We start from the raw sequence: 42,165 nt of genomic DNA, 5'->3' as shown, positions 1-42,165 counted from the left end.
GACAAGCAGCAGGAAGCCACTCAACCAAGGGCAACCAAACTCTACTTCCCTCAACAGATGCACAGTCTCAATGAACAAGTGAGGCAACCAGAAGCCGTTCCCCTCTCAGGGCACCCAGCCTCGACTGTCTCGATACCGCCTCCGGGGCGGGCCAGAGAAGCTAGCGGAAGTTCCGCCGGTCTTCAAGACCACCTCGTCGTCGGTGAGCGCTTTCTAAGTCCCCGACCCACAACTGTCAAACACCCCCCACACACCCCCCTCAACACCCGCAAAACCCAGGGAACTCCTGGCACCACCATGCAAAAAAGGCGGCCCCACAAGGACCGCCCCACACACATCGTCTCAACTTATCCACAGAAATCGCGCGGTCACTCAGCCCGACCGCGCTCATGAGGCCACTACCCCACCCCGACGATTGTCTTGGATGGCCCGGTGCTGGTGTGCTCGAACGAGGCGGGCAGCGCTTCGGCCTCGGGGGTAACGGCGGAGCGCGCCTCCGCATCGGATCGCCCCGATGACATCGAGCGCGCAAATTACCGTTGTGGTCTCCGTCGCCGTCGCCACAGCCGCGTCGCCGCTTGAGCCGCCGGCAGACCCGGCTCGGTTACAGGCGCCCCTTCGACACCGTCCTGACGATCACGCCACGCAGCCATGAAAGACCCTGATCGCTGTCCACCGCGTTGAGCCATGCCATGTCCAGGCGATGAAGCCGCTCCGGCAGGGGTGACGGCAGGACATGCAGGCAGAGGGCGTCCGCGAAGGGCGCCACGGCACTCCGAGGCAGCGTCGTCACCAGTTCCGTCCGCGCGACGAGATGCAGTGCCGCCATGAAATGCGGGACCGTCACGGCGATCCGCCGCGTCAGGCCCCGCGCTTCCAGCGCCTTGTCCATCCAGCTCAGGCGTTCCGGGAAGGAGGAGACGCGGACATGCCGAAGGCCGATGAAGGCATCCATGTCGAAGGGGCGCATTGCCTTCCAGGCCTGCTTGGACATGACGCAGACATGGGGATCCTCGCGAAGGTTCTGCCGCTGGCAGCGCGGTGGCGTGTCATCGATCTGGCCGAGCGCCAGCTCGATGCGTCCCTCATCCAGCAGTCGCGGCAGCACCGGGCCATCCTGGTTCTGGCCGCGCGGGAGATGGATGACCTCCAGGGAAATCTGGGGCGCCTCATCCGCCAGCGCCTCGATCACCTGCGGCAACAGGGTCGCCGACACATAGTCGTTCATGCCGATGCGGAACCGGCGCGCGCTGAATGCAGGGTCGAACGTCTCCGCGGGCACCGCCACCCGCTCCAGTGCCGCCAGGGCCGCCACCGCTGCCAGGCAGAGTTCGGTACCGCGTGGCGTCGGCACGAGGGCGCCCGGGCCGCGCACGAACAACTCATCCGCGAAGGCCAGGCGCAGGCGCTGCAGGGCATGGCTCATGGCGGGCTGGGACAGGCCGATCATGCGGCCCGCCGTGGTGATGCCGCGGCACTGCCACAGCGCCTGCAGCGCCTTCAGCAGGTTGAGGTCAAGCGACAGCAGGGACCGTATCGGTGCGGGAGCATTCGTCTGATGCATGTTGCGGATGACTAGCATCGATTTGACGGATTGCCGACCGCCGCGAAACAGTGGCCCCGTGCCGATGACCGCAGGAGAGCCGCCCGAATGGACATTGCCGCAACAAGAAGTCTGCTCCTTGCCGGGCTCGCGGCCCTGGCGGTCGCGCCTCTGCACGCGCAGACCCTGACCATCGGCATGGCCGGCGCCGTGACCTCCGCGGATCCCCATTTCCACAACGCCTCGCCCAACAACAGCATCGCCATGCAGGTCTTCGATCGGCTGGTGGAGCGCGCGGCGGGCGGCGGCCTGGCGCCGGGCCTCGCCGAATCCTGGCGGCCGGTTTCCGACACCGCGTGGGAATTCCGCCTGCGTCCTGGCGTGATCTGGCATGACGGCACGCCCCTGACCGCCGACGACATCGCCTTCAGCCTGACGCGCGCGCGCAGCGTGCCGAACAGCCCCGGCGGCTTCGGCGGTTTCCTCCGCGCCGTCGCGAATGTCTCCAGCGTCGATGCGACGACGCTACGGATCGAGACGCGCGGCCCCTCCCCCGGCCTCCCGGGTGACCTCGTGAATGTCGCGATCATCTCCCGCCACGCCGGGGAGGGTGCGGCGACGGCGGACTACAATGCGGGCCGCGCCGCCATCGGCACGGGGGCCTTCCGCCTGCGCGCCTTCCGCCCCGGCGACCGGGTGGAGCTGGAGCGCAATCCCGGCTGGTGGGGCCCTGCCGTGCCCTGGGAGGCCGCGAGCTACCGGATGATGCCGAACCCCGCGGGCCGCACCGCGGCGCTGCTGTCCGGCGATGTGGACATGATCGAGATGCCGGCGGCATCCGACCTGCCGCGCCTGCGCGGCACGACCGGCGTCTCCGTCGTCGGCGCGCCCGGGCTTCGCGTCATCTACCTGGCGCCGGAACATGGCGCGGCGACGCCGGCCGGCTTCGTCTCCGCCGCCGATGGCAGCGCGCTGCCCGCCAATCCGCTCGCGCGGCGGGAGGTGCGGCAGGCGCTGTCGCTCGCCATCAACCGCGCCGGGCTCGCGCAGCGCGTGCTGGAAGGCACCGCGGTGGCCAGCGTGCAGATCCTGCCGCTCGGCACCTTCTCCGCCGTGCCGTCGCTGACGGTGGGGGATGCCGAGCCGGATCGCGCCCGCGCCCTGCTGGCCTCGGCGGGTTTCCCGAACGGCTTCCGCCTGACGCTGCATGTGCCGACGGACCGCTACCCCGGCGCCCCCGCCGTCGCGCAGGCGATCGCGCAGATGTGGACGCGCATCGGCGTGCGCACCAGCGTCGCCTCCATGCCCTGGAGCGCCTATGCCGCGCAGCGCGGCAACTTCGCGATGCATGTAGTCGGGCTGGGCAACGCGACCTTCGATGCGACCTCGATGCTCGTGAACGTGCTCGGCACGCCGGACCCGGCCCGCAACATCGGCGCCAGCAACACCTCCTCCTACAGCAATCCCGCGCTGGATGCGCTGGTGGAGCGGGCGGCCGGCACCTTCGACGATGCGGCGCGGGAGGAGATGCTGCGCCAGGCGACGCGGCTCGCGATGGAGGATGGCGCGATCATCCCCCTCTACCACCAGACCAACAGCTGGGCGCTGCGCCGCGGCCTGACCTATGAGCCGCGCCTCGATGAACGGACGCTGGCCAAGGAAGTGGGGCGGGCGGCGCCATGATGCCGACCGAGCCGCAGGCGGGCTGGCAGGATGCGGACCCGCGGGACGCGGGCTTCGACCCCGCCGCGCTGGACCGCTTCACCGGGAAGCTGCAGTCGCTGACGACGACGTCCTTCATGGTCGTCTCGCGCGGCCGGGTGATCTACCGCCATGGCGACGTGTCGGAAGCCAGCTACCTCGCCTCCACGCGGAAGAGCATCCTGTCCCTCCTCTACGGGCCGCATGTGGCATCCGGTCGCATCGATCTGGACCTGACGCTGGACCAGCTTGGCATCGACGACGTGAAGGGCCTGTGGCCGGCGGAGAAGCGGGCGACGATCCGCGACATCCTGACCAGCCGGTCGGGCGTCTACTACCCCGCCGGCAGCCCCGGCGGCGACGATGCCGGCACGCCGCCGCGCGGGTCGCAGGCCCCCGGGACGCGCTTGCACTACAACAACTGGGATTTCAACGTTGCCGGCGCCATCTTCGAACAGCTGACCGGCATCGCCGTGCATGACGCGCTGCGCGACCAGCTGGCGGTGCCGCTGGGCTTCGAGGATTTCGACCGCGGCCGCCAACGGATGCTGGGCTATCCCGACCGGTCCCGCTTCCTCGCCTACCACATGTTCCTCTCGGGGCGTGACATGGCGCGCGTCGGGCTGCTGGTGCTGCGGGGCGGCCGCTGGAACGGGCAGCAGATCGTGCCGGAATCCTGGGTGCGGGACTGCGTGGCGCCGCATGTGCGCCCGGCGGAGATGCATGGCCAGTTCACGGGCCGCGGCCTCGGCTACGGCTACTACTGGTGGGTGCCGATGCACACCGAGGCAGCGGAATGGCAGGGCGCCTTCCTCGCTTCCGGCCACTACGGGCAGTTCGTCCTGGGCCTGCCCAAGCTCGATCTGCTGATGGTGCATCGCCGCGCCATCAGCGACGAACGCGCCATGCGCCGCAATGCGGGCATCGACCTCGGCGACCTGCCCTCCGTCTCCAGCACGCAGATGGTGGCGCTGGGCCAGGCGATCCTCGATTGCCGCGACGGCGTCAGTCCGCGGGCAGGGACGACACCGCCGCCGCAACAGCCGTGACGAAGCGCGCCATCCAATCCCCCTGGTCGCCCGGCCGCCAGGCATAGGCGCCGAAGGCGAAGTCGATCGCCGGCTCGAAGGGCCGGCTGACGCCGCCGGCCGCTTCATGCGCACGCGCCGTCATCGGATCGACCACCGCGCAGCCGAAGCCCTCCTGCACCAGCTGCGCGGCGGAGAAGGCCTGCATCGTCTCGATCGCCACGCGGAAGGCGGCGCCGCGCTGGGCGAAGGCGCGCTCCGTCTCCACCCGCACCAGCGAATTCGCGGCCAGCGCCACCATCGGCACGCCGTCCAGCGCCTCCGGCGTCAGCGGGCCGGCGCCGGCGGCCAGGGGGTGGCGCGCCGGCAGGATGAGGCGCCCCCGCATCGGGAAGGACGCGACCTCCCGCCCGATCTCGGCGGCGGGCGCCATCGAACTGAAGACGACGTCGCAGCGCCGCTGCGCCAGCATGCCCAGCGCCTGCTGCGACGGCACGATGTGCAGGCGGACCACCGGCGCCCCGGGCAGCGCCTGGAACCCCCGCAGCACCGCCGGCAGCAGCGTGTTGCCCAGCGCCGGCATGGTGGCGACCGACAGCACGCCGGCATGGCGCGACCGGATCTGCCCGGCCGTGTCCACCACGCGCGCCAGGCCGATGAAGGACCGCTCCACCTCCGCATAGAGCTCGATGCCATCCGTCGTCGCCGTCAGCCGCGTGCCGCGCCGGTCGAACAGCCGCAGGCCGAGCCCGGCCTCCAGATCCGCCAGCAGGCGGCTCACGGAGGGCTGGGAGACGTTCAGCATGCCCGCCGCCCGCGTCACGCTGCCCGCCTGCATCACCGCGCGGAACGCCTCCACCATGCGATGGGTGACCATGCCCGGGACATCGCCTTTCATAGCATTCGCGCATGGATACCCCAAGAAATACGATTGGACACTATGAGAGATCGCCATCGATGATCACCGCTTGGCAGGGATGAAAGCTGCCGGAGGGAGATCGATTCCATGCGCGTCTCGAGGAGAGGCCTGCTGGCCGCGGCCGGCGCCACCCTGCCCGTCGCGGCGCTGGCCCAGGGCGGCGGCGCTGGTCCTGTCCGCCTGGTCGTGCCCTTCGCGCCGGGTGGTTCCGTGGATGTGCTGGCCCGGCTGATGGCGCAGCCCCTTGGTGAGCGCCTGCGCCAGGAGGTCGTGGTGGAGAACCGGACCGGTGCCGCCGGCCTGATCGCGGTCGAGAACGTCCTGCAATCGCCGGCGAACGGCACGAGCCTGCTGGTCGCCTCAGGCGGCCAGGTGACCATCGCCGCGGCGCTGCCCCAGCCCCTCAGCTTCGACCCGATGCGGGACCTCGTGCCGGTCACTCATCTCGTCGATACGCCCTACATCTTCACCGCCGGCCCGTCGCTGCGACAGCCCGGCCTGGCCGAGATGATCGCGGATGCGAAGGCGCGTCCGGGCAGCATCACCTACGCTTCGCCAGGCACGGGATCCGTCACGCACCTGATGATGGAGATCCTGAACCAGGAGACGGGTGCCAGCTTCCTGCACGTGCCCTATCGCGGCACCGGCCAGGCGATGGCGGACCTCATGGCGGGGCGCGTGGACATGACGCTCGGCTCCGTCGCCTCGGTGAAGCCGGCGCTCGACCGGGGCGAATTGCGCGCGGTCGCGACGGCGGGCCATGCGCGGCTGGCCCAGTACCCCGCGGTGCCGACGACGACCGAACTCGGCATACCGGGGATGGATGTCCGCGTCTGGATCGGCCTCGTCGCCCGCCTCGGCACGCCCGCCGCCACCGTCGCGCGGGTCGATGAGGCGGTGCGCGCGACCCTCGCCTTGCCGGAGCTTCGCACGCGGCTGGAGCCCCTCGTCCTGGTCCCGGTCGCCGATGGCCCCGCGGCCTTCGGCGCGACGCTGGCGGAGGACGCCGCGCGCTGGAAGCGCGTCGTCACGCGCGGCAACATCACCCTCAACTGAGGCGATGCGCGGGACCACGGTCCCGCTTCCGCCAGGGATGCCCTGCATGGATACGGCTGCAATCATCGCCACGCTGCGGCGGCATGACACGCCCACGGTGTGGAACGCGCTGACGAAGCTGCGCGGCCCGCGCATCGAGGGCCTGACGCTCGGCGCCCCCATCGCCAGCGATCCGGCCCTGCGCATGGTCGGCTACGCCGTCACGGCGCGGATGACATCCGACCATCCCGCGCCGCTCACGCAGGCGGAGAAGGACCGCATCCGCTTCGCCTATTACCGCATGGTCGGCGGTGGCCCCGGCCCGCGCATCGTCGTGATGGAGGATGTCGGGACGCGCGCGGGCCTGGGCTCGATCTGGGGCGAGGTGCATGCCGCGATCCATCGCGGGCTGGGCTGCGAGGGCGTCATCACGAATGGCGCGATGCGGGACCTCGATGCCCTCGACGGCTTTCCGATCCTCGCGGGCAGCATCTGCCTCGGCAACGGCTTCACCCAGATCCGCGAGATCGGCCAACCCGTGACCGTCTTCGGCCTCACGGTCCATCCGGGCGATTTGATTCATGCCGACCGGCATGGCGCCATGGTCGTGCCGGCCGAACACCTGTCGGCCCTGCCCGGCGCGATCGACGCGCTGCTGGCGGGGGAGCAGGCCCTGATCCGCGCCGCCCGCACGCCCGGCTTCGACGCCGAAGCCCTCATCTCCCTGTGGCAGAAGACTCACTGATGAAGATCCTGGTCATCGACCCGCTCTACGACACCGTGCCCGATGTGGAGGAAGCCGCCGCCGGCCCCGGCGTGGAGCTGATCTATCGCCGCTCCGTCCAGGGCACGCTCCCGGACCCGCGCGATTATGCGGGGGTGGATGCGGTGCTGAACTGCCGCAGCGCGCATCGCATCACGGCGGAGACCATCGCAAGGCTGGACCGCTGCCGCTGCATCGCGCAGGGCGGCGTCGGCTACGGCCATGTCGATCTCAAGGCTGCCGGTGAGGCCGGCATCCCCGTCATCAACACGCCGGACTACGGCACGACGGAGGTCGCGGACCATGCCGTCGCCCTGTCGCTCGCCCTGCTGCGCGGCGTGCAGGCCTATGACCGGCGGCTGCGCCGGTCCAATGACAGCTGGGATGCGCGGCTGCTGAAGACGGTGAAGCGGCTGGGCGGGCTGCGCGTCGGCATCCTCGGCCTCGGCCGCATCGGCACCGCCGCCGCGCGGCGCTTCGAGGCCTTCGGCATGAAGGTCGGCTACTACGACCCGCACCTGCCGGTCGGCCACCAGCTCTCCTTCGGCTGGGAACGCTTCGACACGCTGAACGCGTTGCTGGCGCGCAGCGACCTGCTCAGCATCCATTGCCTGCTGAACGAGGAGACGCGCGGCATGATCGATGCGCGCGCGCTGGCCCTGCTGCCGCCGGGCGCCGTTCTGGTGAACACCGCGCGCGGCGGTATCGCGGATTTCGCGGCGATCGCCGAAGCGCTGCGGAGCGGCCATCTCGGCGCCGCCGGGCTTGATGTCTTCGAGCAGGAGCCCCTCGACCGCGCGGACCCGCTGATCCGGGCCTGGGCCGCGGGCGAGGAATGGCTGGATGAGCGACTGATCCTGACGCCGCACTCGGCCTTCTACAGCACCGCCAGCATCATCGACATCCGCCGCCTGTCGATGACCTACCTGGTCGACTACCTCCGCAACGGGCGCCTGCGGACCTGCGTGAACGGCCCCTATCTGCGACACCAGCGATAAGGGTACCTGGCCGCGGCGTAGGCCTGCAGCCCGTGGGGCGCTGCAGGCTGCCCGCGTGACGGTCACCATCACGCCGGCCCCTCATCCCCACCACGCGATCCTGGTGGACCCGGTGCGGCGCCTGCAGCCAATGTCTGAAGAAGACCGCGCCGTCCTTGAAGGGCAGCTCCGGTGTCGTTGGTAGCGGCGAACCGCTGCCGACGATGGCACACCAGGATCGTGCCGGCCTGACGTCATCCTCAAAACGCGTTGCCTGTTCGACGCGGCTATCCTCCCCCGGACGAAGGTCGTGCCCCGGCACGTGGTGTAAAATCGTCGATCGTCGGATAGGCTCGAGATGGATCAGGCGACCACGGCGGGCAGCCTGACGATGTCAGTATGGCTGACGCGGGCGAGCGCTTCCAGGCTCATGTAGCGGCGCGCTACGGCCCACTCGTCGTTGAATTCCAGCATCTGAGCGCCGACGAGGCGGATGATGGCCTCGTCATTAGGAAAGATGCCGACGACATCGGCGCGGCGCTTCACCTCCTTGTTGAGGCGTTCGAGCGGGTTGGTGCTGGCGATCTGCGGCCAGTGCTCCGTTGGGAAATCCATGTAGGCGAGGACGTCCTCGCGGCAGGCGTCCATCATGGCGCTGAGCTTCGGCTGCTTCTCGCGGAGCGCGTCAGCGACGGTGTCCCACTGCGTCACGGCGTCGGCCTTGGTGTCCTGCGCGAAGATGGTCTTCAGCATGGCGACGACGGCGGCGCGCTGCTTGGCCGGCGCATGGGCCAAGGCATTCCGCATCCAGTGCACGCGACACCGCTGGAGGGTGGCGCTGAACACGCGACGGGCGGCGGCGCGCAGGCCTTTGTGGTCATCGGCGACGACGAGCTTGACGCCGCGCAGGCCGCGATCGGCAAGGCAGCGCAGGAAGTCTGTCCAGAACGTCTCCGCTTCGGACGGCCCGGTGGCGACGCCCAGCACCTCGCGCTTGCCATCCTCGTTGACGGCGACGGCGATTATCACGGCACGGCTGACGATCCGGCCGCCGTCGCGAACCTTGAGGTAGGTGGCGTCGAGCCAGAGATAGGGCCAGCGACCTTCCAAGGGGCGGCTGAGGAAGGCGTTCACACGGGTGTCGATCTCGGCGCAGAGCCTCGAGACCTGGCTCTTCGACATGCCGCCCGCGCCCAGTGCCTTCACCAGGTCATCGACGGCGCGTGTAGAGATGCCGTGGACGTAGGCTTCCTGCACCACGGCCACCAGCGCCTTCTCGGCGGTCCGGCGGGGCTCCAGGAAGCTCGGAAAGTAGGAGCCCTTGCGCAGCCGCGGGATGGCCAGCTCGATGCGGCCGGCACGGGTGCCCCAGTCCCGCTCGCGATAGCCGTTTCGGTAAACCTCGCGCAGCGGGCTGCGCGCGCCCTTGGCCGCGCCGGCGGCCGCCTCCGCTTCGGCGTCCATGATCCGATCGGCAGCGAAGGCCAGCATGTCACGCACCAGGTCGGCGTCGGCGCCCTTCTCCACCAGTTCGAGAAGCGCCATCCTTTCGTCGGTCATCGTTGGTCTCCGGTTCGGTGAGAGGTCTCGCAACCCGAACCTACCGAAGATCGGCGGTGACCGCCCACGACGCCGCCGGCCGCGCGCTGCGCTACGCCAGGGGCTCCGCGCGCGGCCTCTTACACCACGCCCTGGGGCACAAACGAGATTCCGTAGAGACAGGACTAGATGGTCGGGTAACCGCGATCGTCGGCTCCAACGGGGCTGGCAAAACTGCCGTAGTAGCGGCGCTGCAAACGCTTTTCGGTGTCAGAGCGGAAGATCGTCGGATCACCCGAGAGGATGTCCATTTTGGGCTGAATGAGGAGCCGGGCCTTCCGATACCCTCAACAGATGAAGACGAGGCCGTGCCAGCGGCCGAGAGGTTGTTGATCTAAGGGCTTAATTCATGGGATGCGGGAACGCGCAGCCGACGATACCAATACATCACGGTGACCATCTAGGTTGCGCCCGCACCATCGCCCGAAACACAGCCGGCAACTGCCAAATCCCAGCCTGGCGCGGCCAGCTTCGCCACGTCATCCCACGCGCCTTCGGCAAGCACCCTGCCCTGCGCCAGGACTACGACATGGGAAGCATGGCGGGCAACGCCCGCGCGGTGAGTGGTGACCAGCACGGTCTTCCGGCCGACCAGGTGCAGCAGCACCTCCATCACCTCCTGCTCCGCCACCGGATCCAGCGCGGCTGTCGGTTCATCCAGAACCAGGATGGAGGTGTCACGCAACAGGGCGCGGGCCAACGCGATACGCGCCCGCTCCCCGCCTGAAAGGCCTGCACCGCCTTCACCCAGCGGCGTGTCAATGCCCTGCGGCAAGGCTCGCACAAATCGCTCGGCCCCCGCTTCCCGCAGCGCGGCCCACAGCGCGTCCTCGGCTGCCGAGGGGTCCGCGAGGAGGATGTTGAGGCGGATTGTCGTGGCGAAGAGGAAGCCATCCTGTGGCAGATAGCCGATCCGCGTCCGCCAAGCTCGACGCGCCTCGGGCGGAAGGGCGACGCCGTCCACCAGCAGCGAACCGTCGGTCGGTGTTGTCAGGCCCGCGACCAGTTCCGCGACACTGGTCTTGCCGCCGCCGGAAGGCCCGACCAGCGCCGTCATCCGCCCCGCCGGGATGGACAGGGTCGCGCCAGCCAGCGCGGGACGCCGCGTGCCGTCATGGCGCAGCGTCACGCCAGACACGGTGATGGCCCGGCCCGGGGCGGGTGGCGCCGGGGAGCCGAGCGGCTCCGCACTGGCGCGCAGATCGTGCAGGGTTGCCATCAGGTGTCCATGGATGGGCAGGATGAGGTCCACCTGCGACGCGGCCTCCCACAACCGCGCAGCAGAGCTGCCCAGCCGGGCGAAGACGGCGCCTAGGACGACAAGCTCCGCAACGCCGATACCCAGCCCCTCCACCCCCCACAGCACGACGAGGATGGCGGAACAGGCCGCCAGGATACGCCCCACCGCACGGTGAGTCGAAGCTGCCCGGGTCTGCGCCGCCTGCGCCGCTCGCTGCGCCTCGCTGGCGCTGGCAAGCGCCAGCCCGGCATCGCGCTCCGCCCCGAAGGCCTTGATGGTGCGGAGGCCGGCGAGGCCTTCCGACGCTTCCGCATGAAGCCTGGCTTGCGCATGGCGCAATCGCTCGCCCGCGGCTTGCACCTGCCGCCGGAGGGCACGCAACGGGATCACCGCCAGCGCGGCCAGGAGCACGATTCCTACCGTCGCGCCTGGAGAGACAAGCAGCGCCGCCACCAGCATCGCGGCCACCTGCGCCAGCGCAGCGGCGATGCGCAGCACGGCATCCGCCGCGACGCCGCAGCGGGACGTCTCAGCGACGAGGGCGTGCAGCAGGCCGGCACGAGACCGCGCGGCCAGGAAAGCGGGATCGGCGCCCAGGATGGCGGCGTGCAGCGCGGATCGCACGGTATTGGTATAGCGCTGTACCAATTCCGCCCCCGCCACGGCGCGGGCCCAGATCACGCCGGCAGCAAGCATGACGAGGATGACGTAGAGCAGCAGCGCGGCGCGAAGCCCCAGCGCCTCCCCGATCATACGCAGCGGCGCCGCCGCATCCGGGCGCGCCAGGCCCAGCGCATCCAGCAGCGGCAGAAGCAGCAAGATGCCCACCCCCTCGGCCATCGCGGCGAGGAGGCCGAGCGCCGTCACCAGCAGGAAGCGCCAGCGCCCGGCCGCCAGCACATCGGCCAGCAGCGTGCGAAGGCGCCCGCTACGCCCGCCGCCGCCAGCAGCCTCGATCAGAAGCGGCGCTCCTGCACGCGCACGATGTCGCCCGGCAGCAGGGGCGTAAGCTCGGTGGCGCGAAACTCTTCCAGCCGTCCCGCCGTCTGGCGGATCAGCAGCACCTCCCCCTGCCGCGCGCGGTAGTCGTAGCCACCCGCGCGGGCGATGGCGCTGAGCACGGTGACGCCGCTGAGGTAGGGGAATTCGCCGGGCTGCTTCACCTCCCCCAGCACATAGAAGGGACGGAAGGACAGCACCTCGACCGAGACATTGGGGTTCTGGAGGTAGTTCTCCTGCCGCAGGCGCGTGGCGATGCGGGCGGCAAGGACATTGGCGCTGATTCCGGCTGCCTGCACGCTCCCTGCCAGGGGCAGCGCCAGGTTGCCGGCATTGTCCACATTGAACTCCCCGGACAGGCTTTCCTGCCCGAAGACGACGACGCGAAGCCGGTTGCCGGCTTCCAGCACATAGCCGTCGTTCAGCGCAGGCAGCGTTTGCGGCGCCGCCGTGGCCGGCAGCGGGCCGGAAGCGCTGCAGGCCGAGAGGCAGCCGGCCAGCAGGGCCAACAGGGTCAGGCGAAGGGCACCGTTCATCGACGTCTCTCCTCCACGCGGCGCAGCAGCCCGTGGGTCTGGGGTTGCGCGGCCATCAGCCCCCGTCGGCCGCCCCGCGCCCGGTGGGGAACCGGCGCAGGCCGAGCGCCTGGCAGAGGCTGAGGCCGATGAAGGCCGGAATGCAGCGCGCGTAGCGGGACGCCAGCCGCCGGGGCTCGGTCGCCAGGCGGAAGCACCATTCCAGGCCGTTCCGCCGCATCCAGCCCGGCGCCTGGGGCTTGGCACCTGACAGGAAGTCGAAGGCCGCGCCGACGCCGACCATGACGGGCGCCTCGAGGCGGCCGAGGTGATCCGCCATCCAGCGTTCCTGCTTGGGCGCGCCAAGGCCGACCCACAGGATGTCGGGCCGCGCCGCGTTGATGCGCGCGACCAGATCCGCATCCTCCTCCGCCGTCAGCGGGCGGAAGGGCGGCGCGATGCGGGCCGCGACCACGAGGCCGGGGGCGCGTGCGCGAAGCCCTGCCTCCAGCGCCTCCAGCGTCCGCTCGGTCGACCCGAACAGGACATGCCGCAGGCCGAGCGGCACGGAGGCCGCGCAGGCCGCCAGCATCAGGTCCGGCCCATAGACGCGCTCCGCCGGGATGCCCCGCAGGCGGCAGGTCCAGACCAGGGGCATGCCATCCGTCGTCACCATCGCGGCGCCGCCCAGCACGGTGCGGAATCCAGGGTCGCGCTGCGCCTCGGTGATGACATTGGCGTCGGCGACACAGACATAGCGGCGTCCATCGGCCCGCGCCCAGCCCAGCAGGCGCGCCGTCGCGTCGCGCAGCGTCTGCGCCGCGACCTCTACCCCCAGGATGTTGACGCAAGGAGGCGCAGCCAGGGCGTCCGCCATCACCAGGCGCCCGTGCCGCGCAGCACGACGGGAATCGTGCGCAGCAGGATCAGGATGTCGAGGCCGAGCGACCAGTGGCGGACATAGAGGGCATCGGCGCGTTCCAGCGTCGCGTCATCCGTCGTGCTGCGGCCGGATACCTGCCACTGCCCGGTGATGCCAGGCCGCATCCGGCAGCGGCGGCGCACCGCGCCCGGCCGGAGCCGCGCCAGGTGGTAGTCCGGCAGCGGTCGCGGGCCCACCATGCTCATGTCGCCGCGCAGCACGTTGAGGAGCTGTGGCAGCTCATCGATGCTGTAGCGGCGCAGGAAATGCCCGACCACCGGGATGATCCGCGGATCATGCCGGAGCTTCGAGGATCCCTCCCATTCCGCCACCAGCGCGGGCTGGGCGCGGAGGAGGCGGGCCAGCACCGCATCGGCATCCGGCCGCATGGTCCGCAGCTTCCACATGCGGAAGGCGACGCCATCAAGCCCGCGCCGTGACTGCGCGTAGAAGACCGGCCCCGGGGAGGCCAGCAGGATCGCGACGGCTGCCAGCAGGATGAACGGCAGCGCCAGGATGCCGGCGGGAATCACCAGCGCCAGGTCCAGCGCGCGCTTCAGGGCCAGCGCGCGGCGGCGGGACGCAGACTGCGCCGCCTTCACCGACACCAGCGCGGGTGCCGCCCCCCAGCGCGCGGCCAGCGCCTCACGCGTCATCGTCGCGGGAACTCCAGGATTGCGCGTAGCCGAGGCCGAGCAGCAGGGCGAGTGTGGCGGCCACGGCGGGGATCTGCGGGCTGAAATCGACCAGCCCATGCGCGCCTGCCAGCACCGCGGCGGCGACGGCAAGGATGGAATACACTTGGTCCCTGCGCCGCCGCAGCGCACCGCGGATGCAGCGCAGCAGGATGAGCAGCGGCGCCAGCAGGAACAGCCCGGCCGACGGCAGGCCAAGTTCCATCGCGGCCTCCAGGTAGCTGTTATGCGCAAATTCCCAGACCAGCGGCGCGGCCAGCTCCGTGTCGCGGTAGATTCGGAAGGCCGGCAGGAAGGCGCCATAGCCATGGCCCACCAGCGGCGCCGCGGCGATCGCGTCCAGTGTCAGGGCATTCAGCGGTGCGCGCGCGTCGTCCGCCATGCGCTCCGGCGCATCGCCCACGCGCTCCGCCGTCTCCGCCAGGCGCCACAGCGTGCCGTCCCCGCTCATGCCCAGCACCCCGCCGCCAACAAGGCAGAGGAGCAGGGCAAAGGCCCCGGCCTGTACCGGCTTGACGAAGCGCGTGGCCGCGACGACCAGCAGCAGCGCCAGCACGGCCAGTGCGGTGGCCAGGAAGGCGCCGCGGGAATGGGAGAGCAGCAGCGCGGTACCCGTCAGCGCCATCGCGGCCAGGTACGGTGTGCCACGCAGCAGCAGCGTCTCCGCGACGTCCCGCGCGCCGACCCGGCGCGCCCCCAGCACGGGGCGCACCGAATCCAGCAGCAACAGGGCGCTGGCCAGCAGGCCAAGTCCTGCATAGGCGCCATAAGCGTTGCGGTTCACGAAGGTGGAGGTCAGGTCGCCGAGATAGGCTTCCTTTGCAAACCACAGGATCGCTTCCCGTCCCGAGAAATGCATGACGAGGCCATAGGCCGCATAGGCGATGCTGGCCGCGACGAAGGCGACCACCGCATGCCGCGCCCGTTCGCGGTCACGGCCGAACTGCACGGCCAGCCAGAAGACGAGGGCGAAGGACGCCGCGCGCAGCAGCGCCTGGATTGTCCGCTCCGGATCGACGGAGATGGCGTCGGACGTGCCAGCCCCCAGCGCGGCGGCAGCTTCCGCCCAGAGCGGATGGGAGACGTGGGTCAGCACGCCCCCCGTGGCCTGGAACGCCGCCCAGAGCAGCGCGAGGGCGAAAGGCAGCGCCACGGGCGCGAGCTGCCTCGCGGAAACGGGCGCGCGTTGCACCCCCAGGGCGAGGCGAAGCGCCAATGCGAAGGCGAGGGCGGCGACGACGACGGCGAACAGGTTCCACGCGACCGGCCGCTGCCCCCCGAGCGCGAGGGGAAGCAGCAGCACGGCCGCCAGGAAACCACGGAACAGGCCTGTCTCGATGGTACCGCTCAAGGACCGCTCGCTTCGCTGGGCTGCCCCGGCGGGGAGTGTCAGGTTGGGCTGCCGGAGACGAAGGGGTTCTCGCCACGGCCGTCGCGAATCAGGTTACCGGGCTGGTTCTGCACGGGCTGCTGGCTCTCCCGTCGCGGCTCCGACTCCTGCGTCGTCCCGACGCCGAGGATCTGGGCGATCATGGCGGGGTTCTGCGGATTGACGCTCGACAGGGCCTGCTGCTGGCTGGCCACGAGGAGCTGGGTTCGCACGGCATTGGCGCCGTCCGGCACCGCGGCACGCACGGCCGGCGCATTCACGGCGCTGTAGGCGACCGACATGACCTGGAGCGCGGCGGTCGGGCTCTGCGCGTAGACCTGCGGCTGCGCGGCCAGGTGGACCATGGACTGCGCGGTGGCCCCGACGCCGCGGGGATCGGCCATCTGCACGGAAGGCTGCGCGACGATCCGCGCCGCCGACGTCAGCACGGAGGCCGCGGACTGGGGGGCAGCAGTCTGCACCGCGCTGTTCCCTATCACGGCGAGCGCCGCGGTCGCGGATTGCAGCGCGGCGGCCGGGTTCGTCGGCGCCAGCCGCTCCGCGTTCTGCACCACGAGCACGGCCAGGCTGGCGACGCGCTGCGGATCGCCGCCCGACAGGGTCAGGATGGCCGTCTGGATCGCTTGCGCGTTGCCTGACAGCACCGCTGCGGCGAGTGCCGGCGGCAGCGTTCCCTGCTGCGACTGCTGCGCGCCCTGCCGTGCCTGCTGGGCCACGACGCTGACCGGCGAAAGCCCGAGCGAAGCCACGGCCAGCGCGGCGATGATCGCGAAGCGCCTGGCGCTGTGGCTGAAGCCGGATTCACCCATGTCGGAAGCCTCCGAAAGGCGGGACGGCCAAGGCGCCCCGCGGGACTGGCGTCCCGTATCCGCCTTACATATCGCAGACTCCGCCCCCCGTCGCAACTCCGTGATCGCTGGCCAAGGAAACCGTATCGGCGCAGTAGCGAGAGCGCGTGCGACGCGATACACAATCGGTTGATGCGCGCCGTCGCGTCCCTCCAGCATGTCTCCATGGGCCGGATCCTTGTCCCTCGTCACACAGCAATCGTTGTTCGGCGGGATCGCCCCCACGCCCGTTGCCACGCCGGGACGTGCCGCACAGCTGCGGCAGACGGCCCGCTGGATGCTGCGCCTGCTGCTTCGCAGCAAATACATCATCATCGCCTGCCTCGTGCTCGGCATGCTGCCCGCGGTGCTCTACGTCCAGCAGACCACGCCGCTCTTCACCGCGGAGGCACAGATCGTCGTGCAGGCCGCCGGCACGAACGACGTGCTGCGCGACCGCGCAGGACCGCCGCAGAACCTCAATGACAGCGTCATGGCGACGGAGGTCCGCGTCGCTTCCTCCCGCGGCCTGGCCGCGCGGGTGGTGGCGGAACTGCGGCTGGACACCGATCCGGAGTTCAACCCGGAACTGCGCCGCCCCGCCGCGCTGCCGGGCCTGCTGCGCTCGCTGAACCCGCTGTCCTGGCTACCCCGCCCGCCCCCCCCCGGGCGGACGGAGGAGGACGCCATCAGCCCCGCCGGGGCGGAGGCGGTCCGCAGCGCCGCCATCCTGAACGGCGTGCTTTCCCGCCTGCGCGTCACGTCAGACCGCCGGTCCTTCGTGCTCACCATCCAATTCGTTTCCCAGAACCCGGAAAAGGCGGCCCGCATCGCCAATGCCTTCGCCGCCGCCTATGTGCGCGAACGCCTCGAGGTCAGCTTCGAGGATGCGCGCCGCCTGACGGACTGGCTCGGCGCGCGGCTGGAGGGGCTGCGCCAGGATGTCGCGACCGCCGAGGGCGCGGTGGAGCGCTTCCGGTCCGAGAACGGGCTGCGCGCCACCGGCGGCCGGCAGGCGACGGTGAACGACCAGCAGCTGTCGGAGCTGAACTCTCGCCTCGTCATCGCGCGCGCAGACCTGGCGCAGCGCCAGGCGCGCCTCGCGCAGGTCCGTTCGCTGAACCGCGGGAGTGGAGTCGGGACCTCCACCGACGTCCTGCAATCGCCCGTGGTGCAACGGCTGCGGGAGCAGGAGACGATCAAGGCGCGCGAATTGACCGAGGCGCTCCAGGTCTACGGCGAACGCCACCCGCGCACCATCGGCCTGCGCGCGGAACTCGCCGAGCTGCGGCGGGGCCTGGGGTCGGAAACCGACCGCATCGTGACGTCCATCGCCAATGAGGTGGAGGCGATGGCGAGCGGCGTCGCCTCGCTGGAGCGGGAACTGCAATCGCTGCGCGACCGGACGGACTCTGCCGGTGAGGTCACGGTGCGTCTGCGGGAGCTGGAGCGCCACGCCGAGACCAGCCGCGCGCTCTACGAAACCTTCCTGACGCGCTTCCGGCGGGAGGGGGAGCAGCAGCAGATGGCGCTGCCCAATGCGCGCGTGGTCTCCGCCGCGACCATTCCGCTCTCCCCTTCCGCCCCGCGGGCGATGCGGATCTATGCCGCGGCCTTCCTGCTGGCCAGCGGCTTCGCCATCGCCCTCGTCTTCCTGCTCGACAAGCTCGACAACGCCGTGCGGTCGGCAGACGAGGCGGAGGAGGTCACGGACCTCCCGGTACTCGCCATCCTCCCCCGGCTGCAGGGCCGCAGCCCGGACGTGGTGAGGATCGTGACGGAGCAGCCGCGGTCCGCCCTCTCCGACGCCCTGCGCGGCCTGTGCACGGCCCTCGGCGGAGACGGGGAGCCGGGCCAGTCACGCTTCATCCTCATCACCTCTTCCGAACCCGGGGAAGGCAAGAGCTTCACCTCCGCCGCGCTGGCGCTGACCTTCGCCCGCGCCGGTGAACGCGTGCTGCTGATCGATGCTGATACCTGTCGCCCCCGGCTGCATGACGTCTTCGGCGTGCCGAACGAGACCGGCCTCGTCGACCTGCTGGCGGGCGAGGCGACGCTGGATGCCGCGGCCCGCACCACGACGGAGGCGAAGCTGGACTTCATGCCGGCCGGCCGCCGTGCGGACGTCACGACCGTGTTCCAGGCGGCGCGCTTCGCCGCCCTGAAGCCGGCCCTGGCGGCGCGCTACACCCGCATCATCGTCGACACGCCACCGGTGCTCGCCGTCTCGGACGTGCGGGTGCTGGCACCGCTGGTGGATGAGGTCGTGTTCCTTGTGAAGTGGAACGCGACGTCGCGCGATGCCGTCCGTACCAGCGTGAAGATGCTGCGCGCGGACGGCACGCCGCCCGCCGGCATCGTCCTGGCGCAGATCGACCGCCGCCGCCATGCCCGCTACGGCTATGGCGATTACGGGCAGTATTACGGGCGCTATGCCGAATACTACGGACGCTAGCGCGACCGCGCCGCGGCACGTGGCCGCTTCCGCGCCGCGACCGGCGACCGCGTCCCAACGGGTCGCCGCGCTACTGGTCATGGCCGCGGCTTCCGCCACCCTGGCCCTGGCCTTGCCGCGCCTGATGGCGTCTGTCGCTGCGTTGCAAGCCCGCGACGCGGTGCGGGCCGTTCATGCCGGCGCCGTGCCGGATGCGCCAGCGCTGGCCGCGGCGACGGAGGCGCTGGCGCGCGCCGCCGCCTGGGTGCCGGAAGGAGAGCGGGAGGCGGAGCGGGGCCTGCTGCTGCTGCAGCGCGCGCTGCTGGCCGAAGGCCCGGAGCAGGACGCCCTGCTCGCGGCAGCGGAGGCTGCGGAGCAATCGGCGCTGACCCTGGCGCCGGTCCAGCCCAGCAGCTGGAACCGGCTGGCACTGCTGCGCGAACATCGCGGGGATCTGGCGGGGGCGGTGGCGGCGCTGCGCCTGTCGCTCCTCACCGGCGGCTTCGTGCCGGCGCTGACCGAACCGCGCATCCGCCTCGGCCTGCGGCTGCAAGCCCTGCTGGATGACGAGACGACCGAACTCCTGAAGCACCTGCTGCGGCGCGCCTGGGTGACGGAACCGGGTATCATCCGGGCGATCGCCGCCGATCCGGCGGCCGGGGCATTCCTGCACGCGGCGCTGGACGGCGTGGCGCCGCAGGAGGCATGGCGGCCGGACCGTGGCCGCTGATCGCGCGCGCATCGACATCGCGGTCTGCACGCGCGACCGGCTGCATCGCCTCCGCACGCTGCTGCCCGCGCTGGTGACCATCGCGCACCGGCGCCCTGGCACGCGGGTCCTGGTGGTGGACAATGGATCCTGCGATGGCACCGGCGCCTGGCTCGCCGACCAGGCAGCGCGGGAGCCGCTGCTCGTTGCGCTGGCCGAGGACCGGCCCGGCCTCTACCACGCGCGGACCTGCGCCATCGCGGCCAGTCCGGCGGAAATCCTGCTGTTCCTCGATGACGATGTCGGCGTGGCGCCGGGGTTGCTCGACGGCATCGACGACCTCTTCGCCGATCCCGCCATCGGCGTCGTCGGCGGTTCGGTGGAGGCGACGAGCCTGGCGGGGCTGCCACCCTGGTTCCCGCGTCGGTTCCTGTCGGCCCTTCCGGTGATCCCGCTATCGGCCGCGATCGAGGACTGCCTCTACCCGCGCTACCCCATCGGGGCCTGCCTGGCCGTGCGGCGGCACCCGAGTCTCAGCCTCTACCTGGCGCCGGAGCGGTCGCGGGCAGCGCTCGGCCATGGCGCGGAGGGACCGGCCGGGCAGGCAGCGGTGGGGGGGGAGGATACCGACCTCTGCGAGATCTACGCCCGGGCGGGGCTGCGCGTGGTCCGGTCCGCGCGTCTGCGCGTCACCCACCCGCTGCACCCGGAACGGCTGACGCCGGCCTGGCTGATGGAGCAGCAGGCGCGGGAGGGCCGGTTGCGGGTCAGGCTGGCGCGGCTGCGCGGCAAGCGGGCCCTGTGCCGGGAGACGGCGGCGATCCTGCTCACCCTGCCGGCCCTGGTGGCATTGCGGCCCCTCGCCGCCCTGCTGCCTGCGGCACGGGGCGTGACGCTGCGCGCGCGACTGGCCAAGTCACTGGGTGCGTGGGCGGAGATGGTCGGCGGCCCGCGGCACCTGGTGCTACCCTATCCGGCCCGACGCTGATGCGCGCGCGCCGCCTGGCCCGCGCGGTCCTCGGCCTCGGTGCCTGGCTGTGCGATCCGCTGCTGCGCAACCCGCTGCCGGGCGCAGGCGCGCGCCCGGGCCCCGGGGGCGTTCCGGTGCTGCTGATCGTCAGGCTCGACCGGATCGGGGATTTCCTGCTGGGCCTGCCGGCCGCCACGCGCATCGCCCGCAGTTTCAAGCAGCGAGGCTGGCGAATCGTCGTCGTCGCCAATGCCGATTTTGCGGATTGGGTGGCGGATATCCCGGACCTGGCGGATGAGGTCATCGGGGTGCATCGCCATCGCTTCGTGGCGAAGCCCCTCTACCGCGCGCGGCTGCTATCCCGCATCCGGCGGCTGGCGCCCACGGTCGCGATCCAGCCGACCTGGTCACGCGAATTGCTGACCGGCGATGCCATCATGCGCGCCAGCGCTGCCCCGCGCCGCGTCGGCTGGGTGGGCGACACGGCCAATGCAACGGCGCTGGAACGCTGGCTGGGCGGACGCGCGCACACCGAACTCCATCGCACGGCGGAGAAGACCGAGCTGCGCCGGAACGAGGCTCTGCTGCCGCTGATCGGCGTGCCGGCGCAGCGGGAGGCCGCACCCGCCGTGCCGGCCGCGCCGCTGGAAGGGCTGGGCCTGCCGCCGCGCTATGCCGTGCTGGCGCCTGGCGCGAGGTCCGAGCTGCGGCGCTGGCCGCCTGACCGGGTTGCGGCGATTGCCACCTTGCTGCTGGAGGGCTTCGGGATCGCGCCCGTGCTGTGCGGGGGGCCGGCGGAGCGCGCGGTGGCGGATGCGGTGCTGCGCCACGCGACGGTGCCGGTGCTGGACCTTGTCGGCCGCGACCTGCGCCTGCTGTCCGCAGTGATCGGCGGTGCACGGTTGGTGGTCGCGAATGACAGCGCCGCGATCCATTTCGCGGCCCTGCTGGGCGTGCCATCGGTCTGCGTCGCGGGCGGCGGTTTCCCGACCGAACGCTTCCTGGGCTATGCGGACTCCGCGCTGTTCACGCCGCGCCAGCCGCTGGTCGCCGTGCGGCCGATGCCGTGCTTCGGCTGCCAGTGGGAATGCCGCTTCCGGCCCGGCCCCGCGGAACCGGCGCCCTGCGTCGATGCCATTCCGGTGCAGGCGGTGGCAGCCGCCGTCGCGTCGCTGTGTGCGGACGACGCAGCGGCGCGCTGAGGCCGAGGGTTGGAGCGCAATCCGTCCAGCCGGACGGATCTCGTGCTCTGGAAGTTATCGTTTCTGAAGCACGAAATCCGATCAAGCTGCTTCGGCTCGATCGGAAAGCGCTTCAGAGCCGCGCGCCGATCCTGAGCGCGATGATGCTTTCGTTGAAGCCGTTGTCGGGCGCGGTGGAGGTGCGGCGGCGATAGCCGGCGCTGGAGGTGACGTAGAGGTTGGGCGTCAGCGCGTAGGTGATGCGCGCCAGCGTGCCGACGGTCGTATCCTCGCGCGGCAGGCCGCTGAACTCGTCATAGGCGGCATAAGCCGAACCTGTCAGCACCGTGTTCCGCGCCAGCTCGTGGCGCACCACCACGCTGCCGGCGGTGCGGACGACGCTGGACGCATTGGTGACCGTCTCCACCACCGTGCGGTCGAGCGATGCCGCCACGACCGTGAGGCGCGACGGCGTCCAGTTCAGGACGCCGCGGGTGGAGAAGCCGCTGGCATCGCGCAGGCGGTTATCCTCGTAATCCTGCTGCAGGTAACCCACCAGGAAATCCGCGCGGATCAGCTGCGTCAGGTCGACGCCGATGCCCGCCTCGGTCCGGAAGCCGCGGCTGTCCCGGTTGAAGCCGAGCGTGTCCACGCTCGAATCGTAGTTGCGGATATTGCCTTCCACGCGCGCGACGGCGGCGTAGCCGGGGAAGAATTCATAGGCCGCGCGGGCGGCGCCGACGAATTCCCAACGGTCGCGCAGGCTGTTCCGGATGGGGGTTCCGGTGCTGGTCGAGACATCGTCGAATTCGCGGCGCGTCGCCTGGATGTCGGCGCCCAGCGAGATGGCGCCGAAGCGCGCGACGCTGCCGGATTCCGCCACATAGCCGGATGCGCGCGTCGGTTCCCTGCCGCGCCGGTCATCCGGGCTGCCGCGATCTTCATGCGTGCTGAAATAGGCGGCTCCGCCATAGATCCAGGCATCGCGGCTGATGTCGAGCCGGCCATTGGCCGTCACCTCACCATCCACCCGGTCTTCGCTGGAGTAGCGGGAATAGGTGTAGCTATCGATGCGGGCGGATGCGTTGACGGCATGCACCGGCAGGTCGCTACGCGCCGCCCCGGCGGCCGTCACGCGCGTGATGAAGTCGGACCGCGCGGCGGGCTGGGCGAAGATGTTGGAGTTGTAGCGCCCCTCCGCTTCCACGAAGGGGTTGATGATGAAGTTGCCCACGCGGACGCCAGGCGCGATGTAGGCCGGCGCCACGCGGTGGGCGTCGTTCTCGCCCGTGCGGTCATTCTCCGGAGAGCGTTCCTGCGTCACCCGCGCGCTGTTCCCCTGGCGGCGCGGATCCTCGGCCTTGTCGGTCGGCAGCCTGGAGTCGATGCCCTGGGCCAGGGCGCCGCCTGGGGCGGTCAGGGCGGGCGCCATGAAGGCGAGGACGCCCAACGGCAGGACCAGTCGTTGCAGCATGCGCGGGCGTTCCCGATTGAGCCCCGGGGGAGCTGGCGGCAGTGGAAGGCTGACGGGCGTGCAACCAGAAGCGCCCGACCGAGCCATCGCGCAACCTACACGTTCGTTGCGCCCCTGCCAATCTCAACCCGCCGGCCGAGAGGCGACTTCGCACGAAGCGCGATCATGCCATCGCGCGGCCGGCGGCCGCCCCCTCCCCGCCTGCCAGCACGCGGTCGAAATAGGCGATGGTGCGGAGCAGCCCTTCCTCCAGCGGGACGGACGGCGCCCAGCCCAGGACCTGGCGGGCCTGGGTGATGTCGGGCCGGCGCTGCCGCGGATCATCCACAGCGGCCTTGAGGAAGACAGGCCGCGACCGCGATCCGGTCAGGCGCACCACCATCTCTGCCAGTTCCGCCACCGGTATCTCGGCGGGATTGCCGAGGTTCATCGGCCCGGTCACGGCATCTGGCGTGCGCATCAGGGCCAGCAGGCCCGTGACGAGGTCGGAGACGTAGCAGAAGGACCGGGTCTGGCGGCCATCGCCATGGATGGTGATCGGCTGGCCCAGCAGCGCCTGGACGATGAAGGTGGACACCACACGCCCGTCGCCCGGCCGCAAGCGCGGTCCATAGCAGTTGAAGATGCGCGCGACTTTCACCGAGAGACCATGCTGGCGGCGGTAGTCGAAGAACAGCGTCTCCGCGCATCGCTTGCCTTCGTCGTAGCAGGCGCGCGGGCCGATCGGGTTGACGTGGCCGACGTAATGCTCGGGCTGCGGGTGGACCTGCGGGTCCCCATAGACTTCGCTGGTCGAGGCCTGGAGGATCGCCGCGCCGCGGGAGCGCGCGAACTCGAGCATGGTCGCGGCGCCGAACACGCATGTCTTGAGGGTTCGGATCGGGTCGGCCTGATACTGCGCCGGAGAGGCAGGGCAGGCGAGGTTGTAGATCGCGTCCACCTGCGCTGCCTCAACCTCCGCCGTGACCGGCGCGGCGACGTCGCCCTGCAGCAGCCGGAAGCCCCGATGCCCTTCCAGATGCGCCAGGTTCGCTCGCGTGCCGGTGCTGAAGTCGTCCAGGCAGACAACCTCCTCGCCGTTCCGCAGCAAGGCCTCGCACACATGGCTGCCAAGGAAGCCGGCGCCGCCGGTCACGAGGATCCGGCCTGGCCGCTTAGCCACAGATCGGGCCGACGGGATCTGCTGTTCCTGGGCCAAGCGGGGCAAGGATCCCTGGCTGTGATGCGTCAAGGGCGACCAGACACGGCGCCCGCAGCCGGCCGCGCGCAATGCCAGGGCTTTCTTCGCCCGCAGGTTTAGATTAGCTGTAGCTCTTGTCTGGCACAATCGGGGGTATCGCTGTCGTTGTTCGGACGGCTGCTTCGCAACGTCTTCCGGGGCGACGACCCTGCCACGGCGCTTCCTGCCCGGGCGGCGGAGGGCGTCGCGCTCTATGCCATCGGCGACGTGCATGGCGAAGCGACTTTGTTGCGGCGATTGGAGGCGGAGATTGCCGCCGACAGGGTCACGCATGCCGCCGGGCTGAGATGCCAGGTCATCCTGCTCGGCGATTATGTGGATCGAGGGCCGCACAGCCGGGAGGTGATCGAGTTCCTGAGCGGCGACGCCTTCGCCGGCTGCGAACGGATCTGCCTGCGCGGCAACCACGACCAGCTGATGGTCGACTTCATCGAGGACCCGGTGGCCCATGGCTGGTGGCTGGAGGTTGGCGGCGCGCTGACGCTGGCGAGCTATGGCATCCGCGCCTCGGTCGGCGCGACCGACCCACGCCGGCTCAGCGCGCTGCGGGATGCGCTGGTAGCGGCGCTGCCCCCCCACCACTTGGCCTTCCTGCGCAGCTTGGCGATGACGGCGGCCTCGGGCGACTACGCCTTCGTCCATGCGGGCATCCGTCCGCGTCGCCGGATGCAGGACCAGGTGGCGGAAGACCTGCTCGGCATCCGCGAACCCTTCCTCTCCCACCCCGGCCCGCATGAGCGGATCATCGTGCATGGCCACACCGTCGTCGGCGCGCCGGAACGCCACCCCTGGCGGATCGCGGTGGATACCGGCGCCTACATGAGCGGCATGCTCAGCGCCGTTTTCCTGCGGGGAGAGGAACTGCGTTTCCTCTCGGTCGGGGCGTGAGGTGCAGGGCATGATCCCGCTGCCGCACCGCGCGGGGCTGGCCGCGATCGGCCTTCTGCTGCTCGGCTATCTCCTCGGCGGGCGGGGCTTCGCCCATCTCGGCCTGCCGCCCGTGTATGTGGGCGAGGTCGTGCTGGTCTTCGCCGGTGCCATGTTCCTACTCTCCCCCCGCATCGCGCTGCTGCTCCACCTGCCGACGACATGGGCGATCATGCTGCTCTGCGCCTGGTGCATGTTGCGTACCCTCCCCTATGTGGAGACCGAGGGCATGGACGCCCTGCGGGATGCCGCCATCTACGGCTATGCGGGCTTCGCCATCCTGGCCGGCGCTTTCCTGGCGCAGGCGGCGGCGCTGGATGCCGCGGCCCGCGCCTATGGCCGAGCGGCCTACATCGCGATCGCGGTCATGCCGGTGGTGCTGTTGCTGCAGCCGACGATCTTCGAACCGGGGTCGAGCGACTTCTTCTTCGTCAAGTCGGGCGACCTGGGCGTGCACCTGGCCGGCTTGCTCGCCTTCCAGTTCCTCGGGCTGCGGGAGTTGACGCTGCCGCGGCGCAGCCTCGGCGACCTCGCCATCGATATCGCCACGGCATGTAGCGCGCTGGTCTGTCTGCTCTGGGTGGGGTCCACCAGCCGGGGCGGGTTGCTGTCCGTCATTGCGGCCATGGCGGTGTTGCTGGCCCTGTCGCCGCGCCGCGGCCGCTGGCTCGGCCTCGCCTCGCTCGGCATCGCCGCACTGCTCGCGATCGGGCTGCTGGATGTCAGCCTCGGCGGCGACCGACGGGAGGTATCCGGCGGGCAGATCGCATCGAATTTTCTCAGCATCTTCAACTTCGGCGCCAGCGCGGCGCAGTCCGAGCTGGTGTCGAACATCGTCTGGCGGCTCGACTGGTGGCAGGCCATCGTGGAGGACACGCTATTCGGCGACCTCATCTGGACAGGGCATGGCTTCGGCCTGAACCTCGCCACCTTCTACGGCTTCCAGGTGGACGTGGAGGAAAGCCTGCGCAGCCCGCACAATGGCAGCGTCACCTTCCTGGCGCGGGCGGGCGTCCCGGGGCTGCTGCTGTGGCTGGCCGTGCCGGCGACGCTGTTCGTGGGGCTCGTGCGGTCCAGCCGCCGGATGCGCGCCATGGGCTTCGGCGGGATGGAACGACTGAATGGCTGGGTGCTGGCGTATCTCGCCGCCGCCCTCGTCAACGCCACCTTCGATGTCTACCTGGAGGGGCCGCAAGGCGGCATATGGTTCTGGTCCGTCGTCGGCCTCGGCCTTGGCGCGCTATCCCTGCAGCGGGAAGCGCTGCGCCCGCTACCGGCTGACCCGCGGGCCGTGCTCCCCATGCCGGCCGGGCGGCGGGCGTGACCCTCCGGGAGAAGCTCCGCCACCTGCGGCTCGTGGCGCGCGGGCGGGTGCGGCGGATGCCGCGGCTCTACACCATGGTCCGCCTGCTCAAATACGGTCCCTATCGCGGCTTCACCGGCGGCCAGCCCTGCCAGGACCTGCTGGCGCAGGCCCGGGCGGAGGGGTGGCGCGTGCTGCACCTCGGCAGCGGGGGGCGCCACCTGCCGGGGATGGTGAACGTCGACATCGATGCGGAGACGGGCCCCGACGTGGTCGCCAACGGCCATGAACTGCCCTTCGCCGATGGCTGCTTCGACCTGATCTGGTGCGAATTCGTGGTCGAGCATGTCGAGGACCCGGAGGCGTTCCTGGCCCATGCATCCCGCTGCCTGCGCCCCGGCGGATATTGGTGCCTGACCGCGCCCTTCCTCCAGCCTTTTCACGCCGGCGCCGATTTCGGCCGTTGGACGCGGGCGGGCTTTCAGGCCGCGCTTCGCCGCGCGGGGCTGGAGCCGGTGGCCGCCGGCACATTCATGGGGCCGGGCTTCATGCTGGCCTGGATCCTGCGCGAATGGATCGCGCTGCTGCTCTCGCTGGGCTTCGCGCCGCTGCGTCAGGCGCTGCGCTGGCTGCTGCTCTGGCCCTCCGCGCCGCTGCTGCTGACCGACCTGCTGCTGCTGCGCCTGCGCGGGGCGGATGAGCTGGCCTGCGATACCTGGCACATCGCCCGGCGTCCTGGCACCGCGCCGGGGGGATGAAGCCGTCGCGGTGAAGGGGATCACGCTGCGTCACGCCGCCGGGCAACTGGCCGGCAATGCGGGTGGGGATGCGGTGCTCCGCTTGGCGCAGCTCGGGGCGCTGACGCTGGGGGGCTGGCAGCTTGGGCCGGCGGGCCTGGCCGTGGCCGGCCTCGCCTGGTCCATCGCCGCCATCGCCGCGAACGTCACGCAGGGCGGGCCGGAAATGGCGGGGACGAGGGCCGTCGCCCTGGCGAGCGGCGGGGTCGCCTCGGCCATCCGCGGTACCACCGCGCTGAAACTGGCCGCGACGCTCGCGATGCTCCTGCTGCTCGGCCTGGTGCTGGCGCTGCCGGTCCTGCTGCCGGCGGTCACGCTCCCGGCAGGGCTCGGCGCCCAATTGCTGGGGCAGGGCCTGGCCGCCCTGGTCGCGGCGTGGAATCCGGCTTGGGCGCTGCGCGCCCTCGGCGAGGCCGGTTCCTATGGCCGGGTGCGGGCGCTGCAGGGGGCCATCCTGCTGGCCACCACCTGGCTGTTCCTGTCGCTGACGGCGTCGCCGCTGGCGCTGCCGGCGGCGGAAGGCGTGGCGCTGCTCGTGGCCGGCCTGGTCGCGCATCGCCGGCTGCCGGCCCTGGGCGCGCCGGCCTGGCACCGCGGCATGCTGGGCGCGGCGGCGCATCTCGGTGTGGCAGGCTTGCTCTCCTCCCTGCTCTGGGCCGCGCCGCTGCTGGTCGGCGCCGCCGTGCTGACGGAAGCGGAGCTGGGCTTGCTGGCGGGGGCGCTGCGCCTCGTCATGGGGCTCTCGGGGCTGCTGCAGATGGCGCTGCAGGCGCTGTATCCGCTGATGGCGCGCGCCTTCGCCGACGATCCGATCGTGGCCCGGCGCGCCACGCAGCGGCTGACGCTCGCCGCCGCCGCCGCCACGGGGCTGGGCGCAGGGCTGCTGGCGGCGGCGGCACCGGTGCTGCTTCCCCTCGCCCTTGGTCCCGGCTTCGCGGAAGGCGTGACGGTCTTCCGCATCCTGCTGCTGCTGCTGCTGCCGATCGCGATCGCCTCCCCCGCCGCCTATGCGCTGCTCGCCTGTGGGGAGGTGCGTTTCGTGGCATGGCTGCAGGGCGTGGCCACGGCAGGCGTCCTCCTGGCCTCCATCGCCGCGGGGTTCACGGCCTCCGCACCTGTGATGGTGGCGGCGCTGCACCCGGCCCTGTGGGCGCAGGCGGCGGCGACGGTGGTGCGCGCCCGGCGGCTTGGCGCCGCCCTGCCCGCGCGTTGTCCGGGCGGGACCACGCGCCTATGATCACGCGGGGGCGCAACGGGCGGGGGCGATGGACAGCACGGGCAGAATCGCGCTGATCACAGGCATCACCGGGCAGGATGGCTCCTACCTGGCGGAACTCCTGCTCTCCAAGGGTTATGTCGTCCATGGCCTGAAGCGTCGTGCCTCCTCCTTCAACACCACGCGGATCGACCATCTGTACCGCGACCGGCATGAGGAGGGCGGCCGCTTCTTCCTGCACTACGGCGATGTGACGGACACCACTGCGCTTCTGCGCCTGCTGGCCGACATCCAGCCGCATGAAGTCTACCACCTGGCCGCGCAGAGCCATGTCGCGGTGTCGTTCCAGATGCCCGAATACACAGCCAATGCCGATGGCATCGGCACGCTGCGGCTGCTGGAGGCGATCCGCCTGCTCGGCGCCGGGGCCCGCACCCGCTTCTACCAGGCCTCCACGAGCGAGATGTATGGCGACGTGGCGGCCACGCCGCAGGACGAGGCGACCCCCTTCCGCCCGCGCTCCCCCTACGCAGCCGCCAAGCTCTACGCCTACTGGATGACCGTGAACTATCGCGACGCCTACGGCATCCACGCCTCCAACGGCATCCTGTTCAACCATGAGAGCCCGCGGCGCGGCGAAACCTTCGTGACGCGGAAGATCACGCGCGCCGTCGCCGCCATCCATCACGGACTGCAACCCTGCCTCTACCTCGGCAACCTCGATGCCGTGCGGGACTGGGGCCATGCGCGCGACTTCGTGGAAGGCATGTGGCGGATCGTGCAGCACTCCGTCGCCGACGACTTCGTGCTGGCGACAGGCCGCGCCCATACGGTGCGGCAGTTCACGGAGATGGCGTTCGCCTGCATCGATGTCGCCATCGCCTGGGAAGGGCGCGGCGAAGAGGAGGTCGGACGTTGCGCGCGCACGGGTCGCGTCCTGGTCCGCATCGACCCCGCCTATTTCCGCCCGACCGAGGTGCGCGCCCTGCTGGGCGATGCATCCAAGGCGCGCCGCCTGCTCGGCTGGCGCCATACGGTGGACCTTCCCGAGTTGGTGGCGGAGATGGTGGCGGCGGACATCACCACCATCGCTGCGGAAGCCCGCCCCACGCCGGTGCCCATCGGCCATGGCTGAGGCAGATCACTTCGCGCTGGCCGGGCGGCGCATCTGGGTCGCGGGCCATCGCGGCATGGTGGGCAGCGGTATTGCGCGCAACCTCGTGGCACAGGGCGCCACGGTGCTCACGCTGGGTCGGGAGGAGCTCGACCTGCGGCGGCAGGCGGCCGTCGAGGCGGCCATGCAGGACCTGCGCCCCGACGCCGTCGTCATCGCCGCGGCCAAGGTCGGCGGCATCCATGCCAACGACACCTACCCCGCCGATTTCATCTACGACAACCTGATGATCGAGGCGAACCTGATCCATGCCGCCCACCTGGCCGGCGTGCGGCGGCTGCTGTTCCTCGGTTCCTCCTGCATCTATCCGAAGGAGGCGCCGCAGCCGATCCGCGAGGACGCGCTGCTGACCGGGCCGCTGGAGCCCACCAACGAATGGTACGCGGTGGCGAAGATCGCGGGCATCAAGTTGTGCCAGGCCTACAGGCGGCAGCATGGGCGCGACTACATCGCCGCCATGCCCTGCAACCTCTACGGCCCCGGCGACAATTTCCATCCCGAGAACAGCCACGTCATCCCGGCGCTGCTGCGCCGCTTCCACGCGGCGGCACAAAGCGGGGCGGAGGAGGTCGCCTGCTGGGGCAGTGGTCGGCCACGCCGGGAATTCCTGCATGTGGACGACCTGGCGGAGGCCTGCGCCCTGCTCCTGCGGCGCTATTCCGGTCATGACCACGTCAATGTCGGCACCGGCACCGACATCACCATCCGCGAATTGTCGGAGACGGTGGCGGCGCTGACCGGCTTTCGCGGCCGCATCGCCTGGGACGCGTCGAAGCCGGACGGCACGATGCTGAAGCGCATGGACACCACGCGCATCACCGCCATGGGCTGGGCGCCGCGCATCCCGCTGCGGGATGGCCTGGCGCAGGCCTATGACTGGTACCTTGTCCACGCGGCCGGCTGAAACCCGGCCTCAGCGGAACCGGACGATCTCCGCCTGCCCGTCCGGCCTGCCCCCGCCGATGACCACCTGCCCCCCCAGGGTCAGCCAGGCATGCGCCGCGGCCTCGGCCCCGCCCCCCATGCGGACCGAGAGATGCAGCGTCGTCGCATGGCCGCGGCGCGCGAGCATCAGTCGCGCCGCCATGGCCTCGCGCAGGCAGAGCGTCGGGAAGGGAAGCCGCCGGCTGGCCCGCGTGACGGCCCAGGCCACGAGCGAGGCCTCATCCGGGGGCGGATCCGGTCCGGCGGGCAGTGGCGGCGGTCCGCCATCCACGGCGCTGGCCCTGCCGATCAGCAGGCGGGCGGCGTGCCGGAAGGGCAGCAGGCGCAGCGCCAACGCCGCCACCGACAGGGCCAGCGTCGCTTCCAGCTGCAGTGCCCGGCCCCGCCAGCGACGGCGCCAGGCCGGGATCGCCGTCATGATCCCTTCTCCGCCGGCGTCGCACCGGACAGCCGGCAGGCCGCGATCAGGAAGGCGACCGCCAGCAGTGGAACCCAGGCCGGCTGCCCGGCCGCCAGCCCGCCCGGCGCGGCGCGGACATGCCCTTCGCCCCGCCCCGCCACCGGCAGGCTCGAAAGCCCGGCCTCGATGGCATCCAGGTCGAACAGGTCACCGATGCCTGCGGCCCCACGCAGCGTCGCCAGCCGCGCCAGCAGGGCGGCCCTGCGATCGGCATAGTGCAGGAAGCGGCCATCGAAGAGGCCGACCTTGTGCCGGGACAGCCTTACCCGGTCCGGCAGGATGCCGGCCATGGCACGCCGGAAGGGCTGCCTGGTCTGTCCGTCGGCCAGGAACATCGGCGTGGGCAGGGACAGCATGAACTCCACGACCTGACGGTCCAGGAGAGGGAAGCTGGGTGCGACGCCATGCCGAGCGCCCATGATGGCGTGAAAGGCGCAGCGGGAGGGAATATGATGATCCGCAAAGGCGCGGACGCGTTCCGCGGGGCTGTTCCGGCGCAGGATCGGCAGCATCCGGCGGGCCAGCACCGCCTCGCGCAAGGCGGGGCTCAGGTAGCGCACGGCGCCAAGGCGCGGGTCCATCACCCCGGGCCGCCTCTTCAGCCATCGCCACAGGAAGTCGGGAATCAGCGGCACGGCCAGCCGCGCCAGGATGGCGCGGCGCAGGGGAACGCCATCCCGCCGCGCCCTTGCGGGCAATTCGCGCGACAGGGTGCGCAGCCGTCCCTCCAGCAACAGGCGGCCATAAAGGTGGGCGCCGTTATAGGTCGCCCCCTCATCGCCGCCGACGCCACTGAGCAGGCGCCGCGCCCCAAAGGCGGCGGCTTCCCGCATCATGCGATCGTCGGGCCCGTCCGCCAGGCTGCCGGGCCAGTCCGGATCCTCGGCCTGGTCCGGCATCGGTGGCATGTCATGCACAAGCGCATGGGCGATGTCGGGCTCCTGCGCCAGCACCGCCGCGATCATCGGCCGCTCATCCAGCTCCGGCGGCCCCACCGCCTGCGGGCTGGCCATGCTGAGGGCCAGCACGCGGCCGCCGGCAGCCCGTGCGGCGCGGGCGGCCAGGACGGTGATGGCGGAACTGTCCAAGCCGCCGCTGAGGTGGCAGGCCACCGGCTGGCCGGGGGGCAGGCGTCGCAGCACGGCATCCCGCACCAGGTCGCGCAGCCTCTCGGCCGCCGCCTCGGGGGAACCACGCCAGCGCCCCACCCGGGCGGGGTCGGGGCGGAAGGCGCGGTGCGGCTCCGGCAGCCCGGCATCGCCCGGACGAACGCACAGGCTGTGGCCGGCGGGCAGATAGGCGATGGCGGCGAAGCCGCTACCGGCGCCGTGGAAGAACTGCTGGGACAACTGGATTCCGAGGGCCACCGGGTCGATGGTGGCGGAGGCCATGCCGGCGCCGTGCAGCCCCTTGGGCAGGCTGGCGAAGGCGAAGCAGTCGTCTCGCCAGGTCCAGGCCAGGGGCCGAGCGCCGATAAAATCGCGCCCGAGCCAGAGCTCCTGCCTGTCCGGCCGCCACAGCGCCACGGCAAAGTCGCCATCGAGATGGTCGGGGAAATCGGCGCCGTCCCGGCGCAGTGCCGCCGCGACGGCAGCCTCCGCCGGCCCCTCGGCCCGATCCAGCCGCGCATCGGCGGCGACGGTCCAGCCATCCCCGGCCTGCAGCGCTGCGGGCGCGCCCGTGAAGTCCAGCACCGCAAGGCCCAGTGCGCCCGACAACCGCTGCGTCACCCTAGGCGACAGGCCGGGCGCGGTCATGGCGGCGACCATGCGGTCCAGCGTCGCGGCGGTGGCCGACTGGCCATCCCGGCGCAACAGGCCGCAGATCAGCCGCATCGGATCAGCCCGCGGCCAGCAACCCGCGATCGCGCAACAGGGAAAGGAAGGCCGATACCTCGCGCTCGCATTCCTCCTCCGTGACCTCGAACTCCGCGACAAGCCGCTGGACCAAGGCGGCCTCCGCCATCGGTTCGGCCAGCAACTCCCAGATCCGGGCGCCGACCGGGTTCAAGCCATGGTAGCGACCGGTCGTCGCGTGCAGCAGCAGGGTCTGGTCGTGCAGCGCGGCCGCGAAGACATCATCGGCCCGTTGGTGGACCGGGCCGCCTCCCGCGCGGCTCGTCGCCGGTTCTCCCATGCCGCCTTCCTCCCTCATCCCGGTGTCGCGCCGGCCGGGGCGTAGCCGAAGCGGATCATCACGGCGCCGAAGTGCTCCTCGATCGTTTCAAGCTGGGCCGGCGTCAAGACGCGCTGCCATTCGCCAACCTGGCCGGCGCGGAAAAAGCGCGCCTGGCCGGGCTGGCGTTCCCGGAAGCCCTTCGCAGCCTCCTGCCCTTGCAACGCCTCCAGGCTGGAATGGGCGATGGCGCGGCTGACCTCCACCTCCGTCGCCTGCCCGCCCAGGAAGCGAAGCACGCCGCGCAGCACGGCCGCCGTGTCACGGCGAAGATCCTCGTACCGCACCACATGCGTCGGGGTCAGCCCCTGCCCTGTCCAGCCCGCGACATGCCCGCCCCAGTCGCCAAGCAGGTAGGGCAGCTGCCGCGCACCGCCGAAATGATGCGCTGGATCCGTCATGCGGGCCAGCGCTTCATCCACCGTCGCGCCGAGGTGGTAGGCCAGGGAGATCGCTACATCGCGGGGATCCCGCAGCAGGTACACCGCACCCCGCGCGGCGGCGCCGAGGCTGGGCGCGCCATCCTCCCCCGCGAAGCGGTCATGCGTCTTGCAGAAGAAGGGCGTTGTCTGGCGGGAAGCGACGAATCCGGCATGCAGGGGGCGCATCCGCGCGAGTTCCCTCGAGTCCAGCAGGTCCGCATCGACCAGCATGTCGTCGCCGAAGCGCCACCGGCCCATCAGCGACTCTTCCTCCGACAGCCGGTTGATGTCCGCCGGCTCCGCCCGCCCTGCCAGCAGGTTGGCCAGCAGGATCCGCATCCAGGTGTTGCCCGATTTGGGATAGGAGGCGAGCCAGACGAGCCCGGCGGGGAAGGCTGCCATGGTGTCAGCGCAGCGTGTCCCAGTGGCGGAACAGCATCGCGATGGTCCCGTCCAAGGCGGCGAAGTCACGATCCTGGTGCAGGACGCAGACCCCGGCATGGTGGAGCAGGGAGGCGATGCGGGGCGCCAGCCCGCCGGATCCGCCATAGGCCAGCGCCAGGCGCCGACGGTAGGACAGGCGCAGCAGGGCCTGAGCTGCTGCGACGGGCGCAAGGGGAGTGATGCCGGGCGGCGTCGCCGGGCTGGCCTCCATCAGCGCGTAGATGGCCGCGACCGGCACGCCCGCGCCGGTTGCCGCCGTGCCGCCAGGCGGCGACACGTGGAATTTCGGCACCTGCTGGCGCACCGGCGGGCCCATGGCATCAGCCAGGCCGACATGCCCGATGCTGTCGCGGTACAGCCGCAGCACCCGGCCATCCGCCTGCACCAGGGGCGGCCCCTCGGCTGCCGGCTCGATGGCGCAGACATCATCGGACAGGAAGCCACAGCCCGCCCGGGTCAAGGCCGCTGTCAGGGTCGATTTCCCGGCCCCGCTCGGACCGCAGAACAGGAAGGCCCGCCCGTCATGCACCACCGCGGAGGCATGCAGCAGCATCGCCCCCCGCTGGTAGAGGATCGCCGCCAGGCCGGTGCCGGTGGCAAAGACGGTGATGTCCTCCAGCGCCACGCCCGGCGCCGGCGACAGGGCCAGCCGCCGCCCATCCTCCGCCAGAAAGCGTCCGATGCCAGGCAGGTCCAGCAGCAGGCGGCGATCATCCGCGGTCCAGTTCGGCCCCTCCCTGGTCGGCTGATCCAGCCGATCCGGCACTGCGGCGTGGCTCATGGTCACGTCGGCGGGCGGGGTGCCCATCGGGTCCAGCAGCGTGCGCATCGGCAGCGCGACGTCGGACGCGACGATCAGCCCGGATATCCGATAGCGATAGGGCGGTGCGGATTGTTCAATCACGACGTGCCGCTTGTAGGGCCGTAGTGCCCGCTGGCAAGAGAAGTCCAGGGGCGATGCACTGTCATTGACATTGGACAGCCTGCCTTGTTACGGCCTCGTGATGCGGCGTGCACAAGGATCATATCGATGGACGGGAGCAAGTTGCAGGTCCCAGCCGATGCCCCGGCGCAGGCCCCGGCGCAGGCGCGAAAGCCATGGCTGAAGCCGGCCATCGAGGATGCCGACATCGGCGCCCTGACCAGCGGCGGCGGCACCTCGGGCGTTGAGGGAACTTCTTTCCTGAAGGCAGGGTCCTGAGCGCGGAGCGGCAGCCCCAGCGACGCGCTGCCACGCTAAACCACCCCGCTCAGGACAAGGCGCTCGCCCGGGGATCCGGCCGCGAAGATCCTGGGCAATGCTGGCCCTGAAGCGGTTCTGGCAAGGTCTGCCTCATGATGGGCTGGGCTGGGCCGCCGGGCCCGATCCGGATCTGGATGCCCTGCGGCGCCGCGCCGCCGCCGCATGGCGCCGCACGCGGCCACTGCCGCTTCGTGCGCTGCTTCGCGTTGCGGATCGCGCAGCCTGGCCCGCTGCGGCTCTGCTGCAGACGCTGGCCTACGCACGCCACCGCGGCCTCGGCGGGTCCCCGGTATGGCGCATCCTGGCGGATTGCGTGTTGACCGGCGCCCGACCCATGGAAGCGCATGTCTGGCGCGACGTCGCAGGCGGCCGTCACCCGTTGCCGGCACGCGCCGCCGCGCTGCTGCTGCCCCGGCTGGGCGATTCGGCGGCCCATGCGCTGCTGGCGGACAAGCTGGCCACGGCGGACCATCTGGCTGCCACCGGCATCCCCTTCCCCGCGCTGCATGGGATGCTGCGGCGGGGGGAGACTCCGGACCTTCCCGCGCTGGCCCGCCACGCGGCCCAGGGTGCCCTGTTCCTGAAGCCGCGCCACGGCCATGGTGGCCGGGGGGCGTTCACCCTGGCCTGGCAGGCGGGGGAATGGTTGCTGGATGGCCGCGTGTTGGCGCCGGCGGCCCTGGCGGCACGGCTGGAACAGCTGACCCGGCGGGACGACATGCTGGTGCAGGAAAGGCTGATGGCACCAGCAGCGCTGGCCGATTGGGTCGTCGCCGGGCGCGCGCCCGTGCTGCGCCTCGCCACGGCCCGCCACCCCGGCGGCATGCCCTTCCTGCACGGCGCACTGCTCACACTGGCCGTTCCCGGCCGCAGCCCGCACCATTTCCTGGACGGGGCCATCCATGCCGCGTTGGACCCCGCAACCGGCCTGCTTGCCCCGGGCCGATCCCTGGCTGCGCCGCGGCGCCGCACGACGCGGCTGCCCTGGAACGGCGCCAGGCTGGAGGGGCTGCCCGTGCCTGCCTTTCCCGACGCCGTCGCCGTGGCGTTGCGCGCGATGACTGCCCTGCCCCCCGTTCCCCTGATACACTGGGACATGATCGTCACCGACGCAGGCCCGGTGCTGCTGGAGGGAAACAGCGCCGGCAACTGGATCCTGGCCTCCCTGCCGGGGCTTGACGGTCTGGATGCCGGGCCGCTCGCGCCCCTGCTCACGGCCTGGGCCGCCGTCGGCGCAGCCGCGGCGGGTCTACTGGACGCCCCCCGCCATCACCGATAATGCGACAGGCGCCAGGGCAGCGCTTCCCACGCTGCCCGCATGGCTGGCGAGGCGGCGCATGCATCCCCCGTCGGGGCGACTGCCCGCCCTGAATCCCGGCTTCGAGTTGCTCTGCCTGGGCGTCGGGCGTGCCCTCGGGCGGGGATCCCCGCATCTGGCGGCCATCCTTGCCGCCGACCATGATTGGGACGGCGTGCTGCGGTCGGCGCTGCGGCACCGCTGCCTCGGGCTGCTGGCGCACGGGCTTGAAGGCCTCCCGCTACCGGATGCGCCCGCCGACGCGCTGCGGCGCCTGGCGCGCCGGCAGGCGCAGCGGGCGCTGGCCTGCGCGGCGGAGACGGCGCGCCTGGCCGCGCGGCTGGAAAACGCAGGGCTGCGGCCGCTGACCTTGAAGGGCCAGGCGCTGTCGTTGCAGCTGCATGGCCAGCTCGCCCTGCGCGACCCCGGCGACATCGATCTGCTGGTGGCCCCGGCGGAATTCTGGGCCGCCGTCGCGCTGCTGGGGGAGGCCGGCTACGCGCCGCTCCAGCCCCTGCCATCCGAGGGCTTACGGCAGGCGGCCGGCCACCGGCTGCGCGACATCGGCTTCCGGCACGAGGGCAGCGGGATGCTGGTGGAACTGCACCAGCGCCTGACCGCCAACCACCACCGCTTGCCGGTGGAGTTCGACGCCATCTGGGAAGAGCGGACCATCATCGCCCTGGCCGGCCACCGCGTGGCGACGCTGCCGGAGGCGCTGCTGCGGCTCTATCTCTGCGTACACGGCGCGCACCATCGCTGGGACCGGCTGTCCTGGATCGCCGACATGACCGCGTTGCTGAACACGCCAGCCGCCGCGGCAAGCGCGATCGAAGCCGCCACGCCGCTGGGCCTGGACCGGGAGATGCGGCTGGCAACGCTGCTGGGGGCGCGCCTGTTCGGCGAGGTCGAGGCCGACGCCGGCCTACCCGTCGGCCAGGCCGATCGCGACCGCGCGAATCGCTTCATCGCCCGGCATTTCGGCGCCGCCTCGGCGGAGGGGCGCCTGCCCCGCCTGCGTGACGCCGTCGCGCGCCACATCCACCGCTACAGCTTCAAGCCTGGACTGAGGGCGCGGCTGCATGAGCTGAGCGCGGACCTGACCAACCCCACGGACCTGAACCGCTTCCCGCTGCCGCCGGCCTTCCTGTGGCTCTACCCGGCCTTCCGCCCCTTCGCGCTGCTGGCCCGCAAGGTGGCCGCCTGGCGCGAGGCGAAGCGTGTCGGCCCGCGGTCCTGACCGACACGCCCATCGTCAGCACGACGCCCGCGCCGTCATCCGAGGCACGGCAGGAGGCAGGCGCGAACCGGCGCGCGGTGACCCGCGAGCCAGCCGCAAGGAGGGCAGCCTCGTTCCACGCTACGGCGGACCGACCGACCGAATATCAATCTGGCGATACCCGCTTCGGGGACGGATCGCCGTCAATCCCCGGCACTGGCCAGGCAGCGGCGATTCCCTGCGCCGGCTTCAGCGCCCGTTTTCTGCTTCCGGCGCTCTGGGCAGCAAAAAGCCCCTAGGTTCTGTGGACACTTACCTGAGCCACAGGACCGTGGCGGCGATGGTGACGACGGCGAGGTAGTTGCGGGCGGTCTTCTCGTATCGGGTGGCGACACGGCGGAACTGCTTCAGCTTCGAGAAGCAGCACTCAATGAGGTGCCGCTCCTTGTAGAGCGTCTTGTTCAGCGGGTGCTTGAAGGTTAGCGAGGGGTTGTTCGGGATAACGGCGATGGCCCCTGCTTGGGCGATGGCCTGGCGGAAGTAGTCAGCGTCGTAGGCCGCATCGGCCAGGACGGCATCAGGCCGGTCGTCTCCGAGCAGGGCGATGGCCTGGGGGGCGTCACCGCGGTGCCCGGCGGTCAGCACGATCCGAGCGGGGCAGCCGAGCCCGCGGACGGCCAGGTGAACCTTTGTGCTCAAGCCGCCACGCGAGCGACCAATGGCCTGATCGCCAGCCCCTTTTTTGCTCCCGCCGCATGCTGGTGGGCACGCACGATGGTGCTGTCGATGATGAGGTATTCGAAGTCCGGATCGTCGGCCATGGCCGCGAAGATGCGCTGCCAGACGCCTTTCGTGCTCCATCGGCAAAAGCGACGGAATACGCTGTTCCAGTTGCCGAAGGCCTCCGGCAGGTCGCGCCAGGGCGAGCCGGTACGCACAATCCACAGCACCGCCTCGACGAACATCCGGTTGTCACGGCCCGACGTGCCGCAGCTCCGCTCATCCCCGATGATGTGCTCGGCGACCCGCGCCCATTGCGCGTCGCTCAGGATCAGCCGATCCGCCACACCCATCCGCCGCCTCCAAAAGGCAGCCTTGAATCACGCCTCACTCAGCAAGGGAATCCTAAGAGTCCACAGAACCTAGGCGGTAGAGTCCGTTGATGCATGACTGGAAGCCGAGGAAGGTGACCGGCAGGTCGGGCGGCGTCGCGGCGGCGATCTCGTCCGCCTTGGGGCCTTCACCAGCCATCAGCACATGAAAGTTCAGATCGGGGTGGCGCACCCGCAACAGGCGTGCCGCCTCGACGGATGCACGCCAGCCCTTTCGCTCGATGCCACGCGCGACGAACGCGAAGACGACTGTATTGTCATCAAGACCAAGCGCCGACCGACTGTGCGGGAATGGCCGATCGTCACGCGGCATCGCATTCGGGATCTTGCGCATGGCCGAGAAATCAAGTGGAGCACGACCGAAGATGCGCAAGTTCTTCTCGGTCAGATAAACCCAGCGGGACACACGACACAACATGCGGAACAGCAGCGCGTCAATATTGAGGTGGGCGCCTTCATGCGAGCCGTGAAGGGTGACAACATAGGGAAAGCCGTCCAAAGCCCGTCCATGCTTGAAGCAAAGGTCATCTACGTTAATTACGTGCGAATGTAGGATGGTGGCGCCGATTCGCTGCAGAAAGGCGGACGGCCCGGTGCTCTTCGCCTCATCGGCGTCATAGACAGGGATGCGCGGATCGAGGCGCGCCTGAATTTCCTCGTTCATATCAGTCAGGTTCATGCACATCATCGACACGCGCTGCCCATGCTGGACCAGCGCATTGGCGAGATGAATGGGAAACAGTTCGCCGCCGCCGAGCATGAGGCCGAGACTGCCAATAACAATATGTTCGCGCTTGCGCCGAGACAACTCCGCCAAGCCTGGCAGCGCAGAGGCGATGTCGCCGTGGCGTTCATCCATTCGGAAGTGTCGCCATTGGGCGGTTAAGCTTTGAACGAAGCCGTCACGAGTTTCCGTTGGGATGTCCCAGCTCTCGGCAATCGCGCCTAGGATGCGTTGATGTTCTTCGTAGTAGTACATCTGGCCAAAATTAGAGGCAGACGTATTCGTGCCGTGCTGCCGGAAGTACGTGACAGCGCGAGGGTCGAAAGCGATCCGGCCACCCGCGGCCAATTGGATATAGAGATACCAATCTCCACAGATTTTATAGGTCCGCGCCTCTGCCCAGATCTCCGGCTCAAGCGATTGCCGGCGGATGAGGCAGCCGCCCACATTGGCGATAACATTGTTCTTGCCGAACCCACGACTGAACCACTCGGCAGCCGGCCGGACGATGGGGCGCGCCCAGATGCCAGCCTCCGCACTCTCGCGATATGCGTCTAGGCCCGGCATCAGGGTGAGTGTGGCGTCGCAGAACTGAATGCGCCCAAAGGAGATCATCACCGCACGATCGGCAAAATAGGGCACAAGCCGTTCGAGGAAGTCAGCCTCGCAACTGTCGTCGCTCTCGCAAATCCAGATGAGCTCCCCAGTGGCAATCTGGAAGCCGCGTTCCCACTGGGAGAACACGTTACCCGAGTTTCGCGCGTTGTAGACCTTCGTCACAACAAAGGGCGAATCAAGTGCAAGGCGATCGAGCCGCCCGCGACTGTCATCGCTTGAGCAGTCGTCGAGCAGGATGAGTTCGACATTGCGATACGTTTGACAATAGATTGACGCTAGGCGATCTGCAAGGAAGCGGCCGTGATTATAGTTGGGAACGATGACGGAGACCAACGGCCGGTATTGCTCCTGCCGCGCCCAAGCATACGGGATTGCCGGCCGCTTCTCGCGTCGACCAGCGCGAGCATAGTGTAGCAGCGGATTGACGCCCGCATTGGCAAGCTCAGGGTTACTGCGCAGGTAGAATTCAGTGGAAAAGCAGCGCGAGGGATTGAGCCCATGACGCCAGCCAACCGTCATGTAATGGTGCAGCAAATCGAAACCGGCATTCGCCAGGCCTTCGGCTTGGTCTGCATAAAATGCCGCATCGAATAGGTCCGCGACAGCGTTTAGATCGTCTGCCGTAAGTCCCACCGCCGCAAGCGCCGCTGGCGGGGACAAAAGCGTCTCGCGCTGCACAACGATCTGATCACCCACGAATCTTAATCGTTGTTCTGCACGCCCGTGACGCACCCAGTGGACGAGCGGATTTACACCGCACTCGCGAAGAGCAGGATCGTTCGCAATGTAGAATTCAGTGGAAAACTGCGGGGACGGGTCCATCCCTTCGAGCCAGCCTGTCGTTAGGTAGTGGATAAACAGGTCATCGTCGGAGCCGCTGAGCTCCGGCTTTCGTCCGCGGTAGAAGCGCGCGTCGAAATAGGGGCGCACATCAGCATAGGTGTCGATTGTGCTTGCGGTCTCGCTAGCCGATACGCTGGGCGTGGAAGTAACGCCCAAGCCAGCGCCGCCTACTTCCCCAACAGACGCGGTTGGCTGTACCCGGACACCATGCCATCCCGCGCCATTGACCTCGATCTCTACGCATACTGCTCCAAGCGAGCGCAAGTCGTCGATGACCGCCTCGCTCTCCGCTACATTGATCTCAAGTTCGCCGTTGGCGCATATGGGCGGGATGTCCACCGTGACCGTCGTGATCTGGTCACGATGCAGTAGCGCATGCCCGACTTCGGTCGAGCCGGCGACGAACACAACTGCCTTCGCGGAGTTGCCGTTGCGCGGCGGTAAGTAGAATCGGAACCCTAAAGTCTTGACGCCTACGAGTTGCAGGGACGCGGTTTGGGCGATCCAGTTATCGTCGTAAAGCCCCTCCAGCCAGCGTATCCGTGTCAATCGAGCACATCTCCGTTATGTGAGCCGGGGCCTTAAGACGGTGGAGAAGGGGTTACGCCGCAGGGGGCAGTATGTCCCGGGTTGCCGAGCCCCGCGGGCAAGACCAGCACTGACCGTTCAGGGATCCGGCCGCAACGCTGCGATACCGAAGCGCAATCATATCGCTAGCGAGCGCAGTGTCCAGCCTCCATTATGCACGCAGTGGACTTGCCAGCCTTTTTAAGAGGCTGCGGAAATTCGCTCCCATGGGGCTGATATGGCTTTGCTCTGGAGGCGGTTGGATAGCGAGATTGAAGTCGGGATACTAAGAGCGTCTAACGAAACCTGCTCTGGTGCGTTGGTGCTGGTATGGCGAGGCCCCGTGTCTCCGATGACCTCTGGGCGGCGGTCGAGCCGCTGCTACCGCCGGAGCGCCCGAAGCCGATGGCCGGTCGGCCGCGCCTGCCGGACCGTGCGGCACTGACGGGCATCCTGTTCGTGCTGGTCACCGGCACGCCGTGGGAGCGGCTGCCGGTGGAGATGGGCTGCGGGTCGGG

The 42,165-nt window shown here is 70.3% G+C and carries 36 protein-coding genes and 1 pseudogene; 18 read left to right on the top strand and 19 right to left on the bottom strand.

The genetic code is table 11. The annotated features are described in order from the left end of the window. Positions 1-604: 604 nt before the first annotated feature. A complete protein-coding gene (locus G3576_RS29840) occupies positions 605-1,564 on the bottom strand; it encodes a LysR family transcriptional regulator (protein WP_164698136.1) in 960 nt (319 codons plus the stop codon). A gap of 87 nt (positions 1,565-1,651) precedes the next feature. On the opposite strand from G3576_RS29840, the gene G3576_RS29835 reads away from it, so the two are divergent. Both G3576_RS29835 and G3576_RS29830 read left to right on the top strand, forming a co-directional pair. After that, positions 1,652-3,226 (top strand): ABC transporter substrate-binding protein, encoded by a 1,575-nt coding sequence (locus G3576_RS29835; RefSeq protein WP_164698135.1) that lies wholly within the window; start codon positions 1,652-1,654, stop codon positions 3,224-3,226. Beyond that, a complete protein-coding gene (locus tag G3576_RS29830) occupies positions 3,223-4,293 on the top strand; it encodes a serine hydrolase domain-containing protein (RefSeq protein ID WP_164698134.1) in 1,071 nt (356 codons plus the stop codon). The genes G3576_RS29835 and G3576_RS29830 overlap by 4 nt, the downstream gene beginning before the upstream one ends. Here G3576_RS29830 and G3576_RS29825 read toward each other — a convergent pair. Continuing rightward, a complete protein-coding gene (locus tag G3576_RS29825) occupies positions 4,250-5,149 on the bottom strand; it encodes a LysR substrate-binding domain-containing protein (RefSeq protein WP_164698133.1) in 900 nt (299 codons plus the stop codon). The genes G3576_RS29830 and G3576_RS29825 overlap by 44 nt on opposite strands. Positions 5,150-5,278: 129 nt before the next feature. On the opposite strand from G3576_RS29825, the gene G3576_RS29820 reads away from it, so the two are divergent. Genes G3576_RS29820 through G3576_RS29810 form a run of 3 tightly spaced genes read left to right on the top strand, consistent with a single transcriptional unit; the run spans position 5,279 to position 7,987 of the window. Next, a complete protein-coding gene (locus tag G3576_RS29820) occupies positions 5,279-6,247 on the top strand; it encodes a Bug family tripartite tricarboxylate transporter substrate binding protein (protein ID WP_164698132.1) in 969 nt (322 codons plus the stop codon). Between the two features lie 46 nt (positions 6,248-6,293). After that, positions 6,294-6,971, top strand: a complete 678-nt coding sequence (locus G3576_RS29815) for an RraA family protein (RefSeq protein WP_164698131.1) — start codon at positions 6,294-6,296, stop codon at positions 6,969-6,971. Further along, a complete protein-coding gene (locus tag G3576_RS29810; protein ID WP_164698130.1) occupies positions 6,971-7,987 on the top strand; it encodes a C-terminal binding protein in 1,017 nt (338 codons plus the stop codon). Before G3576_RS29815 ends, G3576_RS29810 begins: the two co-directional genes overlap by 1 nt. 342 nt (positions 7,988-8,329) lie before the next feature. On the opposite strand, the gene G3576_RS29805 is transcribed toward G3576_RS29810, so the two are convergent. From G3576_RS29805 to G3576_RS29775, 8 genes are all read right to left on the bottom strand, one after another. Further along, positions 8,330-9,526 (bottom strand): IS256 family transposase, encoded by a 1,197-nt coding sequence (locus G3576_RS29805; protein ID WP_164698129.1) that lies wholly within the window; start codon positions 9,524-9,526, stop codon positions 8,330-8,332. A 164-nt stretch (positions 9,527-9,690) separates the two neighbouring features. Next, positions 9,691-9,816: a hypothetical protein gene (locus G3576_RS32445; protein WP_268888607.1), complete on the bottom strand. Its 126-nt coding sequence runs from the start codon at positions 9,814-9,816 to the stop codon at positions 9,691-9,693. Positions 9,817-9,965: 149 nt separating this feature from the next. Beyond that, positions 9,966-11,705, bottom strand: coding sequence for an ATP-binding cassette domain-containing protein (locus G3576_RS29800; protein ID WP_164698128.1), 1,740 nt, complete (start codon positions 11,703-11,705; stop codon positions 9,966-9,968). Positions 11,706-11,761: 56 nt separating this feature from the next. After that, positions 11,762-12,340 (bottom strand): polysaccharide biosynthesis/export family protein, encoded by a 579-nt coding sequence (locus tag G3576_RS29795; RefSeq protein WP_164698127.1) that lies wholly within the window; start codon positions 12,338-12,340, stop codon positions 11,762-11,764. Between the two features lie 55 nt (positions 12,341-12,395). Beyond that, the gene (locus tag G3576_RS29790; protein WP_207623106.1) at positions 12,396-13,196 is read right to left on the bottom strand and encodes a WecB/TagA/CpsF family glycosyltransferase; all 801 of its coding nucleotides are present in this window, start codon (positions 13,194-13,196) and stop codon (positions 12,396-12,398) included. Continuing rightward, positions 13,196-13,897 (bottom strand): sugar transferase, encoded by a 702-nt coding sequence (locus G3576_RS29785; protein ID WP_164698126.1) that lies wholly within the window; start codon positions 13,895-13,897, stop codon positions 13,196-13,198. Before G3576_RS29785 ends, G3576_RS29790 begins: the two co-directional genes overlap by 1 nt. After that, positions 13,887-15,287, bottom strand: coding sequence for an O-antigen ligase family protein (locus G3576_RS29780; protein WP_164698125.1), 1,401 nt, complete (start codon positions 15,285-15,287; stop codon positions 13,887-13,889). The genes G3576_RS29785 and G3576_RS29780 overlap by 11 nt, the downstream gene beginning before the upstream one ends. Positions 15,288-15,325: 38 nt before the next feature. Continuing rightward, positions 15,326-16,135 carry a hypothetical protein gene (locus G3576_RS29775; RefSeq protein ID WP_164698124.1) on the bottom strand — a complete coding sequence of 270 codons (810 nt, stop codon included), beginning with the start codon at positions 16,133-16,135 and terminating at the stop codon, positions 15,326-15,328. A 316-nt stretch (positions 16,136-16,451) separates the two neighbouring features. On the opposite strand from G3576_RS29775, the gene G3576_RS29770 reads away from it, so the two are divergent. From G3576_RS29770 to G3576_RS29755, 4 genes are all read left to right on the top strand, one after another. Beyond that, a complete protein-coding gene (locus G3576_RS29770; protein ID WP_164698123.1) occupies positions 16,452-18,608 on the top strand; it encodes a GumC family protein in 2,157 nt (718 codons plus the stop codon). Between the two features lie 79 nt (positions 18,609-18,687). Further along, positions 18,688-19,317, top strand: coding sequence for a hypothetical protein (locus G3576_RS29765; protein ID WP_164698122.1), 630 nt, complete (start codon positions 18,688-18,690; stop codon positions 19,315-19,317). Next, a complete protein-coding gene (locus G3576_RS29760; protein WP_164698121.1) occupies positions 19,307-20,284 on the top strand; it encodes a glycosyltransferase in 978 nt (325 codons plus the stop codon). The genes G3576_RS29765 and G3576_RS29760 overlap by 11 nt, the downstream gene beginning before the upstream one ends. Further along, positions 20,284-21,468 carry a glycosyltransferase family 9 protein gene (locus tag G3576_RS29755; RefSeq protein ID WP_164698120.1) on the top strand — a complete coding sequence of 395 codons (1,185 nt, stop codon included), beginning with the start codon at positions 20,284-20,286 and terminating at the stop codon, positions 21,466-21,468. Before G3576_RS29760 ends, G3576_RS29755 begins: the two co-directional genes overlap by 1 nt. Positions 21,469-21,580: 112 nt before the next feature. Here the strand turns inward: G3576_RS29755 and G3576_RS29750 are convergent, their stop codons facing one another. Next, a complete protein-coding gene (locus G3576_RS29750) occupies positions 21,581-22,921 on the bottom strand; it encodes an outer membrane beta-barrel protein (RefSeq protein ID WP_164698119.1) in 1,341 nt (446 codons plus the stop codon). Positions 22,922-23,084: 163 nt separating this feature from the next. After that, positions 23,085-24,056 carry a UDP-glucuronic acid decarboxylase family protein gene (locus G3576_RS29745; protein ID WP_328730121.1) on the bottom strand — a complete coding sequence of 324 codons (972 nt, stop codon included), beginning with the start codon at positions 24,054-24,056 and terminating at the stop codon, positions 23,085-23,087. Positions 24,057-24,266: 210 nt separating this feature from the next. On the opposite strand from G3576_RS29745, the gene G3576_RS29740 reads away from it, so the two are divergent. The 6 genes from G3576_RS29740 to fcl are packed head-to-tail and all read left to right on the top strand — an operon-like array spanning position 24,267 to position 30,482. Next, entirely contained in the window at positions 24,267-25,049 is a 783-nt protein-coding gene (locus tag G3576_RS29740) for a metallophosphoesterase family protein (protein ID WP_235952538.1), read from the top strand. A gap of 10 nt (positions 25,050-25,059) precedes the next feature. Continuing rightward, positions 25,060-26,412, top strand: coding sequence for an O-antigen ligase family protein (locus tag G3576_RS29735; RefSeq protein WP_164698117.1), 1,353 nt, complete (start codon positions 25,060-25,062; stop codon positions 26,410-26,412). After that, the gene (locus tag G3576_RS29730; protein ID WP_164698116.1) at positions 26,409-27,149 is read left to right on the top strand and encodes a methyltransferase domain-containing protein; all 741 of its coding nucleotides are present in this window, start codon (positions 26,409-26,411) and stop codon (positions 27,147-27,149) included. Before G3576_RS29735 ends, G3576_RS29730 begins: the two co-directional genes overlap by 4 nt. 10 nt (positions 27,150-27,159) lie before the next feature. Then, entirely contained in the window at positions 27,160-28,425 is a 1,266-nt protein-coding gene (locus G3576_RS29725) for a polysaccharide biosynthesis protein (RefSeq protein WP_164698115.1), read from the top strand. A gap of 28 nt (positions 28,426-28,453) precedes the next feature. Beyond that, positions 28,454-29,539 (top strand): GDP-mannose 4,6-dehydratase, encoded by a 1,086-nt coding sequence (gene gmd, locus G3576_RS29720; protein WP_164698114.1) that lies wholly within the window; start codon positions 28,454-28,456, stop codon positions 29,537-29,539. After that, the gene (gene fcl, locus G3576_RS29715; protein WP_328730119.1) at positions 29,532-30,482 is read left to right on the top strand and encodes a GDP-L-fucose synthase; all 951 of its coding nucleotides are present in this window, start codon (positions 29,532-29,534) and stop codon (positions 30,480-30,482) included. Before gmd ends, fcl begins: the two co-directional genes overlap by 8 nt. A gap of 9 nt (positions 30,483-30,491) precedes the next feature. On the opposite strand, the gene G3576_RS29710 is transcribed toward fcl, so the two are convergent. From G3576_RS29710 to G3576_RS29690, 5 genes are read right to left on the bottom strand one after another with little or no spacing between them, the layout of a single operon-like run. Further along, positions 30,492-30,941, bottom strand: coding sequence for a lasso peptide biosynthesis B2 protein (locus tag G3576_RS29710; protein ID WP_164698113.1), 450 nt, complete (start codon positions 30,939-30,941; stop codon positions 30,492-30,494). Then, on the bottom strand, positions 30,938-32,818 hold the full coding sequence (locus G3576_RS29705) for an asparagine synthase-related protein (protein ID WP_164698112.1): 1,881 nt from the start codon (positions 32,816-32,818) through the stop codon (positions 30,938-30,940). Before G3576_RS29705 ends, G3576_RS29710 begins: the two co-directional genes overlap by 4 nt. Before the next feature lie 4 nt (positions 32,819-32,822). Continuing rightward, positions 32,823-33,119, bottom strand: coding sequence for an HPr-rel-A system PqqD family peptide chaperone (locus tag G3576_RS29700; protein WP_164698111.1), 297 nt, complete (start codon positions 33,117-33,119; stop codon positions 32,823-32,825). A 14-nt stretch (positions 33,120-33,133) separates the two neighbouring features. Further along, on the bottom strand, positions 33,134-33,982 hold the full coding sequence (locus G3576_RS29695) for a sulfotransferase domain-containing protein (RefSeq protein WP_164698110.1): 849 nt from the start codon (positions 33,980-33,982) through the stop codon (positions 33,134-33,136). A gap of 4 nt (positions 33,983-33,986) precedes the next feature. Further along, positions 33,987-34,928, bottom strand: coding sequence for a hypothetical protein (locus G3576_RS29690; protein WP_164698109.1), 942 nt, complete (start codon positions 34,926-34,928; stop codon positions 33,987-33,989). Between the two features lie 655 nt (positions 34,929-35,583). Here G3576_RS29690 and G3576_RS29685 point away from each other — a divergent pair. Further along, complete coding sequence (locus G3576_RS29685) at positions 35,584-36,546, top strand: sugar-transfer associated ATP-grasp domain-containing protein (protein WP_164698108.1); 963 nt, start codon at positions 35,584-35,586, stop codon at positions 36,544-36,546. A 58-nt stretch (positions 36,547-36,604) separates the two neighbouring features. Further along, positions 36,605-37,804 carry a nucleotidyltransferase family protein gene (locus tag G3576_RS29680; RefSeq protein ID WP_164698107.1) on the top strand — a complete coding sequence of 400 codons (1,200 nt, stop codon included), beginning with the start codon at positions 36,605-36,607 and terminating at the stop codon, positions 37,802-37,804. Positions 37,805-38,095: 291 nt separating this feature from the next. Here the strand turns inward: G3576_RS29680 and G3576_RS29675 are convergent. After that, positions 38,096-38,856, bottom strand: a pseudogene (locus tag G3576_RS29675) (IS5 family transposase). Positions 38,857-38,908: 52 nt separating this feature from the next. Beyond that, positions 38,909-41,629, bottom strand: a complete 2,721-nt coding sequence (locus G3576_RS29670; RefSeq protein ID WP_164698105.1) for a glycosyltransferase — start codon at positions 41,627-41,629, stop codon at positions 38,909-38,911. 348 nt (positions 41,630-41,977) lie between these two features. Between G3576_RS29670 and G3576_RS29665 the strand changes: the two genes are divergently transcribed. Next, a partial coding sequence (locus G3576_RS29665; protein ID WP_164698104.1) for a transposase occupies positions 41,978-42,165 on the top strand: 188 nt, incomplete at its 3' end.

Origin of the sequence: Falsiroseomonas algicola (assembly GCF_011040385.1) — a bacterium.
Lineage (GTDB): Bacteria > Pseudomonadota > Alphaproteobacteria > Acetobacterales > Acetobacteraceae > Falsiroseomonas > Falsiroseomonas algicola.
The sequence above is the reverse complement of the archived record's forward strand: the minus strand, read 5'-3'. Positions and strand labels throughout refer to the sequence as shown.

Bases quoted from the DNA above. Each gene is read 5' to 3' on its own strand.
- G3576_RS29750 (WP_164698119.1), bottom strand. From the start codon at position 22,921: ATGCTGCAACGACTGGTCCTGCCGTTGGGCGTCCTCGCCTTCATGGCG.
- G3576_RS29805 (WP_164698129.1), bottom strand. From the start codon at position 9,526: ATGACCGACGAAAGGATGGCGCTTCTCGAACTGGTGGAGAAGGGCGCC.
- G3576_RS29785 (WP_164698126.1), bottom strand. From the start codon at position 13,897: ATGACGCGTGAGGCGCTGGCCGCGCGCTGGGGGGCGGCACCCGCGCTG.
- G3576_RS29710 (WP_164698113.1), bottom strand. From the start codon at position 30,941: ATGACGGCGATCCCGGCCTGGCGCCGTCGCTGGCGGGGCCGGGCACTG.
- G3576_RS32445 (WP_268888607.1), bottom strand. From the start codon at position 9,816: ATGGACATCCTCTCGGGTGATCCGACGATCTTCCGCTCTGACACCGAA.
- G3576_RS29820 (WP_164698132.1), top strand. From the start codon at position 5,279: ATGCGCGTCTCGAGGAGAGGCCTGCTGGCCGCGGCCGGCGCCACCCTG.
- G3576_RS29765 (WP_164698122.1), top strand. From the start codon at position 18,688: ATGGCCGCGGCTTCCGCCACCCTGGCCCTGGCCTTGCCGCGCCTGATG.
- G3576_RS29770 (WP_164698123.1), top strand. From the start codon at position 16,452: ATGCTGCGCCTGCTGCTTCGCAGCAAATACATCATCATCGCCTGCCTC.
- G3576_RS29815 (WP_164698131.1), top strand. From the start codon at position 6,294: ATGGATACGGCTGCAATCATCGCCACGCTGCGGCGGCATGACACGCCC.
- G3576_RS29840 (WP_164698136.1), bottom strand. From the start codon at position 1,564: ATGCATCAGACGAATGCTCCCGCACCGATACGGTCCCTGCTGTCGCTT.
- G3576_RS29825 (WP_164698133.1), bottom strand. From the start codon at position 5,149: ATGGTCACCCATCGCATGGTGGAGGCGTTCCGCGCGGTGATGCAGGCG.
- gmd (WP_164698114.1), top strand. From the start codon at position 28,454: ATGGACAGCACGGGCAGAATCGCGCTGATCACAGGCATCACCGGGCAG.
- G3576_RS29695 (WP_164698110.1), bottom strand. From the start codon at position 33,982: ATGGCAGCCTTCCCCGCCGGGCTCGTCTGGCTCGCCTCCTATCCCAAA.
- G3576_RS29795 (WP_164698127.1), bottom strand. From the start codon at position 12,340: ATGAACGGTGCCCTTCGCCTGACCCTGTTGGCCCTGCTGGCCGGCTGC.
- G3576_RS29835 (WP_164698135.1), top strand. From the start codon at position 1,652: ATGGACATTGCCGCAACAAGAAGTCTGCTCCTTGCCGGGCTCGCGGCC.
- fcl (WP_328730119.1), top strand. From the start codon at position 29,532: ATGGCTGAGGCAGATCACTTCGCGCTGGCCGGGCGGCGCATCTGGGTC.
- G3576_RS29810 (WP_164698130.1), top strand. From the start codon at position 6,971: ATGAAGATCCTGGTCATCGACCCGCTCTACGACACCGTGCCCGATGTG.
- G3576_RS29680 (WP_164698107.1), top strand. From the start codon at position 36,605: ATGCATCCCCCGTCGGGGCGACTGCCCGCCCTGAATCCCGGCTTCGAG.
- G3576_RS29700 (WP_164698111.1), bottom strand. From the start codon at position 33,119: ATGGGAGAACCGGCGACGAGCCGCGCGGGAGGCGGCCCGGTCCACCAA.
- G3576_RS29705 (WP_164698112.1), bottom strand. From the start codon at position 32,818: ATGCGGCTGATCTGCGGCCTGTTGCGCCGGGATGGCCAGTCGGCCACC.
- G3576_RS29830 (WP_164698134.1), top strand. From the start codon at position 3,223: ATGATGCCGACCGAGCCGCAGGCGGGCTGGCAGGATGCGGACCCGCGG.
- G3576_RS29735 (WP_164698117.1), top strand. From the start codon at position 25,060: ATGATCCCGCTGCCGCACCGCGCGGGGCTGGCCGCGATCGGCCTTCTG.
- G3576_RS29755 (WP_164698120.1), top strand. From the start codon at position 20,284: ATGCGCGCGCGCCGCCTGGCCCGCGCGGTCCTCGGCCTCGGTGCCTGG.
- G3576_RS29790 (WP_207623106.1), bottom strand. From the start codon at position 13,196: ATGGCGGACGCCCTGGCTGCGCCTCCTTGCGTCAACATCCTGGGGGTA.
- G3576_RS29775 (WP_164698124.1), bottom strand. From the start codon at position 16,135: ATGGGTGAATCCGGCTTCAGCCACAGCGCCAGGCGCTTCGCGATCATC.